Here is a 57,671-nt window from a genome sequence, read left to right as displayed (position 1 = left end):
ACATTGTAACGTGCGTGCAAGCGGTTATAAACACGTCTTCTTCTGGCACATTCTCTAATCCCCATGCGCGCACTTTGCAACGAGATCTAAGCACGCGAGACGTTCCTTCAAGGAGACGCTCAGTTGCCTTTGGATTTTGCGCGTTGATTTCTGCCGTATTTGGCGTCCGCGCGCCAGTTGGGTAGTAATAAGTAGGATCAACTAACTTGTGTGCTCGCGCTAAGCGTTCTACTTGCTCATCACTGAGCGGCTTAACTGCGCTTCTAGGCGAAGGTTTTCCTTTAGATACCATACGTCTATTGTGCCGCAAACTATAAACCGCAATTTTACGAAACAACTGATCGCAGTTTCGGCACAATCCTCGCCAACAACCCATGTTTAGGCGAGCACACCCACGCTAGAACAAACATAAAAGTCGCAACCAAAACGATTGTGCCGCCAGTAGCAGTGTCTAAACTCCAAGACAAGTACATTCCAAGAATCGAAGAAGCGCACCCAATAGCAGGCGCCAAAATCATCATTTTCCCAAGTCTGTCGGTAAGCAATCGCGCAGTCGCCGCAGGAGTAATCAAAAGCGCTAAGACAAGCACGTTTCCGATTATTTGCACAGATACTACTACAGCAATCGCAACTAAAACGTATAGCATTCCATCCAACCATGCTACTGGCAAACCCATTGCGCGGCTTGTTTCTCGATCCATTGAAACGCATACTAGCTCTTTGTGGAACATCATTAGAAGCGTTACGATTATTAGCCCTGTTATTGCTACTACAGCAATGTCGGAGTCTGGTATTCCTGTAATGGAGCCAAATAGGAACGATTCCAAGGATCCTGCATAGCCCGAAGCCTTTGAGATTACTACGATTCCCAGCGCAAATGCAGACACAAAAAATACGCCGATAAACGAGTCTTCGCGAAGTCTACGATTTTGGCTAAAGATTGATACGATTAGCGCGGTTGCAACTCCTGCGAGCGCGCCGCCAAACAGCAAGTTTCCTTGCAACACAAATGCGATTGCGAGTCCTGGAAAAACGGAGTGCGCTACTGCGTCTCCAATAAACGCCATTCCGCGTAGCACTACGTAGCATCCTACAACTCCGCATATTACGCTAGAAAGGCACGCTACTATAAGCGCTTTGAGTAAGAACCAAAGGTCTGGGTTTGTAAGGTCTTGTATAAAGTCGATTGGAGATAGCATTATTTTTCTACCACACTTTCATGCGCCATAAAGCGCTCTACAGCTTTGATTAGTGGATTTTGCGCATCCACATGGAATGTTTGCACCCATTGATTTGCGTTTAACGATTCTGGAGCGCCGTCGCCCACTATGCTTCCGTCGAAAAGCATGATTCTAGAACACGAGTTTATAGATCCGATTATGTCGTGCGAGCTCATCAAAATAGCTTCTCCCGACTTTGCTAAATCCAAAAAAAGACTCGTGAGCAGCTCTTGAGTAGGCATGTCTAAGCCTGTAAATGGCTCATCTAAAAGAAGCAAACGCGGCTGCCCTGCAAGAGCGCGCGCAACGAGTACGCGCTGCCTTTGCCCGCCCGAAAGCTCGCCGATTGTGCGATCCCTAAAATCCGCCATTCCTGTGCGCTCAAGAGAAGCTAGCGCTATCTCGTAGTCCTCTTTTTTTGCGCGACGAACGTAGCCAATGTGACGAATGCGGCCCATCATTACCACGTCTAGTACAGAAAGTGGGAAATCCCACGCAATATCGTGGCGTTGTGGCACGTATCCAACGTTGTTTACTCGCGAATTAATCAAAGATTCACCGCTTTTATTAGCGTGCACTTCGAGTTTTCCAGTATGCGGTATTAGCCCCATAATCGCGCGGAAAAGCGTTGTTTTTCCAGCTCCATTTGCACCAAGAAGTCCCACAAATTCGCCGCTTTTAATCGTAAACGAAACGTCTTTTACAATCGTGCGACTGCCGTAACTTACGATTAAGTTTTGCGCGCTTATAACAGTATTTTCGTCCATATTCGCGTCCATATTTCCCTTATTAATCTTCATAAATTCAACTTCAATCTCACTTCAAGCACTTTGCTAAAGAATCCGCGTTCGCTCGCATCATATCCGCGTAAGTTCGCACTTTAGAATCGAAAGCATCTCCATAAATCGGGCAAACTTTTACGTGCGCTTGCGCCGCAAGCTCTTTAAGCACAGACGAACGCGATATTAAATTTGGCTCCAAAAACACAGCTGGAATCTCTAAATCGCGCAAAATCTGCTGCAATCTACGCCTATCTTGCACGCTCGGCTCGCTCGAAGGATTAATCGTTACAAATCCTGCAATATTCACGCCGTAAGTTTTACCTAAGTACGCAAAAGCGTCGTGCGTTGTAACTAAATTGCGCTTCTCTTTTGGTATTGACGCCACTTTTTTGCGCATATACGCATCTACGTCTAACAACTTGTTAATGTATCGATCCGCATTTTCGCGATATTTACGAGCATTTTTAGGGTCCACTTCGCAAAGGCGATCTGCGATTGTGCGCACGTATGCTATGCCATTTTTTACGGATTGCCACAAATGCGGGTCAATATCTCCGTGAACGTGCTTTCCTAAAACTGCTTGCGGCAGCTGATAAATCTTCTGCCTTGCAGCTCCCAAAAACCTGTATCCTTGTTCGGCTGGTATCTCTTTTAGCGCGTTAGTTGGCACTTCTACAACAACATCGCGCGGCGCATAATACACACGTTTTGGCGCAGCGGAGCGTTTTTCTTGCAAAGTATCTACGCGGTACACAAATCCACGTTTTGCTAAGTCGTAAGCTAAATCTGCATGACCTTTGTTCAGCACTACGCTAGCTCCACGCTTTTTGGCTATTTTTTGCGCATTTATGCCTACAGCAAATCGCATTTTAGCGTTTCCAAGGCTAGAAACTACCTCGTTTTGCGCGTTTAGCATGTCGGCGTGCAAGTCAAGCGTGTATTCGCCTGGCTTGCTAAACGCCCAGCTTAAATGCGTGTGCGCGTCTGCTGGCAAGTCTACGTGGTCTTCTGCGCTTATGCCGTTTGCGCTGTTAAAGTATGTTTCTACGCTTCCAAAAGTGCCAGTCAAGTATGCAAATAGCGCGCCTGGTCCGCTTACTTTCGTTGCCGTTAAGCGTATTCTGTCGGAGCGCTTCATGTTGTATGCGTTCGGCTTTATTACAGTTGCGCGACCTTCTTTTGTTGCAGTTGAAGGCGCATTTGATTGCAAAGATTGACCTGACTTTTCTAGTTGGCTGGCTTGTTTTGAATTTGTTTTTGTTTTATTGAGATTGTTTAGAGAAGCTAACTCACCAGCCGCCGCCGAAGGCGATTCTTCCGCACGCTTTTGCGGATTTGCATTTGCACTGCCTTGCACGCTATGCGCTTCCTCGCTCGGTTGCGCAGCCATGCGTTCTGTAGCAAGACCTAGCCAAATCGTGTCTAAAGACACGTCTTCTACCATCGGAATAATATCTGCAGCGTGCTTAACACTTTCTTCCGCAAGTTGCACATTTGGCACACCTTTTCGCAAATTAGCGTCCAAAGCTGTAATTACGCCGTGCTCCTCAAGCATCATGTAGTTACTAAAAGCAACATCCGCGTACACAACGTCTCTAATTGAGCGCAAACGCGGCTCGTACGAATGCGGATCCGCGTTGTCTGGCACAATCGCACTCACATTTGCTGCGTCTCCTGCAACATTCGCAACCATATCTCGCAAAACGCCCGTTGTTGTTACAACGTTAATGCGACCATTACGATGTCCTGCACGATTCCCATTAGCACTACCACAAGAAGAAAGCGGCAAAATAAGCGCGACGACTGCAATTGCACTAATCGAAGAAAACAAAGTTTGCTTTACTTTTCTGGGCTTATGAATCACCCTTACACACTCCTACTACTAATAGCGCAACAACCAATTGAAGTTAATAAGCCCGCGCTTGTAGAGGAACCAAATTCCGGCACCAAAAACGCCAAGCACAGCAATAATTCCGCCAATAATAAGCGAATAGGCAAGTGAAGGATTCCGATTGAATAATCCTTTTACACCCTTTGCTTCAGATTTCACAATATCGTCATTATCATTCAATTTTTGTCGGTACAAACTTTTAGCAAGCCTCTTGTTACTAATTTTTGAAACAAGACCTTTATGCTTTTTAGCTTTTCTTGGCAATTGTTTTCCAGAACGTGAATTGTTTGACCCAAACCCACGACCTCCAACAAAAGAATTTCCGCCACCAACGGCACCGATTCCACCACTGCCATTATTACCGCCAGAACGAGGCAAACTAGTAGGTTTTACTGGATTATGAGGTGCAGAAGGACCAACTTTTTTGCCTTGTGTATCCTCTTTTTCATTGCTTCCGCCGCCGTCAGCATACCCCATTGGCGTTTCTTGTGGATCAACACCAACAGCAACATGAATATTGCGAGTTACTGTAGAATTTCCGTCAGAAGCTTGGAATTGCAATGTGTAATATCCCGGTTTGTCGAAATCCCAATTCGCATGAGCATGCGTATTTGCAGGTATAGTATAATCTGTTGCTCCTTGAGTGGAGAAAATCTCTTGATCTCCACCGCCCAAGCCGCCAAACATCCAAACACGTACGTTTCCAGGACCTTCAACTCCTGTTAAGCTCAATTGAGTTGGCTTATGCGGATTCATAGACTGATTATTCCAGCCCATCCATGGCACACCATCAATTTGTGTTTGCGGTATACGATACACGCCGTTAGTTTTACCAGCATCACCAACTGCGAATACAACTGTGTCTGGGTCTCTAAAGACGTGGCTTCCTGTCACATCTTCTTGCACAGCCATATCGACTTTATTTGAATCGCCAGTATATACAGCAATATCAACGTGACCGTGGTCTATAACAAGCTTGTCACCCTTGATGTCTTTGAACTTTAGCGCAGCAGATTGCTGACTTTGAGAATCTTGCTTTCCGCTTTTCGCGTTATGTTCCCCATTAATAAGACCACCGTTATTATTTCCAGCAAGTCCTTTATTACTTCCAAGAAGTCCTTGTTGTTGCATTTTTGCTCCAGGCCATGGAGTCACATACACAGTGTTGTTATTACCGTTAATGAAGAAAGATCCGTTACTTTGTTGCACATTAATGCTGTGATCCTCACTTTGAGAATCGTCATTATCATCTGAATCTTCTTCGTCATCTTCACCATCTTCATCACCATCAAAAGATGCGCCATCATAATCAGCAAAATCCCCAACTGTTACATCATGATTAGTGACGTGGAATGTATAGATTTGCTCAGAACTTTGCTCCTCGTCACCAACGGTAGTAGTAGCCTTCATTTTTAACTTGTACACACCAGGACGGTTAAAAGACCAATACATGTGCAAATGCTTGCCACCAGTCTCAGTGACGTCAACATCTTTCGGCCAGTTTTCAGCAGAGCCGAGCATTTTCTCATAATCGTCACCGCTGCGAGTGTACATAAAAACTTCGCCATTGTGAGGTGCTTCGATACCAGTTAATGACAGTTTGACCGTTGGATTAACTGAAGTAGAACCAGCTCCCTTATATAACGGTCTAGTGTCTAAACCAGGCCATAATGCACCAGTATTTCCAGCTCCAGATTGATCAAAGAACCAGACTACACCTTCGCGAGTTGTTGCGTAGATTTCTTTTATTATCGGATCGTTCTCATCTTTGGAAAACTGCATGATATTTTTAGAGCCGACTTCAAAAATAAGTCGATTCGTATCGTAACGAGTGCCATTATGATCTTCACTTTCAAACGCATCTCCCAAGGTTCCTAATACCATGCGCCTGCTTGTAGTATCAAAGAAAGTTGCAAAAACGTCAGCATGCCCTTTATACGCATGGCACATTGCAACTTTACTATCAGCCGCAGGTTGTGAAGCAGTTTTATCTAAGCGAGCAGTTGCACACGCTTTAAAATTGGCTTGCTTTATTGCGTCAAAATCTTTAGAAGATTTCTTTCCGCTTACAACAGTTGCGTCACTGCCATTGTCAGCAAAAGCCGTGGGAGTTCCCATCATCATGCCACACAAGCACACGCCCACCAATAAAGCGCGAGATAATTTCTTTATACTATTACGAACCATTTTCGTCACACCATTATTTCCACTGAGTACCATCAGATTGCATATTGTCTGATTGAGAATATTGAGAATTATTAATTGGTGACATTACTGTCGTTTCTTGATCACGCACTAGATTTGACAAGGTATTGTCACCATTTGCATTATTCACAGAATTTGCATTATTTGCATACTGTTGATTAGCTTGTGCAGAAACTTGCTTAGCAAGCGCAAGATTTCGTGCTTTCTTGCTTTTAACTACAGCTATTAGTACAAAAATCACAATAATTACGGCAATAATAGCCACGAAAATACCTACGATTTGAAGAACTAAAGCTGTATCGTCACTTTTTTCAGATACTTTGTGAGAATGCTTATGCTTGTTGTTAAGGAGTTCGTGATGATGATTAGCTTCATCTTTTTCGGATTCATCGTTATCTTCTTCATCTTGACCCTCTTCGTCGCCCTCGTTGCCACTTGCTCCAGCAGCACTCGCACCTAAAGCAGCATTAGGATCGGTATTATCTCCAACCGCAAAATTAAGAACACGCGTATCGCTTACTGCGCGTCCATTTTTAAGCTTTCCTGAAAAAGTAAGCTTCACATGATAAATTCCAGGCTTAGAAAACACCCAATTCACGTGAGTATGAGCGTTGGCTTCAATCCAGCTGTTTTGCGGATATCCTTTAGTACTATCCCAAAGTTGCTGTGGATTGTTGTTGCCATTTTCTAAGTAAACATGCAGTTTACCCGGGCCGCTTACTCCTTCAAGAGAAAGGTTTGCACCGCGATCGAGCTCGTTAAGCACGCCACCTTCCTGCGTATTCCAACCAAGCCACGGCACATCAGGATTTTGAGTTTGTGGAATTACGTAAAGCTTGGTTCCAGGCTTTTCGCCAATAAAACTGTAGGCAGCATCATCAGGCATAGGAATTATTGAATTGCCACCTAATTTAAATACCACATTTTCTGGGTCTCGCCACACTGGTTCGTCACCAGTATCATCACGAATCTTCAATTTCCATTTGCCGTCGATTAGCGTTGGTCCAAAATCAGCATGACCTGCTTGAATCATAACTGGCTGATTGCCTTCATTAGCATAAGCAGTTTCCTGCATTGGATTTGGTGCACATAAAGATGCAACCAAAGTTACTAAAGAAAATATGAGCGCAAGCAACGCAGTAGAATATACATGCTTTCGTTTTACTTGCAATGTTTCATTTTGTTTGTAATTCATTATTTAAACTTTCTAGTAATAATACGAATACCATTTACAACAATTTCAATCTAGGACGTACCAATGCGCCGCATGCACCAGTTATTGTGCATAAGCCGACGCTCGCACCTGAAGCTGCAACCGCAATCCACTTAATCGAAGAACTATCACCTTTTATATCATCTGAATCATCTTCATACGTTTCATCAGATTCTTCGTTGTATTGCCTTGCACCTTGCAAAGCATGACGTTCATTACTCTTAACAAAATCAGAGTTATTGACAGAACTATTTTTGGACTTATTGCCAGAATTATTATCTGTTCTTACGAAATTACGAATAGTCTGTCCACTTTTCTTAGAGCTCTTGTTCTTAGTATGAGTTCCGTCAGAAGTTCGTCGCGATGAATTATGTAACGATGTTCCGCTTGAATTTTCTGTTCTTGTAAAAGAACTAGAACCAGAACTAGCACCACTTTGCGTATTATTTTTAGGATTATTCTTACGATTATTGCGGTTAGTCTTATTGCGATTATTCTTATTGCGATTATTCTTTGCGCGCTTTAATTTTTTGCCAGATTTCTTAAAGAAATTAGATTCGAATTGGAATCCACCGTTAGAGCTAGATCCGAATAGTCCAGAATTTGCAGCACCACCGAATACGCCTTTCAAAAAGTTCTTTCCACCAGCGAAATGCTTAGTCTTATTTTTGCGCTTATTATGACGATTATTATGTCGCTTCTCATGTCGCTTTTTCCCATGAGGATTCTCATCATCCTCAGAATCAGAACCACTTTGATCATCATCGCCATCATGGTTATGAGAGTGAGGAACACCTTTCATCTCAATAACATAATCGCAAAACTCATCAAACATTTTATTACGATAAAGCTCACCGTTCTTTAAAACTAAGGAAGGACGAATCGTTGCACCTTGCATTGACGCATCAAGTTTTAGCTCCAACTTGCTGTTCACGGCACCCGGAATGCGCTTAAATTCGCTTTCTCCTTCCTTTTTCATCAACCAAACATAATCTTTAACAATGGAAGTTACTGGACTTGTCGGATCGTCAATTGGCGCACCGGTAACACCGTCGGTTGCAACATGAGGGTTAAGCAATACTGTTTTCGCGTGTAAAGTATCCCCTGGTTTGAAACGCTTATAAGGAGCAATTGCTTTTACTACAGGATGTCCGTCAGCACCGTGATCTTCAACGGCGATGGTTGCAGACGCAGTATCTTTGCCAACTTGCGTTTCACCTTCAGTTGCGTGAGCATACACTTTCATCTTGTTCATTGCAGGCTCAGCTGGAAGCTGCAATCTCTCAGCAAAAAGAGTGGTTCCATACGCGTCAGGACCTTCGTCAGCACGCACATATCTCCACTCAATACGAGCGCCCTTTGGTTTGTTAACTACTTTTAAGTCTAAACCACCATAACCTTCGTATGAATGATAATGCGGATGAGGTCCGGAATCACGAATATTGCCGATGCGCATATCGCCGCCATCGTCTTTATCCGTGTCTTTATGATCTTTGGAAGCTTCGTGCGCTTCTTCATCATCGTCAGGATTAATAAAATCACCGCGACGGTGCAAATCAAGCGTTTCCGTAATGCCAGAAACAGGTACTTCGCCTGAATATGTATCTTCTACTTCAAAAGTGTATTCTGCAGGTTCGGTTGTAATCTGCTTCTTAGTGTTCTTATTTGTAATAGTTGCTGCTACTTTTAGTTTGTAAACGCCAGGCTGCGTAAATCCCCAGTTTGCATGCACGTGGCCAGCAGTATGTTGGTGAATTACGCCAGGTAGCATAAATCGACTGCCATCAGTATCAGGTTCGTCGTCTAAATCATTCTCTTCAAATGATAATTTCTTCGAATTTTTTCCAATGCCATCGGTAGTCCAAAGCAGAATGCGCCCGTTCATTGGTCCAGTAACTTGCTGAATTGCAATATCTGCTGTTGCATCATCTGCGTGAGATGCGCCAACTAAAGATGCAGCATAACCTGTGTCCCAACCTGGGAAGAGGGGGTTTCCTTTTTGATTTCCGGAACTATCGAGATAGTAGTATTCAGTAGCGAGAGCAGGAAGTTGCGATTTTGTAGTATACGTGCTTTTGGCTACGCGCAAAGTAGTGTTTTCAGGCTTTAAGAAAGTAGCAGCGTCTTTTTCGACGGCCATAATGAATTTACCATTGTATTGAATTGGGTAAAACACGTCTGTATGACCGTGACTTAGCACTTCCTTTTTTGTAGGATCGTATTTTTCAGCAGGATTACCATTTTCTAATGCAACTGCCGGTAAAGCAGCGCTGAACCCCGATACCAGCACCGCAAACGCAAGCACCGCAACGCCGCACATCGCAAACGCGCGTTTTACCATATTCTTAATGACCTGAGTCATAATTACTATTTCGCTCTCTACACTTCATCTTCTATATTTCGCAATGTGTACTCTTCTTTTACACATAACTACTCGAAGACATCTTTACAACGTCTATCAATAATAATAATGATTCTCATTAATAGTCAAGTCGACACTCCGATTAAACAAAAACGCTGGCAGCTCAAAGCAACCAGCGTCGATTATTTAATAATTGATTATTTAATAATTATTTATATTTTTAGCTAAAGATCTTAGCCTTCTACAATATCTGCATTAAGACAAGTCTTAAAGTGGCGCAAAGCCCACTCGTGACCTTGAGGATCAAAGCTTGCGACTGCATCTTTGTGAACCACAATCTTGAATCCAAGATTATACGCATCGACAGCCGTGTGAAGCACGCAAATATCTGTGCAAACGCCTACCAAATTCAGCTCCTCAATATGACGTTCGCGAAGTTTAATCAGCAAATCCGTGCCATTAAACGACGAGTAGCGAGTTTTATGAATGTAATAAACGTTGCTTTTATCTTTATTCGCCTCATAAAAATCACCAAGAGTGCCATAGAGCTCCTGACCGTGTGTTCCAGCAATATTGTGAGGTGGGAAAAGCTTAGTTTCAGGATGATACGGATCGTTTAGATGATGCGTGTCGATTGCAAAAACAACGAATTCTCCAGCATCGAGAAATTCTTGCGATATCTCGATAATGCGCTTCTCGAGCTTTTGTGCAGGCTCTCCTACTGTAAGCGAGCCATCACTTGCAACGAAATCATTAGTGTAATCAATGTTAATAAGAGCCTTTTTCATACATACTTCCGTTTAATCAGTTTAATTGTGTTAAAGCTACACTTACACACTACTCTTTACGCTAACAAGATTCTTTACACTAACATGTTTTGGTACAATCGCACTACAAGAATATGAACGTGTTCGACGATAACCTAAACTTAAATAATAAAAAAGCGGGGAACAATCAAGTTCCCCGCTTATCAAAGAATAATGCGGCAGCGTGCTAGTCTCCCACACCCTATCGAGTGCAGTACCCTCACCGTGTCAGGCCTTAGCTTCCGGGTTCGGAATGGGACCGGGCGTCTCACCTGAGCCATGACCACCGCAAAACTAGATTATACACTCGCTTTAAACGAGCGGCAAATTGGCGGTTTGGGAACCGGACATGAACGCGAGCAACAGAAAAACAATCATCAAAATCAACAACTTAACCATAAAATGACCGTCTAACACTCCTCAAAGTTAAGAGAATTAAACGATAAGCAATACAAGTAGTATCACAATCGCCCATTAGTACTGGTCAGCTCCACCCCTTACAGGGCTTCCACATCCAGCCTATCAACCACGTGTTCTACATGGGGGCTCACACACAAAGTGCAAGGAATGCTAATCTTGGAGCAGGCTTCCCGCTTAGATGCTTTCAGCGGTTATCCCTTCCAAACGTAGCTAACCGGCAGCGCCACTGGCGTGACGACCGGCATACCAGAGGTTCGTCCACCCAGGTCCTCTCGTACTATGGGCAGGTCTCCTCAACATTCCAACGAGCGCAGAGGATAGAGACCAAACTGTCTCACGACGTTCTGAACCCAGCTCGCGTGCCGCTTTAATCGGCGAACAGCCGAACCCTTGGGACCTGCTCCAGCCCCAGGATGCGACGAGCCGACATCGAGGTGCCAAACCATCCCGTCGATATGGACTCTTGGGAATGATCAGCCTGTTATCCCCGGGGTACCTTTTATCCGTTGAGCGATGCCACGTCCGTACGCCGGCACCGGATCACTATCTCCGACTTTCGTCCCTGCTCGACCCGTCAGTCTCACAGTCAAGCCCGCTTGTGCGATTACACTCAACACCCGATTGCCAACCGGGCTGAGCGGACCATTGAGCGCCTCCGTTACTCTTTAGGAGGCAACCGCCCCAGTTAAACTACCCGCCAGGCACTGTCCCTAACACGGATAACGTGTCGAGGTTAGACGCCAGATATGGAAAGAGCGGTATTTCACTGATCGACTCCACGCAAGCTAGCGCCCACGCTTCACAGCCTCCCGCCTATGCTACACGATCCACACCTAACGACAATACCAAGGTATAGTAAAGGTCCCGGGGTCTTTTCGTCCTTCTGCGCTTAACGAGCATCTTTACTCGTACTGCAATTTCGCCGGGCTCCTGGCCGAGACAGTGGGGAAGTCGTTACGCCATTCGTGCAGGTCGGAACTTACCCGACAAGGAATTTCGCTACCTTAGGATGGTTATAGTTACCACCGCCGTTTACCGGGGCTTAAATTCACCGCTTCACCGAAGCTAACGGATCCTCTTAACCTTCCGGCACCGGGCAGGCGTCAGAGCGTATACAGCGGCTTACGCCTTCGCACGCTCCTGTGTTTTTGGTAAACAGTCGCTACCCCCTAGCTTGTGCCACCCCCAACAGCTCAACAATGTGAAACCATATCACCATCAGGGGTCTCCCTTATGCCGAAGGCACGGGAGTAATTTGCCGAGTTCCTTGGCCAGGATTCGCCCGATCGCTTTGGTATACTCTACCAGACCACCAGTGTCGGTTTAGGGTACGAGCGGAATCACACCTCACGTTGAAGCTTTTCTCGGCAAGCAGGATCACCGGAATCAGCCTTACAGCCTACCCATCACGCCTCAGCTTAACATCCCCCGGATTTACCTAGAGGACAGCCCACACGCTTAGCCACGGAAAACCACCTCCGCAGCCGGCTACCTACCCGCGTCACTCCCACGCTAACCTACTACCGATACGCTCCCAACACTAAACCAGAAGAAAACCCCGAAAGATAATCAACCAGAATAACGAAGGTTAGTACTCTCAGATTCAGTTCGAACGGTGTAACACCGGTACGGGAATATCAACCCGTTCATCCATTCGACTACGCCTGTCGGCCTCGCCTTAGGACTCGACTCACCCGGGGACGACGAACGTGGCCCCGGAACCCTTAGTCATTCAGCGGACAGGATTCACACCTGTCTCTCGCTACTCATGTCTGCATTCTCACTCCCGTATAGTCCACGACAAGTTCACACTGCCGCTTCACCCCATACAGGACGCTCTCCTACCCCACATGAACTAAATCATGCAGTCGCGTCTTCGGTGGCGTGCTTAAGCCCCGCTACATTGTCGGCGCGGAACCACTAGACCAGTGAGCTGTTACGCACTCTTTCAAGGATGGCTGCTTCTGAGCCAACCTCCTGGCTGTCTATGCGACTCCACATCCTTTCCCACTTAGCACGCGCTTCGGGACCTTAGACGACGATCAGGGCTGTTTCCCTTTTGACGACGGAGCTTATCCCCCGCCGACTCACTGCCATGATAAACCTAACAGGTATTCGGAGTTTGGCTGCTATTAGTACCCGGTATGGGCCCGCAAGCATCCAGTAGCTCTACCCCCTGCAAGCAATAACATGACGCTGCACCTAAATGCATTTCGGAGAGAACCAGCTATCACGGAATTTGATTGGCCTTTCACCCCTAACCCCAAGTCATCCCCCCAGTTTTCAACCTAGGTGGGTTCGGTCCTCCACACGGTCTTACCCGCGCTTCAACCTGCTCAGGGCTAGATCATCCCGCTTCGGGTCCAGGACATGCGACTAAAACGCCTTTTAAAACTCGCTTTCGCTACGGCTCCCCCACCCGGGTTAGCCTCGCCACATACCACTGACTCGCAGACTCATTTTTCGATAGGCACGCCGTCACCCCACAAAGAAGGCTCCGACGGATTGTAAGCGCACGGTTTCAGGAACTATTTCACTCCCCTCCCGGGGTGCTTTTCACCTTTCCCTCACGGTACTAGTACACTATCGGTCAGACAGGAATACTTAGGCTTACCCAACGGTCTGGGCAGATTCACGCGGGATTCCACGAGGCCCGCGCTACTTGGGAATAAACATAAAAAGACATCGCGCAACCTGCTACGGGGCCATCACCCTCTACGGCTGGGAATTCAATCCCATTCACATAACACGACATTTTATCACTCTTCTCAACCCCGTCAGAGGCTGAACAGTCAATCCCACGACCCCGAATACGCAACACCTGACGGTTATCACACGTACTCGGTTTAGCCTGATCCGCTTTCGCTCGCCACTACTCACGGAGTATCCTTTCCTGCAGGTACTGAGATGTTTCACTTCCCTGCGTACCCCCCACAAAAACTGTGGTGACCACCCATAACAGTGGCCGGGTCTCCCCATTCGGAAATCCTCGGATCAAAGCCCACTCGGCAGCTCCCCGAGGCATATCGCAGCCCGTCACGTCCTTCATCGGTCCTGTCTACCAAGGCATCCACCATACGCCCTTACCAGTGATACACCAGTAAAAAGCCTATCGCTTAACTCTCTAGACAATAAATCATCACACTAAACGATCACAAAACGATCAAGCGACTCCACCAAAATGGAGCCGGTTGAAATTGATAAAAGTAAAAACAAGCAAAACCAAAAATAGTCTCACTATTCTTACTCGCGTCCACTATCCAGTTCTCAAACCACCAAACACCAAGAACACAAGCCAAAAACCAAAAAGCCTCAACCTGTAATCCAAGGGTCAGGACCGCAACCCCAAAACAAGGGGGGTGGCAATCCGGGAACCCAAAAGCATGCCCAACATACTCACAAAACATTAACTATTGTTTTCCACACCAGTAACCACACTCAACCGAGCGTGCACAAAAACTCCGTAGAAAGGAGGTGATCCAGCCGCACCTTCCGGTACGGCTACCTTGTTACGACTTAGTCCCAATCACGAGCCTCACCTTAGACGGCTCCATCCCAAAAGGGTTAGGCCACCGGCTTCGGGTGCTGCCCACTTTCATGACTTGACGGGCGGTGTGTACAAGGCCCGGGAACGCATTCACCGCGACGTTGCTGATTCGCGATTACTAGCGACTCCGCCTTCACGTAGTCGAGTTGCAGACTACGATCCGAACTGAGACCAGTTTTAAGGGATTAGCACCATGTCACCATGAAGCAACCCGTTGTACTGGCCATTGTAGCATGCGTGAAGCCCTGGACGTAAGGGGCATGATGATCTGACGTCATCCCCACCTTCCTCCGAGTTAACCCCGGCGGTCCCCCGTGAGTTCCCGGCATAACCCGCTGGCAACACAGGGCGAGGGTTGCGCTCGTTGCGGGACTTAACCCAACATCTCACGACACGAGCTGACGACGACCATGCACCACCTGTGAACCTGCCCCGAAAGGAAACCACATCTCTGCAGTCGTCAGGCACATGTCAAGCCCAGGTAAGGTTCTTCGCGTTGCATCGAATTAATCCGCATGCTCCGCCGCTTGTGCGGGCCCCCGTCAATTTCTTTGAGTTTTAGCCTTGCGGCCGTACTCCCCAGGCGGGACGCTTAACGCGTTAGCTCCGACACAGAACCCGTGGAATGGGCCCCACATCCAGCGTCCACCGTTTACGGCGTGGACTACCAGGGTATCTAATCCTGTTCGCTCCCCACGCTTTCGCTTCTCAGCGTCAGTAACAGCCCAGAGACCTGCCTTCGCCATTGGTGTTCTTCCCGATATCTACACATTCCACCGTTACACCGAGAATTCCAGTCTCCCCTACTGCACTCTAGCCCGCCCGTACCCGGCGCAAACCCACCGTTAAGCGATGGGCTTTCACACCAGACGCGACGAACCGCCTACAAGCTCTTTACGCCCAATAATTCCGGATAACGCTTGCGCCCTACGTATTACCGCGGCTGCTGGCACGTAGTTAGCCGGCGCTTATTCGAAAGGTACACTCACCCAAAAGGCTTGCTCCCAATCAAAAGCGGTTTACAACCCGAAGGCCTTCATCCCGCACGCGGCGTCGCTGCGTCAGGGTTTCCCCCATTGCGCAATATTCCCCACTGCTGCCTCCCGTAGGAGTCTGGGCCGTATCTCAGTCCCAATGTGGCCGTCCGCCCTCTCAGGCCGGCTACCCGTCGAAGCCTAGGTGGGCCATTACCCCGCCTACAAGCTGATAGGACGCGACCCCATCCCATGCCACTAAACACTTTCCCAACAAGACATGCGTCAAGTTGGAGCATCCAGCATTACCACCCGTTTCCAAGAGCTATTCTGGAGCATGGGGCAGGTTGGTCACGCATTACTCACCCGTTCGCCACTCTCACCAACCAGCAAGCTGGTCAGATCCCGTTCGACTTGCATGTGTTAAGCACGCCGCCAGCGTTCATCCTGAGCCAGAATCGAACCCTCCACGAAAAACTTCAATGAAGAGCCAACAAAAGGCTCCAATATAAAAGAAAAAGACGAGACATTCTTTAAGGAAAGAACATCCCAACAAAAAACCTCACCATCATTTAACCATCTCTCAGGCACCCCACAATCCGTGAGGCTGACAATGAACTGGCAATAATTAACTAATAAGTAGTACAGACACGCTCTTGAGTTCTCAAACCACCACCACACCAGCCGGCCCATCAACCTCAACCGAGGAGAACCAGCCGCGCTGAGCAGCAAGAGATAAACTTACACCAAACCCCACTAAAACGCAAACCAACACCAAACAAACACCACAAAACCATTGAAAACAAGCCAAAACATCGGCGTGTCGAAAACACGCAAAAAACCACAACAAACCACCACAACCACCAACACAAAACCAAAAACAACCCAAAAAACAAACAAAAAACCATAAAAAACACAAAACCCGGGAGTGTCGAAAATAAAATAGATGGGCAATTAACGCATAACTGCCCATCTATACAATCTTTATCTATTCTTTATCTATTTTTTACCTATTTTTACCTTAGATATTTTCTAGTTATTTTGACTATTTTTTAGTGACATGGCCACCAAACTGCGCGCGCAACGATGAAACTACTCGCAAAGTGTCATCTCCACCTCCGCGAGATACTTGACGAGCCCACAATGAGCATGCGGTAACTGGGGTTGGAACACCAAGTTCAAGTGCAGCTTCAACCATCCACTTTGCTTCACCAGATTCATTAGCAACAGGAGGCATAGATTCTAATGTTGGATCGTCTTTTGCAGCGCGCGCGAATAAGTCAAGCAACCAAGATTGAACAACAGAACCTTGGCGCCATGAAGACATAACCTTAGCTGGATCATCTATTAATTCTGAACGCATCATTGTTGCAAAGCCTTCACCAAAAGCCTGCATCATGCCATATTCAATTCCATTGTGAACCATCTTGGCAAAATGACCACCGCCAACAGCACCAGCATGAACGAGTCCATCAGGGCCTTCAGGCTTCAAAGTCTCGAAAATTGGTAGCATTCTCTGATAATCTTCATCGGAGCCGCCAGCCATCAATGCGTAACCACGAGTCGAGCCCCAAACTCCTCCTGAAACTCCAACATCCATAAAATGGATTCCCTTTGCTTTTAATTCAACAGAATGACGTTGATCATCAATATACCTAGTATTACCTCCATCAATTACTAGATCATTATCTTCAAGAAGATTGCTTAATTTTTCGATAGTTGTGTCTGTAGGAAAACCAGCTGGAACCATAACCCATACAATACGCGGACTAGAAAGTCTTTGTACCAATTTTTCTAAAGAATCAACATCTCGATTTGATTCGGCACTAACGTCGTATCCAACAACTTCATGACCTCCTTCGCGCAAGCGCTTAACCATGTTTCCACCCATGCGCCCTAAACCGATAACACCTAATTGCATAATAAATTCCTTCCTTCAAATTTTTTGATAACTTTTAATAACTTTTAATAACTTTTGCAAAACTGTCACAAAACTTATTCAGATAATCTTTTTAATTTCACATAAAAACAGGAACAACAGCAGAAACTAGCATAATAATTGCAAGTCCAACAACAGACAATACTGTTTCCATTAATGACCATGTTTTAAATGTTTGTCCTACGCTCATACCGAAATATTCTTTAACCAACCAGAATCCAGCATCATTTACATGAGATAAGAAGATTGATCCAGCACCAATAGCTAGTACGAGTAACGCTAATTGTACTTGATTTAGATTTGCAGCCAAAGGTGCAACAATACCAGATGCCGTTACGGTTGCAACGGTTGCAGATCCAGTCGCCAGCCTAATTAGTACAGCAACAATCCATCCAGCAAGAAGAGGATTAAGATTTGCCTGAACAATGCCCGTAGCAATAACTTTACCAATTCCAGAATCTACAAGAGTTTGCTTGAATCCACCTCCAGCAGCAACGATCAACAAGATACTTGCAATTGAGGAGAACGAAAGGCCTACCAGAGAATTTAATGTATCCCTACTCCACTTTGCGCGAATAGCAAATAATATCATCGCAAAAATAGTAGTGATTGTAAGAGCTTCAAGTGGTGTTCCAATCCATGCGATTACACTACCAAATGTAGATTTTGATTGCCCCGTAATATCAACAACACTGGCTGCAAGCATAAGAATTACTGGAAGTAAAATTACGCTAGATGCTTCCGCGAATGTAGGACGATTTTGTGGCTTATCTTCCTTCTTATTGTCTTCTTCTTGCTTAGCTTGAATAGGAACCATTTTTACCATCCAATGAACCATTAGAGGTCCTGCGATTGCTACAGTTGGTATGGCGATAATCAAACCAAAAGCCAAAGTCAATCCAAGGTTTGCGTGCAAAGCATCAATAGCAACAAGTGGTCCAGGATGTGGCGGTACAAAAGCATGCAAAGCCGATAAGCCTGCGAGCGCCGGTATTCCTAAAGCAATTACTGGCATTTTTGTACGACGAGCAACAAGAAGAATAATTGGTATAAGTATCACTACACCAACTTCAAAGAACAGTGGAATTCCAACAATAAATGCGCTCAGCGCCATAGCCCATGGAAGCTTATGTTCTGGAGCTTTCTTAAGTATGGTGTCACAAATCACGTCTGCTCCACCAGAACGCGTAAGAAGAATTCCAATAATTCCGCCTAAAGCAATGAGTAATCCAACTCCTGATGCTGTGGAACCAACTCCATTAGTAAAGCTTGTAAGACTTTTATCATATGGAACTCCTGCAATGATTGCAGTTGCAATCGAACCAATCATTAACGATAGGAAGGGATGTACTTTTACCACTGCAATAAGTACGACAATAAGCGCTATACCTAATATTGCCGCAAGAATTAACCCACTCATAAATCCTCCATGATTTTGTGAATTGTTTTAATTATTGTGATGCTTTATTTATAATTCCTTGTGATCTTTTGTTTACGATCAATGCGCTAACAACTTTGTTATTTGCGTTAGTAATTTTTGAATGTATATTTTTGTGCTGCTTTACAATTGCGCCACTTTACAATTGCTATTGTTTTGCATTTATGATTGTTTTTGCAGCTGCGATTGTTCATATGTTTTTACTGCTTTGATAGCTCTATGAACCATATCTTCAACAGAACCTTCAATCGATATAACGGTTCCGTTTTCTTCTTTACCTAGAGGCTCCAAAATTGCAAACTGACTTGGCAATAAAGATGGTGGCATAAAGTGTCCTTTACGATCTTTTAGCCTCTGCGCTATTAACTCATGGCTTCCGTTTAAATGCAAGAAGTACACGTTTAGATTTTTAGAAAGAACTTCGCGATATGACCGTTTTAATGCAGAGCTTGAAACAACTGTGTTTTCTCCAAGACTTTCACGCGCAACCATCCATTTGTTAATAAGATCCAACCAAGGCCAACGATCTTCATCTGTTAACGCAATTCCTGCGGACATTTTATCTATATTAGCTTTTGGATGAAAATCATCGCCTTCTGCCAAAGTGTAACCAAGTTGATCGCGAATTGCCTCAGAAACAGTAGACTTGCCGCAACCAGCAACGCCCATCACTACAATGTGAATCGCCATAATAGCTCCTTTGTTATTGACAACACTATAAGAATACCACACAAAGACTCTTTGTCAAAGAATTAAGAGTCTTTGTGTGGTATTTTTTGAGCATAACTATATTTTCATTTTCTATTTGCTAGGATGAAACCATAAGTATACATAAAACTGCGAGGCAAATATGGTGTCTAATACCACACAAAGTCAAATTTCCAGTGACTTAGTGACCGAAAACGCTCCTTTACATCTATCTATAGCGGATGCTCTCGCAGACGAAATAGTAAATAACAAATGGGAACCAAAAACTAATCGAAAACTAGAAGATATTCAAAAACAATATGGAATATCTAGAACAGTAGCTCGAGAAGCAACAAGACTATTAGCATCTTTGGGGTGTGTACAATTTCAACGCGGAACAGGCGTAATAGCTTGCAGCCCAGAAAATTGGGACGATTTAAATACACGCGTAATCACATGGAAATTACATTCACCATACAGAGAAAACGAACTACGAGCATTAACAGAACTTCGTCTTGTTGTAGAACCCGCTGCAGCAGCTGGATGCGCATTACGCGGAAATGTAGAAATGCGCTATAAAGTGGGCGTAATTGGTCACGATATGGTAAAAGCGGTAGAAGAAGATAGACTGGCAGATTTTCATGAATTAGATATCCAGTTCCATACTCTTTTGCTTGCAAATAGCGGTAACCCGATTTTTGCAAAACTTAGTTCAATAGTCGAAAGCGTATTACGCGGCAGAGTTGAGCTAAATCTTTATCCGCAAAAACCAAATAAAGAAGCGATATTAAACCATAAAAAGGTAACGCAGGCAATTATGGAAGGTGACGCAGCTGCAGCAAGCGCTGCTATGCACGATATTGTAGCCGAAGTAAACACTGCACTTGGATTAGCGGCTTTATAGCCATAAAAGCAAAGCTTAATCAACTTTGCCTAATCAACCTTAAGCCCAAAGAAATCTGCAAGCTTGCAAACACTCACTCTGCCATACTTATTAACCAAGAACATCCATCGCTTTGCATTTTCTTCGCCAAATCGTTCAGCTTTACATCTATATGTATCAACTGTTAAAAATCGCGGCGGAATCGACTTACTGTTGTATTTATCTGCGACCATCACAATTTCTTGTTCAATAGTTTGCGGAATATAGTCGCCAGCTGGAAGCGGTAAATTCTGAGAAACAACTTGCTCGCGAGTCAGCCCTACACCAGTATGATTACGCGCAAATTGCGCAGTATCTTCGCTAAAACCGTTATCAATCAAATAGTTGTAGCCGCGCAAGCCGTGCAAAATATAATGAGGACCGTCAAACTCCAACTTACTGTTCTCTTCGCGCGAACCGTCTTTATCTAAAACAAAATAAGTTCCGATATCGTGCAACAATCCTCCAGCAAATGCAGCATATTCGTCTACATAATCACTTGGAGCCGCACCTCCATCGATTTGAGGAAGAGATAACGGATCTAAATTTATTAATTTTTCAAGACACGACTTTGCTAAATCACATCTACTTTTTAAGTCTTTATTGATTTTAGATATTTGACAAAGCATAATCCGTTCGACGGATGCTGGCGACTTATCCGCAAAATCCTCAATACTACCAAGCTGCTTAAAAGCCAACAACTGATTTTGGCGTCTTGCGATCATCCAAGAAATCGTAGCAATAACAACACAATGGCAGTGAATCAAATTGTACGCAGCTTCACTTGGCGCAGTAGCGCGATGCAACTTTTCGATCCTATTAAAATCAGGCAAATCTGCAAGCATAATTACACCGCGCTCCTTAAAACAAAGCAACACAAACAAAGCACTTGTTGCTTAGTTGCTTAAATCACTTCACTTTTTAACTGCTTTAATCTGACCAGTATCTATTCTAGCGATTTTGCCAGTGTTAGATATTTTAGATTCCTTAGTCTCCTTATTTGCAGACTTTTCAGACTTCTCAGACTTGCCATCGCTAGAAACATTTGCATTAACAATATCTCTAGCGTTCATAATAGTTGTTTGTTCAGCATCCGACGCAACATCAGACACAATTCCTGAACCTTGCAAAGACTGAACTGCTCTAGAAGAAGCAACTTCTTCTCTCTTTAAACGAGGAGGTCTACGAGTGGAAACAAACAACGGCTGAACTTCTACAACAGGATTATACGGAGCTAATCCAAACCACTTAACAGGCGTACCAGCAATATGACGAATCGCATACTTCATTTTTAACGATAACGCACCACGCAAAGAAATATTCGACTCAGGCATCAAAGCCTTATGTAAAAGCACGTAACGAATTGGACCAATATCTGGATCCGCATCAACCTTAGGGTACACAGATTGCTGTTGCGGAAGCTCGCCAGTATGCGACAAATCGTGCATAATCTGATGCAAATACGCAGGAATCGAAGGAGAAACCTTAAACCCAAGTTTGATCTTAACGCGGAACAAATAGTCCGTACCAAAATTCTCCACGCAATATTCGCGAGTAAACGGAGCATCATCCGTTTCCACTGACACAGCCCACCACGCGCGCGCACGCTTAGGATGATCCGCAAAAATAGAGAAGAAGATTCCAGTATCCAAACGCTTCATTTCCTTATCGGAAGTCAAATAAACAATGTTATCCGCAAAATAAGGAATACGGAAATCACGATGAAGCTTATCTAGCACAGGCAGAAAATCCTTAGGCTTCATGTGCAAGCGTTGAGAACGCTCAATCTTAGTGCCATCCTTCCAAGTGAGCATAACGATAAGAATCGTAGCCCCAAGAATCATGGTAAACCAACCACCATGCATGAATTTTGCCATAGATGCTATAAAGAACAAAATCTCGATAATCAAGAACACAGTGGCAAAAATTAAAGCAGCAATCTTCTTCTTTTGATACCACATGTGAACAGTAAGAAGTGTTGTTGTAGCAATCATGGTAAGCGTAAGTGCAAGACCATATGCTCCCGAAATATGCTCTGAATCTTTAAACACAGCTAAAACCGTAAGAGTTGCAAGACAAAGCACAAAATTAACAACTGGAATATAAAGCTGACCACGAGTACGCGCAGGGTAACGCACCTGGAGATGAGGCATCCAATTAAGGCTTGTAGCTTCTGAAACCATAGTGAATGCACCAGTAATCAAAGCCTGTGATGCAATAATGCCTGCTGTTACAGAAAGCACAACTGCTACATAACGTAAATTCGGGCTGAGCATCTGGAAGAAAGGATTTAAGCCTTCTATAGACCATAATGCTTTATTGTTTTGATGTTGTAGCATCCAGCTGCCTTGACCAAAGTAGTTTAGAACAAGAGCAACTTTAATAAATGGCCACGTAACGTAAACGTTTCCACGCCCAACATGACCCATATCAGAATACAAGGCTTCCGCACCTGTTGTGGAAAGGAATATGATGCCCATTAACGCCATTCCTTGCACATTGTGCGAACTAAACAAAAACTTCAAGCCGTAAATTGGGTTCAAAGCTTCAAAAATTGCCCAATCTTCTCCAATATTCATGATTCCAACAAGCGCTAGGAATCCGAACCATATCATAACTACTATGCCGAAAACTTTGCCTATTCTTTCAGTTCCTCGCTGTTGAACCGAAAACAGAATCACAATAATAACCACGGTGATCATTAAAGATAGATTGTCGTTTTCTAAGAAAATAGGCCTAAACGCAGATATAGTTCGCAGACCTTCAACTGCAGAAGATATTGAAACTGCTGGAGTTAGAACAGAATCAGCAAGGAACGCAGCACCGCCAATCATTGCTGGAATCGCAAGCCACGCGCCTTTTCGTCTAATAAGCGAGTAGAGTGCGAATATTCCGCCTTCGCCTTTGTTGTCTGTTCGCATTGCTACAAACACGTATTTTACGGTTGTGATCAGCGTGATTGACCAAAACACTAGGGATAACATTCCGTAAACGGCTTCGCGACTAATGTTTTGCAATCCGCCTTGACCAGCTAAGAATGTTTGAGCAGTGTACAAAGGAGAAGTTCCAATATCTCCATAAACAACGCCCAATGCCACTATCGACATACCTAAAGTAAATTTATCTGAGCTGGTTTGTATCTTTGCCCACCATCTGCCAAGTGGACCTCTAACCGCACTATCCGCAAGCTTTTCAGCCTCTTTAACTTCTTTAGCCTGCTGATACGCCAACGCCTCTCGTTCTTCGCGAGTGGTGGTTTTCTGAGAAACTTTTGGCGCTTTTGTAAAAGAAGCGGCTTTTAGAATCGCCTCTTTAGGGTTCGTTACTCCCTTAGCAGCCTTCTCAGACTCCTTCGCCCCGTTGCGAAGATCCTTAGCGTCATCGTTAGATAGCGCTGAAACGCGTGACTTAGTCATGCTTGATTTTTCCTCCAAAAAGTAAGACCTCTTCTTTGCAATAATCTGCCATAATAAGAAGTCGCATATGGTCTTACTGCTTACAGTTTTATTTATTTGTACCTAAATATTGTATACAATAACAGATATATAAAGCAAAGTCAGCATAGAATCCTTGAAAAATAAGGCTTAATCAAAGCAAGAATATAAGACTAGATCATCTAAAAACCGTAGATTTCTTTCGTTGTTTTTAAAGTTGACTTTGCTACTTCTAGCAAAGAACAGTCAAGCGCGGTTGCTAACGATTCAAGTGTATAAGGAACCATATAAGGCGCGTTCGGACGACCCCTATACGGCATTGGTGTAAGGTACGGCGCATCTGTTTCAACAGTTATGTGATCTTTGCCAATGATTCGCGCAGATTCTTGTAAATCTTCGTTACCTTTATAGCTAATCGTTCCAGAAAAACTTGCGTACCATCCGTTTTCTTTTAGCACTTGAGCTAAGTCTTTCCCGCCAGAATAGCTGTGAAACACTGTGCGCTCTGGCGCTCCGTCTTTTAGCAAAATTTCTACAACATCACTATGAGCATCTCTATCGTGAATTTGAAGCGGCAAATTAAGCTCTTTTGCAAGTGCTATATGCGCGCGGAATGATTCGCGTTGGTAAATCCTTGCAGACTCGCCTGTGCGAAAATAGTCTAATCCCGTTTCACCTATTGCCACTACTTCTTCTGCGTTATCTACGACTAGCGAGCGCAAGTGTTGCATTGCTTCGTCAAATGAAATATCATGATACGGCTTATAAACCACCGGTAAGCCGTCTGGCCCTTCTGCTCCCCTATGACCGTGTAGAGGCGCTTCGTTGGGGTGAATCGCTATTGCAGCACGCACGCAATCCGCGTGAGCTGCCGCAAAATCTATTGTTGGCTGCCAATTTGGATATTCGCATCCAACCTCAATCATTTTAGAAACGCCTGATGCTTTTGCACTATTTACTAAGTCATCTGCACTTGGTTCCGCAATTGGTTCTCGCCCTTTTTGCGATAATTCTTGATTAAGATTTTTTGCAAAATCCACTACGCTTAACATGTGCGTGTGGTCGTCTGCGATTGTTATGCCTTCTTTAATTAGATTCTGCCATATTTCAGACTGCTCTGTTAAAGAAGGCGCCCAATTATGTTCGCGATGATGCTTACTCATGATTTACAAGTGTAGTCGCATATTTAACGTGGCTTGAAACGTGACTTAAAACGCAACTTTTGCGCTTACTGGATCGCAGCACTAATCGCAGCGTATTGCGATTCCACAAGCCTGTAATACGCACCTTTCTGCGCCATAAGTTGCTCATGGCTTCCGCGCTCCACGATTTGCCCATGGTCAATCACGCAAATCAAATCCGCATTCTCTATTGTAGAAAGCCTGTGTGCAATTACAAAAGAAGTGCGATTTTTAAGCAATTGAGCTAATCCTGCTTGCAACGCCTCTTCTGTACGCGTATCTATATTGCTTGTTGCTTCGTCTAAAATTAGAATTCGCGGATTCGCAAGTAATACTCTGGCAAACGATATAAGCTGCCTTTGTCCTGCAGAAAGAGTGGCTCCTCGCTCCTCAATTTCCGTATCGTAGCCATTAGGCAATTCTTCAATAAACTCGTGCGCGTGAACTACGCGAGCCGCCGACTCAATCTCCTCGTCTGTTGCGTCAAGCTTGCCGTAGCGAATGTTTTCTTTAACAGTTCCGCTAAATATAAAGCTGTCTTGAAGCATAACGCCCATTTGTTTGCGCAAAGATGCTAACGTTATTGAGCGCACATCGTAGCCGTCAATTGTGATTGAGCCTTCGGAAACGTCGTAGAATCTAGAAAGCAGGCTTACAAGCGTTGTTTTACCCGCTCCAGTAGGACCTACAAGTGCAACCGTTGTTCCAGGCTCAATGTGCAAGTCAACTAAATTCAAAATCGGCTTTCCGTTCTCTTCGTAGCGGAACACAACGTCGTTTACGTCAACCCTGCCTTTAATTTGCGGCAATTCTTTTGCATCTGGCTTATCTACAATATTTGGCTTAATGCTTAGAGTCTCAAAAATACGCTCCAAATACACTGAGCATGTTATAAGTTGCGTGTAGAAGTTACCAATGTTTACAACTGGCTCCCAGAAAGTGCTCGAATACCACACAAATGCTATAAGAGTACCCGTGCTTATGTTCATACTGCTCGCGTTTGTTATGCCAACATAGTAGAGCAGCGAAATTGCTGCGCTTTCAATAATCGAAGCTCCAGGCCAAAGAAGCATTTGCACTCTAACGTTTCGCATCCACGCTTTTCTAACTCCCGACTGCTGATCTTGGAATGTAGCGTATTGTTCTGATTCGCGCGCAAAAGTTTGAGTGGTTTTTACGCCTGCGATTGATTCGTGCAAATATGCGTTAAGATTGCTTTGTTTATTCGACAATTTTTTAGACGCTTTTCGTTGCAAAATTTGCAAAGTGCGAGTCCAGATTATAAAAACTGGGAATAATACAAGACTCCACAATGCCATTCGCCAATCCATAGCAAACATTGCGATTAGTGTAATGATTAGCACAAAAACATCGGAAAACACGTTGATTAAACCAGAAGAAAGCGTGTCGGAAAGCGTGTTTATGTAGTTTACTATGCGAATCAAAATCTTGCCGTGTGGGCGCGAATCGAAGTAATCAAACGATAACGATTGCACGTGCGTAAAAATATCTCGTCGCATATCTTTAATTATCATTTGGCCGAGTCGCGTAATTGCAAGCGTTCTGTAGGCTAACCCAAGCTCATACAGCACAATAAGCACGCCAAACAATGCAATAAGCGCGTACAAATAAGAAACGTTTTTATTAGGCAAAACTACGTCTATAAGTGTTTTTGTAATCATTGGAGTTACTGTCATAATGCAACTTCCGCTAATAACAACTAAAACTATTTTGACTAGCTGCCATACGTACGGCTTTATATATTTGCGAACGCGCATCAACTCGTGCAAATTTACGTGCTCTTCTTGGCCTTCGTCTTCTCTATAAGTGTTGCGTTGCGCCATTCTACTCACCTTTAGCCTTGTCTAAATCTTCAAATCCCAAAGCTTTGCCCATTTGCATACCAAGCTGCTTTTTGTAGATTTCCCAATATCTTCCATGCGACGCAACAAGCTGCTCATGCGTTCCGCGCTCTACGATTTTGCCGTGATCTAGCACAACAATCATGTCTGCGTCTTTAACAGATGAGATTCTGTGCGCAATTGTGATTACTGTTCGCAAGCCGTCTAACTTTTTTAGCTCTTTTTGAATATGCTCCTCAGTTTCCATGTCTACTGCAGAAGTTGTATCGTCCATAATCAAGATTGCAGGATTATTAGCTAGCGCGCGAGCAAGACTTAAGCGCTGCTTTTGACCGCCCGAAAGGCCAACTCCTCGTTCTCCTACAACGGTTTCGTAGCCTTCTGGCATGCTCATAATAAAATCGTCTGCATCTGCGATTCTTGCCATACGCCTAATCGTGTTATCTAATTCTTTGCAATTTTCCTCGTTTTGAGGCAATCCAAAGCTAATATTTCCTGCAATCGTATCGGAGAACAGGAATGTTTCTTGCGCGACTATGCTAACTTGATTTCTAACAGTTTCTAGAGGCCATTCGCGAACGTCTTTTCCATCAATCAAAACGCGACCACGAGTAGGATCATAAAAACGCGCTATAAGACTTACAAGAGTTGATTTTCCAGATCCCGTTTCGCCTAAGATTCCAAGCTTTGTGCCTGCTGGAACATCTAAATCAATATCGCTTAAAATTGGCGAATCAAGATCGTCTGGGAATGCAAAATCAACGTGTTCAAAAGTTACACGACCCTTAACTTTAAGATTTTCCGCAGATGTAGATGGCAAATCAATATGCGATTCTTGCGTAAGAAGCTTACGAATATTCACGCATCCTGCGTTGAATCGCTGCCAATCGTTAATAAGCCACCCAACCATTCTTACTGGCATGTGGAGCATCCAAAGAAAACTGTTAAACGTTACAAACGCGCCCAAAGTCATGCTTCCATTAAGCACAAGCCATCCGCCAAATCCTACTGTTACAAGCTCCAACGCAAAGCCCATACCGTCAAGCCATGGCATGTATTTTTGCGTGTTTTTTGCAAGCGTAATATTGCGATTAAAGTAATCTTCATTGCATTTATCGAATTTCTGAGTTTCAAAAGGCTCGCGAACAAAAGCTTTTACAACGCGATTGCCTTCAATGTTTTCTTCTACCATTGAATTCATGCGTGCAAACGATTCGCGAATCGCAAGGAACTTTGGCCTAGCATTCTTGCCCATAAGCTTTGCAAGCCAGAACAAAAATGGTGTAATTGCCATAAGCGCTAGAGCTAGCTGCCATTGGATTGAAAACATTATAACTAGCGCAAACACAAACATTACTAAGCAATCCAGCGCCATATAAGACACCCAGCTTAAAATGTGGCGAATCGCGTCCGTATCCGAAGTCATGCGGCTCATAATGTCGCCTGTGCGCGTGTGATTAAAGTATGTAAAATCAAGCGAATGCAGCTTCTCGTACTCGTCGCTTACAAGGCGATACACGGCGTTTTGGCCAAATCTTTCCATTTGAAGCTGGTAGATATATCTTGAGCCTACGCGAATAATCATCATTGCAACCATTAGCACGCATACAAAAGCAAGCAAATCATGCTGTTTTCCAATAATGACTTTGTCTACAATAAAGCCCGAAAGCAGCGGCATTGTCATTGCCATTGTGTCGTTTATAGTAAAAAGAACTAGCGATACGCCTACTCTCCACATATCTGGCTTACAATATTGCAAAACCCAGCGCACATTACTCGCGTCTTTGCGTTTACTTGGATTTACATACATGCGCTAGATTCTCCCTTATTTTTGACTTCGCGATTTATTTTTTATTAAGTTTTATTAAGTTTATACTATTTTTCTGAGTTTATTTTTGCGCGACTATTTTTTACGCGATTATTTTCTGCGTAACTACGCACGCGATTACAGCAAAAGCATGTGGCGTGCAGCCAAAGACCACACGCCACATGCTATAAGTTAAGCAATCAGCTTAGTAAACTTGCGCGAGTTATCGCTACAAATTTACTCACTTCTGCCAACCAATGTTTTCAACAAAAACGTTAGCATATCCAGCAGGACCGCCGTTAGCGAAGCCCTTCTTGTATGCCTGATAGGTTGGAGGAGCAGAAACTGGAAGCGTACCATACTCGGCGAAAGCCATGGACTCAGCCTTGTTGGCCAATGCAGTCTGTTCCTTGTAATCGTAAGTCTTACCAACCTTGGCGAGCAGGGCATCAATCTTCTTGTTGCCAGTGCCAGTAAAGTTGGAATCGCTCTTAGAACCGTAGACCTGGGAAGCGGATGCCAAGAAGCTCAATGGAGATTGGGAAACCCAAGCCATTGGAAGCACCTGGAAGTCGAAGGAAGCAACAGTCTTAGAGAACTTAGATGCAGGCTTGTTTACAGTCTTGCACTTCATTCCAGCCTTCTTCATCATGGCCTGGAATGCGTTAGCAAGAGCTGCCTGAGTGGAGTCATCGCCGAAGAAGGTGAATGTGAACTGAACGGTCTTGCCATTCTTAGCGTAGTAACCGTCTTTGCCCATCTTGTAGCCAGCGGCCTCAAGAGTCTTCTTAGCGTTTTCTACGTTGAACTTACCATCAGCTGGAAGGTTGTTCTTGTAGCCAGCCTGGAACATGGAGAGAAGCTCCGAACCTGGCTGCTCGCTCTTCCAGCTCATACCCTGGAACTGAATCTTGTTGTATGTAGCAACGTCGAATGCCTGAACAACAGCCTTACGCACGGCCTTATCCTTGAATGCGCCAGCCTTTGCGTTTAAGTTAATAACACGAATCTTGGTGCTGTAGCCGTAACGGAGCTGAGCGCCCTTAACGCTACGAGCAGCCTTAATCTTATCCTTGGTGGAGATGGAATCCACGGAATCGATTTCGCCGTTCTGGAAGGCGTTCATTGCAGCGGTATCTTCCATACGCTTTACAACAACCTTGTCAAGCTTTGCCTTCTTGCCCCACCACTTTGGATTGCGCACGAAAACAACCTGATCTTCGGTTGCGGACTGAATCTCGAATGGACCTGCACCCCACTCGTTGTGAGGATTATTTACCCAACCCTGGTTGAATACCGCTGGATCGGTTGCCTTTGGATGAACCAATGGAGCGAAAAGCAATTCCCAAGTTGCGCATGGCTTATTGTACTTAACGATTACTTGCTTAGGATTTGCACCCTGCTCAACGGACTCAATGCAGTCATAGCCCTCGTGAGATGGTACAGAGTAGGCTTCGTTCTTGCCATTCATAACTTCCCAAGTAGCCTTGAAAGCAGTGTAATCGATGTCTGTACCATCGTTCCACTTAGCCTTTGGGTTCAAATCGTACTGAACTACGAGTGGCTTGTCGCTAACCTTCTTAACAGAAGTAATGTAATCAGGGTTGTACTTAACCTTCTCGCCCTTAACGGTATCGTAATAAGGAAGCGATGGCTGGTAGAAGCCCCACAAAGTGCTCATATACGCGGTGTTACCGTCGTTAGAAGCGTAGTTCCAGTTTGGACCCATGTCAGAAAGCGAGAACGTGTAAGTACCGCCATCCTTAACATTGTCACGAGGCTGTGGATTGTCATAACGCTTGTCAACCTTAGGCATTGGAAGAGCGCCAGCGTAGGAAGTATCCACACCTGCGGCTGGCTCTTCGGTCATACCGCCCTTGGCCTTATCTGCTGTAGTAGCAGTTGTGCCACCGCAAGCGCCGAGCAGCATTGCAACAGAAAGTGCAGCTGCGGCGAATACAGTTAATTTGCCTGCATTAGTTTTTTTCATGATTCCTCTCATTCCCCAGAAATGATGTCCGCTTTCTGGTATGTGTGTAGAGTATATCTAATCTTTTGACATTTTGTGTTACGACTTTTTTAACAAATACTGAATTTAAGCTTTTGTTACTTAAGATTTAATCCATAAAAAAGAAAATTAAATACATAAAACAGTCAAACAGAAAATTTTTTAGTTTATTTTAATTAAAAAACAAAATATATTACTTTTTTTAGAATTTATATGCCTGTAACAAAAAATCGCGTGTGTCTTGCATAACACACGCGATCAAAATTGCCCTAAACAAAAGTCTAGGCGTATTCACAAAAGATTAGAATCAGACGCTTGCAACGTCATCAAACGAATCTTCTTCGTTGAGAATAATACGCTTGCGATTCTTCTCAATAACAGGATCTGGAATTGGCACAGCGCTAATCAAAGCCTTAGTGTACGGGTGCTTAGGATTATCGAATACCTCATCCGTTTCGCCAGATTCAACAATGCGTCCGTGGTACATAACAGCAATTCGGCTAGAAATATGACGAACAACCGCCATGTTGTGAGCCACAAACAAGTAAGCAACACCCAACTTGTCTTGCAAATCTTCAAGCAAGTTAATAATTCCAGCCTGAATAGAAACATCCAAAGCCGAAACAGGCTCATCAAGAAGAAGCAGCTTAGGGTTTACAGCCAAAGCGCGAGCAATAGCAATACGCTGACGCTGACCACCAGAGAACTGCGTTGGGAAGCGATCAACCTGATCTGGATTCAGCTCAACAAGCTGCATAAGCTCCGCAATACGCTGACGAATCTCTTCCTTAGACTTCTTTTGAACATGAAGAGGCTCTGCCAAAATATCGTAAACAAGCATACGAGGATCAAGAGAGCTCATAGGATCCTGGAACACGTATTGGATCTTAGAACGAAGCTCGCGACGCTGCTCTTTAGTCAACTTATCGTTAAGATCGGTGCCAAAAACTGTAATAGAGCCAGCTTCTGGCTTCTTTAAACTCATGATTTCCATCAAAGTAGTTGACTTACCAGAACCAGATTCGCCAACAAGGGCCACAGTTTCGCCTTCGCGAATCTCAAGGTCAATGCCATCAACAGCGCGAACTTCGCCAACCTTGCGTCGCAAGAAACCGCCACCAGTAATTGGGAACGTTTTAACCAATCCCTTAACATCCAAAACAACCTTGCGATCCTCGCGAGGAATGCCCTCAAACATTGGCTTAATAGTTTTTTCGGTTTCCGCATGAAGCAGCGCACGAACGGTTTCGCTTTCTGCTTCCAGACCCATCATATCGCTAGTATCTCCACTCTTTTCTTCTGCCATCAACATATCCATTGTTGGCTTAGAGATTGGAGTTAAGCGGCGAGTACGCTTTTGGTCAACGCGCGGAACAGCGCCAAGCAAGCCGATTGTGTATGGCTGAGTTGGGTGAGTAAAAATCTCTTCAACGCTATTATGCTCAACCAAATGGCCCGCGTACATAACAATAACTTCGTCTGCAACGCCAGCAATAACACCCAAATCGTGAGTAATGAAGATCATTGCGGCGCCAGTTTCTTTCTGCGCTTTCTTCAAAACATCCAAAACCTGAGCCTGAATCGTAACATCCAAAGCGGTAGTAGGCTCATCAGCAATAATAATATCTGGGTTGTTAGCAATTGCCATAGCAATCATAACGCGCTGACGCATGCCGCCAGAAAACTCGTGAGGGAAAGCCTTTAAGCGCTCAGCTGGCTTAGTAATACCAACCAAGTTAAGCAATTCAATAGAGCGCTCACGAATCTGATCTTCGGTCATATTTGGATTATGAATAACCAAAGCTTCCTTAAGCTGATCTCCAATAGAAAACACTGGAGTTAAAGCAGAAAGAGGATCCTGGAACACCATAGCAATATTCTTGCCACGAATCTTACTCATCTCTGCATCAGACTTCGTTAACAGCTCTTCGCCCTTATAAACAACAGAACCCTTAACAGACGCGTTCTTATCCAGCAAACCCATAACAGCAAGAGAAGTAACCGACTTACCAGATCCAGATTCACCTACAATACCAATGGTTTTTCCGCGGTACAAATCAAAATTCATATTGCGTACTGCATGAACCGTACCAGCTTCCGAAGCAAAGCTAATTTGCAAGTTGCGTACAGAAAGAAGTGGTTCGTTGTTCTGATTTTCCATCACAGAATCTTCCTTAATTGCGTCATTCACCATATCAGTCATGTTTAAACCTCCAACGAGCCTTACTCGGCCTTACCAACAGACCTAGAATATGGATCAATCGCATCGCGAAGACCATCGCCAATAAGCTGAACAGAGAAAGTCAAAATAACCAAAACCGCAGAAGGAACCAAAAGAACCCAAGGAGAGGTCATAACGCTACTTTGACCAACATTAAGAAGAGTACCCAAAGAAGTATCTGGAGCCTTAATACCAAGACCCAAGAAGCTCAATGCGGTTTCGCCGTTGATTGCGCCAATAACACCGAGAACTGTATTAATAATCAATACAGAACCAAGATTTGGAACAAGGTGGCGAACAATAATGCGGAATGAAGAAACACCTTCAAACTTGGCTGCGCGCACATATTCACGCTCACGCAAACTCAAAGTCAAAGTGCGAAGCGTACGAGCATAACCAATCCAACCAAAGGAAGTCATACCAAACGCAAGCCAAAGCCAATCATTGCCACCAGTCGCGGAGCTAACAATCAAAGCAATAAGCAAGAAGGATGGAACAATCAAAAGCATGTCCAAAACCCACATGCCAACTTGCTCAAACCAACCCTCAAAGTAAGAAATAGCAGTACCAACCAAAGCAGCAATAATTGTAATAGAAATGGAGCTTACAATACCAATAGAAAGCGAGCGACCAAGTCCGCGAACAACCATTGCATACATGTCAGAACCGCCAGGCGTTGTGCCAAGCCAATGCTCTGCGCTAGGAGGAGTTGCAAGAGCAGTAAAATCAGGCTCATCGTAACCCCACTTACTAATCTTAGATCCAAACAACGCAAGAAGAATCAAGAACACAAGCAAAACCAAGCCAACGACGGCAGATGGTCGCCTAAAGAAACGACGCGTATAAAGCGTAATCTTGCCAGTGCGCTTAAAATTACCCCAAGAATTAGCAGTCGCCTTCTTGTCTGCAGCAGACTCTTGAAGGTTTGAAGATACATCTTTTTTACTCATATCAATAACACCTACACTGTTCTGCAATTAGTTCAAGCGAATACGTGGATCAAGCCAAGCAGAGAAGATATCTGCCAGCAAAGCTCCAGCCAAAGTACACACAGCTCCGAATGCAGCAATAGCAACAGAACCATTAATGTCATTATTAGAAATTGTTTGCACAAAATAGCTACCCAAACCGTTAATTGCGAACACGGTCTCAGTAATCACAGCACCCGTGAACACACCTGCAATAGAGAAGGCGACGTCCACAGCTGTAGGAATCAAAGAAGTACGCAAAGCATGGCGACGAATAGCAATGTTCAAAGGCAATCCCTTAGCACGAGCAGTGCGAACATAATCAGCATTCATAGTGTCAAGCAAATAAGTGCGCTGCGTAAGATGGTATCCAACCATGCCAGGAACAGTCATAACAATTGTCGGCAAAATCAAATGCTGTAAGAAGTCAAGAACAAAAGCAATAGGGTTAGAACCTTGATAAGAATGCAATCCCGTAACAAAGAATAAACGAGAGCCAGCAGCATTGTTAACGCTAATTGCAGCTAACACAATAAGCAATCCAAACACAGCAGCTGGAACAACAAGCAAGAACGTAGCAATAGAGTTAAGAACCCTGTCTTGCCACTTATATTGACGAATAGCAGTATAAACGCCAACACTAACACCGAAAACAATACCAAGAACAGTTGCGCAAGTAACTAATTGGACAGACGCACCAATACGAGCCGCAATCGCAGGACCAACAGGAGCCTGCTCTGGGCTTAATCCCCAATCCCAACGAGTAAGAACGCCGGTAATCCAACGCAAATATCTCGTAATAACTGGAGTTTGGTCGTTAATGTTCGCCAAATCCAAAGAACGGTTAATCGAAGGAATTGGTGGATGCGGATGCCTAGACATATAATTCGATCGCGGATCCATAAAAGCACTTGCCAAGAAATACGTCATGGATACGGAGACAAACAGCATCACAACATAATTCAGGCATCGTTTAACGATGTATCGTATCATTGTGACTCTTTTCTACGTCTAACCATTGTTACCTCCATCTGGTAACTGCAAGCCTAAAGCTTGCACACTGCCATCGTTTGCTATACCCAGTTGCAAAAGCAAATCAAAAGCATACTCAAGGCACACTTAAGTAAGCCCTCATAAATGGGACATGTAATTAGTATATTTTTAGCTGACCTATGTACATTGCTTAAAATAAACATGCAATCATACGAAATAAATATCAATTATCACAAAAATTAATACACAAAATCAACAAAACATCAGAATATTTAACGGAATTATTTAAATTTTACGAAAATTAGTTTCGTAAATAGTAATAAAAGTGTAAATACAATAACATTTCGTACTAACAAAACACATTGCAATTAGTTTTACTAGTATCCTATTAAAAAAGCACAAATCACGCAAAACGCTACTCGTGCATTGAACACGCTACAATAACGCTTATTCGCTTATTTTCAACCTAACAACAAAAGGAGATATATGTCTGAAAACGTAAAAGCCGTTACCATAGACAACGTGCGCGAATATTCCAAGCATTTTAACGAACAGCGAGCAAATCGAGTAGCCGCAAACGCTTCCGTAGCAAGCGGCGTTCTTAAAGCTGCAACAAGCTATCAAGGACAACGCGCTTTACCACGCAACTTCTCCATAGAATTAAAACAAGGATCAATAACAAACCAACAGCACTCTGGACGTTGCTGGATGTTCGCTTCCCTTAACACTTTGCGTTACGAATTAATGCACAAGTGGAATTTAGACGACTTCGAGTTTTCCGAAAGCTACCTGTTCTTCTGGGACAAGATTGAAAAGGCAAATGCGTACTTGGAAAACGTGTTGGCAACATTAGACGAAACCCTAGATAGTCGAGTCTTTGAAAACATTAACTACGGTCCGATCGACGACGGCGGATGGTGGCAAATGTTCGTTAACTTGGTAAACAAGTACGGACTCGTACCAAAAAGCGCATACCCAGATTCACAGAATGCTATTGACTCAGATGCATTCGTACAATACATAAATACCAAGTTGCGTGAATTCGCGGCTGAATTGCGCGAAGCACACAAGAACGGTACTTCCATAGAAGAGTTGCGCGAAATGAAAATCCGCGACCTTGAAACCGTATACCGTATGACAGCTATCGCACTTGGCGAGCCACCAGAGCGTTTCGACTTTATTGCACGTACTAAAGATGACGACGATAAGAAAGACGAAAAGGACGACAAAAAGAACGAAGCCAAAGAAGACGATAAGAAGGACGATAAGCCAAAGACTGGCAAAGACGATCGTCCAATGATTCGCGAATATGGAATAACACCACTAGAATTCGCAAAGAAATACGTTCCAATTGACGTAAACGACTTTGTGAGCTTGTGCAACTCCCCAATGGAACACACTCCGTTCAACAAGCTCTATCAGCTTAAATACACCACAAACGTTGCTGAGACGAAGGAAATGGAGTTTGCAAACGTTGCGCTAGAAGTATTCCGAAAAGCAGCTGTCGATCAGCTAAAAGACGGACATCCAATTTGGTTTGCTTGCGATTGCACGCAATTCTCGCTAAGGCAAGATGGGTTCTTTGACCCAGCAGTTGTGCGCGTAGACGAGCTATTCGATGTAGAGTTTACATTCGACAAAGCTAAAGGTTTGGAATATATGGATTGCCCAGGCAACCACGCAATGACCTTTACTGGCGTAAACCTTAACAAAGATGGTGAGCCAGACCGCTGGAAGATTGAAAACAGCTGGGGTAAAGATAACGGCGAAGACGGATACTACGTTGGATCCGCGCAGTGGTTTGACCGCTACGTTACAGAAATCATTATTAACAAGAAGTATCTTGATGAAGCAACGCGAGCAATATTGGATCAGGAGCCTGTAATGCTTGATCCGTGGATTCCACTTACAAAGCGCTGCCGCTAAACTTGATATAGAGTGTAACTGATTTATAAACGCAGATTGCAAACGCAAATTACAAATGCAATCTGCGTTTTTTATTTTATTGCGCTTTCCTATTTGGGGTTGCGCGCTCCTTACTTGGTATTGCGCGAGGTTTGAGTATTTCTCTCCTCGCAAGTCCCGTCGCTACGCTCCTCTTTTATTGCTCGTATAGAAATACATCAAACCTTCTGAATATCTGGAACTTTTACGTGGTTTTCATCGCTGAGATTCTCGATTTTTCTTGCTCTCTCGGCGAGTCACCACCTTCGGCGCTGAGGCTCGCCTCTTTCGCTGCGAAAAATCTCGAATCTCTACCACATTTGGCGTAATCATGTAGTGCGTTTGTACCTAGTTTACGGCGTGTCGTGATACAAACGCACTACACAAGCCATAAATTTCCGCTTTTTGTAGCCCTACACGCCGTAAATCAGCTACAAAATCGGGGTAAGCGGCGAACAGTTAAAAAAGATAAAAAGAAGCCCGGTGGGAAAGAGAAGACCCACCGGGGCAGAGAGAAAGAGAGAAGAAGGTTTCAGTTATGGGGTTCGCGAACGAACCTCACTGATGGATAACCATCAGCAATACTCATTATAACCACACTTTTCTCGCAAAACACGCATATAACCTAAAAATTTCCTTAAAAAATTTTTTAAATCCTGATAGTCAACCTATTTTTTGTTACATGCATCACTATAACTTAAAATTTTTCATTTAATCACTTAGATTCTAGTGATTTTTTAGCTGCAGCCAATCTTTCTTCGTCAGCTTTACGACGAGCGGCAAGCGCAGATTCAAAACGCTCAAGCTCCTCATCAATAGCCTCTTTAGGAATTTTGGCAAAAATCGGAGTTGGCTTAGCGACAGGCGTACCAGTCACTAATTCCTCACTCTCCCACGGGTGAACAGTTTCTCCAAGACGATAGTCGCCAGTAATAATCGGATACTTAAAATCTGGATTATCTAAGTCAGTCACCTCTTCAATTCTTGGCAGAGGAGAGAACACACCCGTACCACCAAGAGCTTCCCACACTTTTTGTGCAGAATGTGGCAAGAATGGAGCAAGTAAATGATTAGCATCAGAGACAGCTTGAGCTGCAACGTGCAAAACAGTACCAAGACGTGCTTCATCATCTTTAATCTTCCAAGGCTCAGTTGCAGAAATGTACTTGTTGATATCCGACACAACACGCATTGCCTCGTTAAGCGCATTCTTCTGATGATGACGTTCAATCAAACCACCAACAATCTCAAAAGCATTAGAGGTTTGATCAAGCAAAGCGCGATCCATATCTGTCATTGAATTTTCGTCTAGAGCAGGAATCTCTCCGAAATTCTTATGAATCAAATTAGCGACACGATTTACCAAATTACCCCAGCTGGCAGCAAGCTCTTCGTTATTATGACGAACGAATTCTGCCCAAGTAAAGTCGGCATCAGAATTTTCAGGACCAGCAATAGAAATGTAGTAACGCACAGCATCCACAGGATAACGCGCCAAAATATCCTTCACGTAAATCACAATTCCACGCGAAGAACTGAACTTCTTGCCTTCCATAGTCATAAACTCAGAAGCAACAACTTGCTCAGGCATATTCAACGGGCCATAAACTCCAGCCTCGCCACCCTTAGAGCCAGCGCCATTATATGCAAGCATTTCTGAAGGCCAAATCTGAGAATGGAAGGTGATGTTATCTTTGCCCATAAAGTAATAGCCAGGAGACTTAGGGTCACACCACCAATCGCGCCAAGCATCCGGCTTACCTTGACGACGTGCCCATTCAATAGATGCAGACAAGTAGCCAATAACAGCGTCAAACCACACGTACAAGCGCTTATTTGGGTTATCAACCCATCCTTCTACAGGAACAGGAATACCCCAGTCAATATCACGCGTAATAGCTCGAGGCTTAACTTCCTTAAATAATCCAATCGAGAAGTTGATAACATTTGTACGCCAACCATCTCGAGAATTTAACCAATTCAAATTAGCATCAGCTAAAGCAGGCAGATCAAGGAAGTAATGCTCTGTTTCTTCAAATCGCGGAGTCTCACCGTTAATCTTAGATACAGGGTTAATAAGCTCATCTGGATCAAGCTCATTACCGCAAGCATCGCACTGGTCGCCTCGAGCACCATCTGCTCCGCAAAGTGGGCATGTGCCCTCAATGTAGCGATCTGGAAGAGTACGACCTGTAGAAGGCGAAATCGCAACCTTTTGAGTACCCTTATAAATGTAGCCGTTCTTCAAGCACTGACGGAACATCTCTTGAACAACGTGCTCGTGATTTGCTGTAGTCGTGCGCGTAAACAAATCGTAGCTTAAACCCAAATCGCACAAATCTTTAGTAATCACGCGATTATAGCGGTTAGCAAGCTCCTGAGCACTAACGCCTTCTTTATCTGCCTCAACTAAAATCGGCGTGCCATGTTCGTCTGTACCAGAAACCATAAGCACGTCATTGCCCTTCATACGCTCATAACGCGCATACACGTCTGAAGGAACACCAAATCCTGCAACGTGACCAATATGACGAGGGCCATTTGCGTAAGGCCATGCAACATTCACCAAAATATGACTCATAGCCAAATATTATCTTGTTCAGCGAGGACACCTTAATAAAAAACATATACACATATGCACATTTTTTAATGTAAAAATGCTTAAAAATCCACTTTTACACATTTCGCAAAAATCTTATGGACAACATGAACAAACGTATCTATTCTGTCTAAAACCATATGTCTAAAACCATATGTCTAAAAAATTATTCCCAATCATTATGTCTAACAAGAAAGGAGGGATTATGAATAACGAAGCAGAAATTATTGCAAACAAAACTATTAACAATTCGACTAATACTACAAGTAAATACACATGCAAAACAACCGATAAGCAAACAAATAAAAGAACAGATAAATCCACAATCAAGCCAATCGCTAAAAATTTAAAAAAGACTTCAAGACACAATTCAAAAAAGACTTCAAAAAGCAGAAACTATGATGCGAATAAATACAGTACGACTAAAGATATAGCTCAAGAAACAAAAATAATTCTTGAAAATTACGACAATAAAAATCAACACATTGACATTAGTAAAAATCTTCCAACCTTACTAGACACAACGCATCTGCCAGGACCATTGTGCATGAAGAAATTATCTAAATTCGGAGCTTTTGAACGATTGTCAATAAGAAGCGGATTTGCACATTCCACTGCAAAGTCCATTGAGGGGCGGTGCAAAATACTCAAAAAGCTAATACCACGAGACTCTGCAGCATGCATGTTTACAGCATCATGGATTTGGCTTGGAGGAACAATTCCAAACATATTAGACGTTATCTCTGGCAGCCATTATCGCGTAGTACCACATGACCATCCATTACGAGTATTCAGACGAAAATTGTTGAAGAGAGAACAAAAGGTGATTAAAGATTTGCGCATAACATCTCCTGCTCGAACAATCTGCGACATAGCATTAACACCGTCTAAAAATATTTACGACGAGATACGCAAAAAAGACACAATTTTCAATCTGATTCAAGAATATGGCACAAGCTTTAAAGAATGCGAAAAAATCATAAATAGCAACCCACATTTTCCAGGAGCGCAAAAAGCAAAAGATTGGCTAAAAAACGTTATAGAACAGGAAGATATTTTTTATGAATATTAATATTGAACATTTAAATCAAGTACAAAAAAATAAAGAAGATTTCCATAAAACACAAACAAAAGATCTACCACCAAAACCGCCAATTATTCTCACAGAGCAAGTAGCATGCTGTGAAAATACAGACAAAGAAATACTTTGGCACATAGCGAGAAACATTCCGCACTTACGAAAATGGGTTATAGCAAACCCAGCCGCTGACGCAAAAATACTGGAGTATATTTCACAGAAAGGAGGTCCAGATGTTAAGCATAGCTTAGACGTACTTTTAGAAAGCTATGATTACGCGAAACAGATTTCATGACTTGATGTTTAAACAAGCAGCATAAACTTCTTTACGATTCGCAAAAGAACCGTCTGAAAGAGGATTTTGTGAAACAATACGCGTTATAGCATCTTTAATACGCAAACCCTCATTTTGCGAAAGATCGTAAGACATTTGCGCAAGCTGTTCAACGCTCAAATCAATGTTTCGCTGCTTGATTTCTTCATCGCTAGCTCCCGCAATCACAAGAACAATTTCTCCGCGCGGAGGGTCGTTTTCTACGCTTTTGCATATTTGAGAGATTGTTCCTCGCCTTATTTCCTCAAAATCCTTTGTAAGCTCGCGACATAACGCCATTTTGCGATCTGCGCCAAAAACTGCAAGAAGATCTTCCATTGACTCCGCAATTCTGTGCGGCGCCTCATAAAAAACGATTGTTCGCCGCTCTGAAAGAAGCGAGCGCAAATGCTGCTGTCTGTCTCCAGATTTACGCGGCAAAAAACCTTCGTAGCAAAAACGGTCTGTTGGCAAGCCAGAAAGCGCTAGAGCATCTAGTACGGCACTCGGCCCAGGAGCGCAAGTAACAGGCAAATCGCGCTCTATTGCACGGCGAACGATCGCAAGCCCTGGGTCGTTAATCGTAGGCATACCAGCGTCGGAAACAACAAGAACGGTATTGCCTTGCTCAACCTTGTCCAGCAAGCCATCTGCCTTATTGTGCTCATTGTGATCGTGATATGCAATAACTTGCCCAGAAACATGCACGCCAAGGCGATTTGCAAGATCGTAAAGCCTGCGCGTGTCTTCCGCTGCAACAATATCCGCGGTTTCTAGAAGATTAATCAAGCGCGATGAAGCATCTCCCATATTGCCAATAGGAGTGGCTGCAAGAACAACTTTACCCAAATTATCTTCTTCATTACGCATCTTAAATCTCCTTATGAAACTTCTTAAGACTCTACACGAATTTATAAAATAACGCACTTAAAAAATAAGATATTTGATTAGAATTATGCTTAGTAATTGCGCTTAGTAATTATGCTTAACATGAATTGCAAATAAGCAAAACGAAAAGAGATACCATGAAGATTATAGAACGCCAAATTAAAGGCATTGACGGTAGCAACGCGCTTCTTACTGGATATGTTTTAGATGACAACTTAGATAGCGAAGGGGATCAAACACGCCCAGCAGTGCTGATTTTGCCAGGCGGCGGATTCTTGCGCGTTTCTAATCGCGAAGCAGAACCTGTTGCTATGAAGTTTGCTGCTGCTGGATTCCACGCATTTGTTCTGCGCTATTCTCTTGTGCCTAGTGCACACCCGACTCAGCTTTTGGAAGCAGCACAAGCTATGCAATTGATTCGCGATAATGCAAAAGAATGGCATGTAGATGCGCAAAAAGTGGCGATTATTGGATTCTCTGCAGGAGGCCATGTTGCAGCAAATCTTGCGACTAGCGTTAGCGACGATGTTGAAGAAACAAATGGATACAACGCAAATGATGTTCGTCCAAACGCTCTTATGCTTGCTTACCCAGTGATTTCCGCTGGCGAATACGCACATAAGCCAACTTTCGACCGTCTTTTTGGAAGCGTAGATTCTAACACTCGCGCGCAACTCGTTGAACAGCTTTCGCTTGAAAACCACGTTGATTCTAAGACTCCACCTGTGTTCGTTTGGCAAACGATTACAGACCAAACGGTTCCAGTTCAAAACTCAATTATGTTTATTAATGCTTGTGTTAAAGCTGGCGTAAGCGTGGAAGCACATTTGTTCCCTAAGGGTCCGCACGGCTTGGCTTTGGCTGTTAAAGAAACTGCTAAGCGCGATGAAAATGGCGCAGTGATTCCTGAGTTTGTACAGCCAGAAGTTCAGCAGTGGATTGATCTTGCTTGCGATTGGCTTCGTCGCACATTTGCGTGCTAATCGACCTGTCTTCGAGCTTAGAGCGTAGCGCGGTTCCATTGCTTGGTATTGCGCGAGGTTTGATGTATTTCTCTCCTCGCAAGTCCCGTCGCTGCGCTCCTCTTTTATTGCTCGTATAGAAATACATCAAACCTTCTGAATATCTAACACTTTTGCGTATCTTTTATCACCGAGATTCTTGATTTTTCTTGCTGCTTCAGCGAATCACCATTTCATGCTGCGAATCGATCTGCATGAGCGCTTAAAGCGTAGCGCGCGAATGCACTTCGATTCGCTGAGCTTGCTCAAAGTTGAAAGCACAGTGTGCTTTCAACGCAAGCGAAGACGTGAGCGCGCTGTAACGCGCGAGCGATACACCTCTTTCGCTGCGAAAAATCTCGAATCTCTACCTGGTTTGGCGTAATCATGTAGTGCGCTCAGGCAGGTCGTCGCGCAAACGCACTACACAAAATTGCAAGTCGACGTTTTATATTATTCACCTGAATTTTCTACGATTATTGCCTGTGCTTGCCCTTGCAGAAATAACTCTTTATTTTATTTGTAGCACCCAGAGCGAGCATAGCAACGGACGCAACAGCTGTGAAAACTGTGCTTACGCCAGTGTTTACAAGCTTATCCCTCACATGCTCTTGCTTAAAATCAGCATTATTATTGTCAAACGAACTTTCATTCGACTGACTATTATTGCTATCTAAATCATTATTAATGTTTGGTATCGGATTATCTAATTCACGAATCTCAGATTGATTAGGTTCTGAAGAATCCTCCTTAGGCTGGGGATCCTCATACTGAGGGGGATCATTAGACTCTGTGTAATCAGTATCAGGACCATCAGGAGTATCAGACTTAGGATCATCAGGTTCAGACTCAGGCTCCTTAGGGTTCTCATTGTCCTTCGGAGTATCAGACTTAGGATTAGTATCCTTTGGATCAGGATCTTCAGGATCATCCTTCTTAGGATCAGGATCTTGCTTAGGATCCTTCGACTCAGGTTCCTTAGGATTATCAGGCTTATCATCCTTAGGTTTCTTAGGATTATCAGGCTTCTTAGGATCATCAGGTTTAGGATCATGTACATCTCTATCCTGATAATTTGGATTATTAGGCTTATCCTTAGGATTTGGCTCATCCTTCTTAGGATCAGGAGACTTAGGCTCAGGATTTGGCTTAGGGTCCTTAGGCTCATCCTTCTTAAAAGCTCCAGCATCAATATGCTTTTTATCTTCGCCAGCAGAAAGACTTATATTGCCAACATATGAGTTTTTTGAAGTTGAATTATCAGTTTCTGAAGATACGTTTTCTATAACAGACCTATCCGTTACAGGCTCTCCAGGAATCGCGTCAGAATCTACAGAGGAATCTGACCCTTTATGCGTATATGTAAAACCAAAATATTCACTACCTTCTGGAAGTGTGAATTTAACAACATAGCTTCCTGGCAGCAAATTAGTAAATTCGTAGTATCCATCAGGCGAAGTAGTGGTAATAGGCTTAACTTCATTGCCATTTATGTCGATTACTGTACTATCTCCATACTGTTTAACAAGCTGTACTTTTGCACCAATTATGCTCGACTCCCCCTTATCTTGAATACCATTATGGTTAGCATCAAACCACACGCGTCCACTCAAAGATGCAGGAATAACGATTTCAATAGGAACTGTGCTAACTTTGCTGCGATTGCTGCGCGCATACGTTGCAACAGTCTCCTGAATCTTGTTAATAATTGGCGGATATTTCAAAGTACTATCTGGATAATTATCATTACAATCTAACGCACGATAATACGATTTTATAGATGCGCTTGCTTTTCCACTCATCCAAATACCGTTGCTAATATTATCAGGACCAAACACAGTTGAATCTGGGTTAAATTCTCCAGATATTAGCAATTCAGAAGGTCTGCTTTGTTCTGGAACAGTTCCCCAACCATCGAAATATTTAGAATCCAAAATATCGCCGAAAACTTCAGTATTCTCATAAGCAACTTTTTCTATTCCGATATTGCCCATAATTTTACGAGCTTCAGCATTGTTGTTAGGCGAACGGAAAACTGTTAAATGATGATTTTTAAGAGCTTGCTTAGTTCCATTTAAAGTATAGTCCTTAGAACCAAATGGAATTTTAAATCTCAACTTAATCGGATTATTGTCGTTCCCATTGCGATAAATAGTTACGAATTGGTTATGCTCAATATTTGCAGGTATTAATTGTGGTAACCAAACACCATTCTGCGACTCAACCATAGTGCTTCTACTGTCATAATCGACGCCGCTCGTTTCCATAGATAGCCCAGTGAACCAGAATCCATAATCATCTCTGCCGTCCCATCCAGTTACCAGATCCGAACGCACTAAGCATGGATTATCTTGAAGTATCTTATCGTTTGGAAAATCTTTTAATCCGCCGATTGTCGAAGTATATTCTATAGGCGTTGGGAAAGGCATATAAGACACTCTGCCTTGGATTAATGGTTTCACACCTTTTTTGTAATTTTGCAAATCAACTAGATCAGAAGTATTTGCATTACTGTCGACTACTGTGGGGATTTCAATGGAAACTGTTTGATTATTTTTTACTACATCACCATTGGATAATACATTGCCAGAGTGGTTCACGCCTTTTATGGCAGCAAGGTATGGCATTTCGTTTGCAAAATCAGAGGACCACTCGTTGTAATTAAAGTAGACGTCAAAAAGATTATAGTTACCGAGATTGTGGTTATCAAACGACTTAGAATCTGAAATCTGTACTACTTTATTTGCAACACTGCCAGCATCAACAACAAAATCATTTGCGTTTACTGTAAGAATTTTCGGAATGGCTAGTCGAAGATATGGTCTAAAAACATCGCCAGCTTCAGGAACAATAAATTTGGCTGTAGCCCGGAGCGTAAGCTTGCTACCTGGACGCAGAATTTTATTAGTTTTATTCGTATCCGCATGATTGTCAGTAGAATCTCCATCAACATAGCTGATTGAAGTTCTTACTTCTGGAAGTTTCCCATCTGGCTTGCCGAAATGCTGGGTAGGAGCAGGAATTAAATCAATGTTGTTAATACTGGATTTATTCGTTGGAATGTTCTCACGATTAGTGAAAGCATTATCATTGCTCGACTGAGCTAACGCCGAAGAAGATAAACTTGCTGTTAATAACGTGGCCGTTAATAAGCTAGCTGTCACTATTTTCATTTTCATTAAGTATTTTCTCCCTTCGCTCATGAAAATAGTTATGAGACAAGCCACGAGTAAAACACTAAAAAATTTATTTTTCAAACTGAAAATTGTCGTAAATTTTCCGACAACTAAAACCCTTTTTATATTTATGGAATCGCCGAATAAAAAAAAAACACCTTCGGCGAGTCTGAAGAAAAATTTAAATTAATTAAGATAAAATACGAAAAATATACATGTTAACTCTCTTATAATAAAGCTAAATCGTAATATTTTCTGTTGTTATAACAATATGATGATTAAATGATATATGTGAGGTTTTTCACATTTCACAATATTCTACAAGTTCAATACACAAATATCTTTACGACAAATACAACATGGATCCTATGTAAAAGATTAAAAGACGTTTATAAACAACGTTTATAAAACAGAAACGTCGTCCTCACACCGTGATTGATGTGTTGACGACGTTTTGTTATTTGTTATTTGTTATTAATAAGTAATATTTAAAAGCAATCACACGATTTTTGGCATTGGCGTTGTTAGTGAAGATGTAAGGTTGACTTGAACAACCCCAGCTCCAGCGTGAACTTCTACTTTCTTTAAAGTTACAGTGCGAGAATCTTCAGGCGCGTGATCGTCATCAGTCATGGTTGCTGGCGACTTTACAGCAACAAGAGCCAAGCTATCAAAATCAACACCAGCCTTATTGCACAAATCCTGCGCTTCCTTCAACGAATCAGCAAAACCTGCTTTGTCGATTACGCGCTCAGCAGGCACACCATACGCCTCGGAGCAAAGCAGATTAATGCGCTCGCGAAGCGACTTTCCTCGCCTACTTTCTGGAACTTTCGTTTCAGCATCAGCGGTAATCACAGACACAAAATCGTCTAGCTGATCCGCCAAGCCATCTCCGCCATCTCGGAAAAGATTACCAACAATCGGCTTACGGAATCCCAAAGTCTTAGCTTGCTCAAGCAAATCTGGAACTTGTCCATCTTCCCCTTCCCACAAATTAATCAGAGGGAAAGTAGGAATATCAAGCGACTCAAGGCGCGAAACGTGGAACGGGTAACGCCACGCAAGCGTTTCGTCATCTCGCCAAGTAGTTGCACGAGTAACAACAACCGCAGCAGCAGGCCACTTTGCGCCAAATTCGCGAGCAGCAATATCTAGCCACTTTTGCGCACCAGCATCCGTGCCATAGCCTGCTTCCACAACAACAACATCGTGCAACGCACAAGCCATTTCAACGCTTACAAGGCTTGGAATACCAAGAGATACGTTGGCAAATGGCCCGCAATGAACATAAATCGGAGAACCATTAATCGTCTCAGTTTTTGCAGGCTTTACAGCATCGGCAAGAATATTTGTGATTCGCCACAAGTCAACAAAATCGCCAAATTTAACAGGATTCCCGTCTTTTGTGCCAGCAATCATGGCAGCAACGCGATTTGCGATTTCTTCCATGCTTCTCGAAAGCACTACAATTTGCATAAGCTCACAAGTTGGCGTTAACACAACGCGCTCCGCAACCGTGCTCTTGCCAAAGTCAACAGCAATACTACGCAAAGATCTTGAAGGTACTTCACTTACGCGCGGCACTAAAATCGTGTCTAAAATACCCTCGTCAATCGCTTTTTCTGCAAAAGAAACAAGCAAATTCTGCGCACATTCAATGGCAGCCATTTCTCCGCACAATCCCCAATCGATTAGCTCAGGGTGCGAAAGTGAGGACTTTCCGCCGCCGCTAGCGCCGCCTTTTGAACCCGCTGCAGTAATGCCCATGCTTGGCTGGCGCAAAACAGCCGCCGCATCTACCCCGCGTTCGCGCAACGCGTCTACCAGCGCAATAGTGGTAGTTGTTTTGCCTTCTCCTCTAGAAGCCTTAAGAGGAGTATCAGCTGTAACGAGTAGCACTTTACCGTGCTTTTTTTGCTCACTTGGATTCTTCTTTAAATAATCCATAAATCCGAAGGCGTCTATTTTTTTAACTAATCCAAATTGCGTAGTAAACGAATCAAGAATGCTCATATTCCCCACTTTCATAAGCAAAAAGCCTAGTAGATGCCCAATAGTGTTCAATAACAAACGTTCAATAACAGATGCCCAATAAACGCTCAATAGTAAACGCGCATAGCTAATGTAAATGAACAATTTTTATACTATACGATTGCATGGGCGTGGTATAGCAATATTACATTAAAACTATGCGCGTTATCACTAATGTCTATAACAGCTTGCGATCAGTGATCAGAACGATTAAAACCATTCTTCATACGCATGCTAGTTATGTACAGCACTGTGTCAAGCAAAGAATCTGTTTCTTTCTTCAACTTTGCTGCCATATCGTCGTTCGCTTCAGCCAAAGCTTCACGCACTTTGTCGTTACGAAGCTCTGCAATAATAGCTTCAGGATCGCGAACTAAATCATCGTAATCTTCGCCTTCATTACCTTCACGTTCTGGTTCGTAATCCTTCAAAGAAACGCCAAGAATGTCTGCCACGGCAGCATCCGTAGACTTAACCATTGCGTGACCAAGAGAACCAACAACTTCTTGGTAACGCTCAATCGCATTTGCAGTGTCGTTAAATGCAGCATCCGCAAGAGCTGCAATAATGCGATTTTCCCAATAGAAGTTTTCGCTTGTTACGCGAGTAGTCGTATCTTCCAAATACTTTGGAGTTTCGTTTACATTTGGATAGAACGGCACAAGCGCATTAAATGGGTTAGAGCCGTACGCCATCCACTGAATTGTGCGGAACGCTTCTGGCACGTAAGGACGAATTTGCATTACAGCAAGCTCGCTTTGACGATTGATGCCGATTGGACGGAAAAGATGACGAGTATGCTCATCGCCAAGCTTGCCGTAAGGATCGTACTCAGTGCCCTGATAGTGAGAGCTTAAAACGTACTTAATATCCTCAATCGTCACTTTGCGCTCAGGCTGGCGCGCCCACGGAATATCGTTGCTATCTGGCTTGTGATCAGCGTCTTTACCATCCCACACTTCGTCATAAGGATTCAAGAAACGCTCCATAAACCATGCGCGAGGAGTGTTGTACACATGGTCTGCATCTGAATGAGAGCCAAAAGCATCACGAGGATTAAATGGCGAAGCGTTTTCAACCGACAAATCTAAGTGGTTTTCTTCAATAAACTCAAGCAAATCAGCCGAGCACATATGCTCTTCTTGGTCTCCCAAAGCGTCTTCCAAATCGAACTCGTCGATTCCAAGCTGGTTTGGCATAACAACATACGCCTCGTCTGGCACGCGCTTAGCAATCCAGTGGTGTCCGCCAACAGTTTCCATCCACCAAATCTCGTTTACATCCGAGAATGCAACGCCGTTCATCTCGTACGTGCCGTACTTTTCTAGCAGAGCACCCAAACGCTCAACGCCTTCGCGAGCGCTACGAATATAAGGCAAAACAAGCGTTAAGAAGTCTTCTTCGCCAATTCCTCCTGGCACTTCTGGCTTATAATCAGCGTCGCCTTCCTTACCTTGCGCTTTTTGAAGCTCCACCATTGGGTCGGCGCCCAGCACGCGCTCGTTGGATGTAAGCGTTTCGGTTGCGCTCATTGCCACGTTTGCTTCGTTAACGCCAGCTTCTCCCCAAATTCCTTCGCGCAAGTCTGCGTTTGGAACGCTTGTGTATTGCATTGGATTATCTGGAAGCTCTACTATTACGTGGCTAAGCACAGACTTATAAACGCGAGGCTGGTCTTGCGGCTTTACTACCACTAAACGCTTTGGATTAAACTCGCCATTTGCTGAGTCTTCGTTACGCGCAATAAGCGTGGATCCGTCGTAGCTCGCTTTGCGTCCTACTAAAATTGTTGTGCATGCCATATTTGCATCCTCATTTTTCTAATTTTTGATTATTTTGGTTATTTGATTATTTTTGATTATTTTGTTTGTTTAGATTAGTTTGTTTGTTTAGATTAGTTTGATTGGTTTTGCTTATTTTTGACTATTTTACGCACACATATATAGTCGTAAGCTGCTTGCGACTAATCCGCACGAAGTCATATAAAGCCTAAATTCTAAATTCTAAAGCCTAAATTCTAAGCTTTTCCTCGCAAATATAATCCGTTAACGTCTACATACGAATCGTAATGCCTGATTTCATTCATCATTTCGTTAAGATAGAAGCCTTCTTTAAGATTTGGAAGAGGTTTTTGCGTGCCGAACACTTCTAGCATGTAGTCGTGATCCTTGTCTGGCGGCTGCGGGCCGTTGTATCGCATTGTAATCGCAGGGTCCGTGCAACCCACAAATCGGCTAGCTTGCGAGTTTCGCCCTTGTACAACTTCTGGAATCATAGTTGGCATTGTGCGCGAAAAGTCTTGCGGAATTTGCAAAGCGCGCGAGTCATTAAAGTCAAACATAAGCGCTTCCACTGGAACATTTGCCACAACCCAATGAATCCACTGGAATCCGCACACTGGTATAGCGTCATCGTCTACAAATCGCCAATGCAAGTAGTGCACAAAATCCGGCAACTTGTCTACATAAAATGGAAAAGACACGACTGGAACGCCGTTAATCTTGTTTTCTTCCGGCGCAGCTTTTGCAAAGTTGTCTGGAATAGTGGTGAAATCTGTAGAAATATTCATAATTTAAGTATCTACTACCGCTGTGACTATAAAAATAAGACTATAAAAATGTGACTATGCGTTAAGAAAGCGCACATAAAAGTGCTTCAAAAACAAGCGTTGCGTTTCCATTGCCAGCAAGACGCTTTTTTGCCACAGCAAGCGCGTCCAGGCATTTAAGCGCGCGCTCTGCTGTATTTTTTTTAGAAAGCTGCATAATTTCTGCTTTAAATTCTTGATTCACAAGTGGTGTTTGTAATTGAGCATTGTTTAGCACAACAAGCACATCTCTGTAAACGCTGCAAATCGCATCTATTGCGCGGTTTAAAACGTCTCTGCTTACGCGAGTGACTTTGCGCTTAACATCGTCTTTTTTGCCAATCGCATTGTATGCGCTACGAATTTTAGGTGGGATTTTATCTGTTGGCTTAATGCCATTTATGCGCAAAAACTCGCTTTGCTCAGCTTCAACAGACTTTTGCACTTCGTCTTCTGCTTGGCTTTTAGCATCTTCGATTAGCGTTTGCGCAAGCATAATCGCATCTATTGCGCTGCTAAGACGCAAAACGCCTGCAACAAGCTCTTCTCTTCTGCTTCTAGCGCTCTCGCTTGTAGCGTAGAGCATTGCTAAATCAACGTTTCCTTGAGCTATGCGAGCCACGTTTGCCGCCGTTTTTGCATCAATGTGTGCGCTTTGTTGCACGTATTCTTGCACATCTTGGTCGCTTGGTTGAGCCAAATTCACTATTTGAGACCTAGAACGAATTGTTGGCAAAACATCTGCCGCGCTTGCCGCGCAAAGAATCCATATTGTGCGAGGTGCTGGCTCTTCGATTTCTTTTAGCAAAACGTTTGTTGTGCGCTCAAGCATGCGCCCAACGTCTTCGATTATTATGATTCGCCACGGTGCAACACTTGGCATTTGCTCGGATATTGATACGAGTTCGCGCACTTCGTCAATGCTTACTGTAACTTTGTCCGTGCTTAAAATGTTTACGTCTGGGCTTGTTCCAGCTAATACTTCACTTGCGATTTTATCTGTGTTTATTTGAGTGTTTATTTGAGTGGCGGAGTTTTCGGCGGCGCGGTTGCTTGCGACTTTTGCGCTCGATTGCAATGCCGCTGCAAACGCTCTTGCCACTTTTGCACACCCGAATCCAGCAGATCCGCAGATAAGCCATGATTGCGCGATTTTGCTTGAATCGCCTTGCGCTACTTTTTTAAGGCGTTCAACAACTTGCGCTTGACCAACTACCGATTCCCAAACGTCCATTGCTAAAATCCTATAGTCCTAAAATCCTAAAATCCTTGATTTTCTGGGGCTTCTGGCGATTTTTTGTCACCTATTCCAGCATTATCCATCAACTCGCACATGTCTTTAGCAATCAACTTAGATAAGTCGCAAGCTGGCAAAGTGGCGTCTAAAACGCAAAATCTTTGCGCATTTTGTTTAGCAAGATCTAAGAACGATTCACGCGTGCGGCGCGCAAAATCAAGCCCCGCACTTTCCATGCGATCCGCCTGCCCATGCAATCGCACAGCAGCATCTTCTGCGCTCATATCTAGCAAATACGTACGATTTGGCCAAAGGCAATTAGATGCCCACTCGCTTAAATCGCGCACGTCTTGCATAGTGAGCTCACGCCCCCCAGACTGATACGCTAGCGATGAGTCAATGTAACGGTCCGTTATAACCACCGCACCGCGCCGCAAGGCTGGGATGATGATTTGCGCAGCATGTTGAGCGCGATCCGCAGCAAACAGAAGCGCCTCGGTGCGCGCAGAAATCGCTCCGCCGTGTAGAAGAATGTTGCGCAACTGTTCGCCCAACGGTGTTCCGCCAGGCTCTCTCGTTACAACGACCTCAAGTCCGCGTGCTTGCAAAAAATCACGCAAAGCCTCAACTTGCGTGGTTTTCCCAACGCCGTCTATACCTTCAAAAGATATAAAAAGACCTTTGTTTAAACCGCTAAGCCCGCTGTTTTTAAGACCTATAGCCATTTTTGCATACCTCTACCAGGTTTACTCGCCTTTAGATGTGGACTTTTTTGCTGTGCTCTTTTTTGCAGCAGGCTTTTTAGCGGCCGTTTTCTTAGCAGCCGTTTTCTTTGCAGCAGTTCTCTTGCGCTTTACAGGCCCTGCCGCACGCTTTTGCGCCAAAAGCTCAAACGCAACCTGTGGCTCAATCGACTCAGGCGTGTACTGCTTTGGAAGCGTGCGATTCGTAACGCCGTCTGTAATATAAGCTCCATAGAAGCCGTCTTTAATCACCACTGGCTTGCCGCTTTCTGAATCTTCTCCAAGCTCCCTAAGCGGCGGTTTTGCGGCTCCACGAGTGCGCTTTGCATACTTCGGTTGAGCAAAAAGCTCCTTGGCTTCGTCTAAAGTCACACTAAAAATCGCGTCTTCGCTTGCAAGCGAACGATTGTCTGGCTTGGCATCCGCAGACGCTGCCGAATCGCCAGCATCCGCGCGCTCGTAAGTCTTAGTCAAATAAGGTCCGTATCGACCATTATTCGCCTCAATCTTCGCGCGCTTCACTTCGCCTTGCTCATCAACTTCTTCCACAACGCCAACCAATCGAGGCAAATTCAAAAGTCGCAAAGCATCTTGCAAAGTTATTGTTGCAGGGTCCATTGTTTTAAACAAAGACGCCATTTTTGGCTTAGCTTTAGCAGACTTTTTAGATTTTGCAGAAGACTTTGCGCCAGTTTTAGCAGAATCGTCGGATGCTTGCGACTCATCCTCATCCGAGGCTTCAACAAGAGCAACGTACGCTCCAAAACGCCCGTTCCTAACTTCTACGCTGCCGCCAGTTTGCGGATCCGTACCCAAAACGCGCGGACCGTCGGAGTTGTTCTCAATCAAATCTCGCGCAACTTGCTCAGTCAACTCGTCTGGAGCCAAAGTACTTGGAATCGAAGCTCTGCGCGCATTGCCCTCTTCGTCTAGATTCTTCGTATCTTCCAAATACGGGCCGTATCTGCCTACGCGCACGTGCAATCCGCCGCCAATATCAATCGTGTTGATTTCTCGAGCGTCAATCTCGCCAAGCTGATCAACTTGTTTTTGCAAACCTTCATGCATTGCAAAGTCGCCAGCAACCGCCCCGTTATCTCCAAAGTAAAACTTGTAAAGCCAATCTTTACCAGCTTCCTCGCCATGTGCTATGCGGTCCAAACCATTTTCCATGTCCGCCGTAAACGCATAGTCAACGTAAGTTGGGAAATTAGATTCCAAAAGCTTAATAACAGCAAAAGCAAGCCAGCTTGGAATCAACGCGCGCCCACGCTCATACACGTATCCGCGGTCAATAATCGTGGAAATAATGCTAGCGTAAGTAGACGGCCTACCAATCTCCTTAGCTTCAAGCGTTTTAACTAAAGACGCTTCCGTGTAGCGAGCTGGCGGCTGAGTTTCATGACCATCCGCGCTAACTCGCAAAGCTTTAAGAACATCGCCATTAGCCATAGGAGGCAAAGCCTTAGACTGCTCGTCTTCGCTAAATCCGCCAAACACCTTCATAAATCCAGCAAACTCAATCACGGTTCCAGAAGCTTGGAAATTAGCCGTTCCAAAGCTGCCAGCCGAAGCATCTAGCTTAACTGTAGCTGTAAAACCAGTAGCATCCGCCATTTGAGAAGCAAGAGTGCGCTGCCAAATAAGCGTATAAAGTTTAAGCTGATCGGCAGGGAGAACGCCAGCCAAATCCGCAGGATTTCTAAACGTAGATCCAGCAGGACGAATACACTCGTGCGCTTCCTGAGCGCCTGCAGAAGTCGTAGCATACTGTTTTGGAGAATCCGCTAAATACTCGTCTCCAAAACTAGACTTAACGCAATCTCGCGCCGCAAAAATCGCCTCTTTAGAAAGCGTTACAGAATCCGTACGCATGTAGGTTATGTAACCGTTTTCGTACAAAGATTGAGCCGCGCGCATAGTTTGGCGAGAGCTCATAGACAAGCGGTTTCCAGCAGTCTGTTGAAGAGTAGAAGTTGTAAACGGAGGCAATGGGCGGCGGCGATACGGCTTAGTGTCCATTGAGCTCACAACAAAATCAGCCGCGCCAAGACTCTGTGCAATCGCACAAGCATCTGCCTCATTCAAATAGTGCGCTAAAGCAGATTCGCCCTTAGTTTTTTGAAGCTCGCCAAGCGAATTAAAATCTTTAGAGGCAGCCAAACGCTCTCCATTTAGAGCCGTCATTCTCGCTTGGAAATCAACGCCATTTGCGCTCAAATCCGCACAAACATCCCAATAGCTCGCCTTTTTAAACGCCATTCGCTCGCGCTCGCGCTCAACAATCAAACGCGTTGCAACAGATTGCACTCGCCCAGCAGAAAGACCCGGTCCCACTTTACGCCACAAAACTGGCGAAAGCTCGTAGCCGTACAATCTATCCAACACGCGGCGTGTTTCTTGCGCATCAACCATATGGTCGTCAACGTTTCGCGTGTTAGCAAGCGAAGCTTGAATCGCATCTTTTGTAATCTCGTGAAACACCATGCGCTTTACTGGCACTTTTGGCTTAAGTGCTTGCACAAGATGCCACGCAATCGCTTCTCCTTCGCGGTCCTCATCAGTTGCGAGGAACAATTCGCCCGACTTTGCGAGCGCAGCCTTTAAATCCGAAACTGTTTTCTTTTTATCTGCGCCAACAACATAGTATGGCTCAAAACCATTGTTTACATCTACGCCAAACTTGCCAAATTCTGCCTTTTTAGCAGCTGGCACCTGACTTGGCTGTGCTAAATCACGAATATGACCCACGGATGCCATAACAGTGTATCCGTTTCCAAGATATCCGCCTATTTTACGCGCTTTAGTGGGAGACTCCACAATGACAAGCTTGTTCTGCTCTGTCATACGCTCTCCTTTCGTACAGATGCATTTTGTATGCATATTCCGCGCTTTTACTACTCAATCCACGCAAACTCTAACGCAATACGCGTTTCATATTCAACAAAATCAACAAAATCAAACTTTGCGAAATATCAGCATATACTCCTATATATACCACTTTACTTATTTTTTATTCAATTAGACGATAATCTTAACAATAAATCGTCCTCATCTTGACGTTTTGGAACTTCGCTTTTTGAAGGAGGAGTAGGCGGAGCACCAACTAATCCTAGCCTACTTAAAGGAGCTGCACTGGATTGTCTAAGAACCATCAAAACGCCGAAAGTCAAGCTACACACTCCTGCTACAGCCCAATATGCACAAGAGTGCGATACCCCTATAGCCCATTTTGCACCTAAATCTATTCCTGGCATAATCTGGTAAATCATGTACGAACAGTAAGTTAGGCAGATTATTCCCATTGTGATCATTGCGCTTCCAACGATTTGCACGCTTATAGATGATCTTCTTGAACCTGGCACGTCCATTCCAGATGATCTTGTAAAAATCAACACTGTTGATGTTACAGCACCAACTATGAGTACGGATATCATAACGTCTGCCGGTCTGTGCCATCTGCCTCCCAAAAGAGCTATGGCAAGCAGAAATGTGATTATTGCTGAACCAAGTGCAACCCATGCTCTAAAAGCGCGACTTACAGCGCAAACAAGCAGCGCGCACGCAGCCGCCATTAGTAGCATGTGACCAGACGGAGCGGAATTTTTTGCAAGCGTTGCTACATTTACTAGGATCGGACGAGGAAGCACACGTTTTAGAGGCTCTGCAGCTAGAGATAAAACTAGTATTACAGCGCATTGCGCAATCAGCCACCAGCGTTTTCTTATGATTGATATTATTGCTGCCGCAGCGCAAATCAAGGCAGATAAGACTATAACGAGTATGGAACTTCTAAGCGGAGTTAGTACAACAGACAGCCACGACGGAATGGCACTATATCCAAAAGTACTAATCACCATTTCTTCATACGACTGACCTATTGCGGTTCTAACGGCTAGAATCCACATGATTGATGCAAAAGATGCAAAAAGAACAGCACACAGCGCACACAAAGCTATTGTTGATATTCTAGGACGATTCATCAGCGGATCGAGCTTAGAAATATCTTGATTAGCCTCGCTGCTTTGAGAATTTTGACTATTTTTGATATTTTCACCAATGCCGCTAATTTGGCTATTATCACTGTCGTCGCTGCCATCGCTAATCTTGCTGCCTTCAAATAGACTCATACCAAGCATTTTATCAAACAACACTCCATGCGCGACGTGGTTGTGTAGATTACGCCAAATGTGGTAGAGATTCGAGATTTTTCGCAGCGAAAGAGATGTATCGCTCGCGCGTTACAGCGCGCTCACGTCTTCGCTTGCGTTGAAAGCACACTGTGCTTTCAACTTTGAGCAAGCTCAGCGAATCGAAGTGCATTCGCGCGCTACGCTTCAAGCGCTCATGCAAGTCGATCCGCAGTCCTCCGATGGTGACTCGCCGAGAGAGCAAGAAAAATCGAGAATCTCAGCGATTAAGCAATACGCAATTGTTCAAGCATGTAAGAGGGCTGGGTGATTCTTGGTCGAACAATATAAGAGCGGCAGCCGATACCAAATAGTCCAATGATCAACCACTACAAAACAAACTTCAACCAAAAAACAAAATCAAAGACAAAACGGAACAACCGCAACAACAAGAAACACACAAGAGGCGGAGCGTTGTGAGACAAGAAACACCCAGCCCTCGCGCAACAACAAATGGGTAATATCGCTTGCGTTATATTTGCATCACGAGCGAGACAAATCTAACAAACTTTATATAAGAAAACCCCCGCGCACCCACCAGAGGCCACTTACCCTTGCTGCATTCCTGCCCTGGGGGGATTGGGTGACGTAGTGCCACGCGGAGGCTCTACCTATATTACACGATTTTGGCTACAAGTCGAGCGCAAGTCGCAAGCTTCCGCACCATTAGGCGCATTGCTAGGCGCGCCACACGCTTTTACCATGTTCTTTTGCAGCCTCAACATCTGCATTAAGCTGCGACTCATCTGCCTCAACATCTCCAGCAATATAGCGCTCAACGAGTTCGCGCGCCTCGCTATCTTCATGCTGAACAGCTGGCGACTTCATAAAGTAGGAGCTAGGAGCCAAAATCGGACCCGAAAGCTTGCGATCCAACGCAATCTTCGCCGCACGCACAGCGTCTATAACAATGCCTGCAGAATTAGGCGAATCCCACACTTCGAGCTTGTACTCTAAGCTAAGCGGAACATCGCCAAAAGTGGTGCCCTCTAAGCGCACAA

Annotated in this window: 37 protein-coding genes, 3 rRNA genes and 1 other RNA gene (2 of these 41 running past the window's edge); 5 read left to right on the top strand and 36 right to left on the bottom strand. The window is 44.1% G+C overall.

Features of this window, described 5'->3' with window-relative positions; genetic code table 11:
• The 15 genes from HXT60_RS00620 to HXT60_RS00550 all read right to left on the bottom strand — a co-directional run.
• Positions 1–292, bottom strand: the start of a protein-coding gene (locus HXT60_RS00620; protein WP_004113711.1) for a lysophospholipid acyltransferase family protein. 590 nt of this gene lie to the left of the window's left edge; 292 of the gene's 882 nt are visible here — the first part of the coding sequence; it begins with the start codon at positions 290–292; its stop codon lies beyond the left edge, outside the window.
• Between the two features lie 34 nt (positions 293–326).
• Positions 327–1,199 (bottom strand): anchored repeat-type ABC transporter permease subunit, encoded by an 873-nt coding sequence (locus HXT60_RS00615; protein WP_075038813.1) that lies wholly within the window; start codon positions 1,197–1,199, stop codon positions 327–329.
• On the bottom strand, positions 1,199–2,020 hold the full coding sequence (locus HXT60_RS00610) for an anchored repeat-type ABC transporter ATP-binding subunit (RefSeq protein ID WP_421791149.1): 822 nt from the start codon (positions 2,018–2,020) through the stop codon (positions 1,199–1,201). Before HXT60_RS00610 ends, HXT60_RS00615 begins: the two co-directional genes overlap by 1 nt.
• 16 nt (positions 2,021–2,036) lie before the next feature.
• Positions 2,037–3,833, bottom strand: coding sequence for an anchored repeat ABC transporter, substrate-binding protein (locus tag HXT60_RS00605; protein ID WP_217431485.1), 1,797 nt, complete (start codon positions 3,831–3,833; stop codon positions 2,037–2,039).
• A 51-nt stretch (positions 3,834–3,884) separates the two neighbouring features.
• Positions 3,885–6,080, bottom strand: coding sequence for a choice-of-anchor M domain-containing protein (locus HXT60_RS00600; RefSeq protein WP_004115984.1), 2,196 nt, complete (start codon positions 6,078–6,080; stop codon positions 3,885–3,887).
• A 13-nt stretch (positions 6,081–6,093) separates the two neighbouring features.
• Positions 6,094–7,293 (bottom strand): TIGR03773 family transporter-associated surface protein, encoded by a 1,200-nt coding sequence (locus HXT60_RS00595; RefSeq protein ID WP_004115987.1) that lies wholly within the window; start codon positions 7,291–7,293, stop codon positions 6,094–6,096.
• Positions 7,294–7,327: 34 nt separating this feature from the next.
• Positions 7,328–9,673 carry a choice-of-anchor M domain-containing protein gene (locus tag HXT60_RS00590; RefSeq protein ID WP_421791147.1) on the bottom strand — a complete coding sequence of 782 codons (2,346 nt, stop codon included), beginning with the start codon at positions 9,671–9,673 and terminating at the stop codon, positions 7,328–7,330.
• 233 nt (positions 9,674–9,906) lie between these two features.
• The gene (locus HXT60_RS00585) at positions 9,907–10,461 is read right to left on the bottom strand and encodes a cysteine hydrolase family protein (RefSeq protein ID WP_410310847.1); all 555 of its coding nucleotides are present in this window, start codon (positions 10,459–10,461) and stop codon (positions 9,907–9,909) included.
• Between the two features lie 192 nt (positions 10,462–10,653).
• Positions 10,654–10,770: ribosomal RNA gene (gene rrf, locus HXT60_RS00580) — 5S ribosomal RNA — on the bottom strand.
• 164 nt (positions 10,771–10,934) lie between these two features.
• Positions 10,935–13,996 (bottom strand): 23S ribosomal RNA (locus HXT60_RS00575).
• A 370-nt stretch (positions 13,997–14,366) separates the two neighbouring features.
• Positions 14,367–15,894: ribosomal RNA gene (locus tag HXT60_RS00570) — 16S ribosomal RNA — on the bottom strand.
• The 16S, 23S and 5S rRNA genes sit together here, the layout of an rRNA operon.
• Positions 15,895–16,084: 190 nt before the next feature.
• Positions 16,085–16,393 carry a hypothetical protein gene (locus HXT60_RS00565; RefSeq protein ID WP_421791145.1) on the bottom strand — a complete coding sequence of 103 codons (309 nt, stop codon included), beginning with the start codon at positions 16,391–16,393 and terminating at the stop codon, positions 16,085–16,087.
• A 72-nt stretch (positions 16,394–16,465) separates the two neighbouring features.
• Entirely contained in the window at positions 16,466–17,341 is an 876-nt protein-coding gene (gene gnd / locus HXT60_RS00560; protein ID WP_065189378.1) for a phosphogluconate dehydrogenase (NAD(+)-dependent, decarboxylating), read from the bottom strand.
• Between the two features lie 97 nt (positions 17,342–17,438).
• On the bottom strand, positions 17,439–18,779 hold the full coding sequence (locus HXT60_RS00555; RefSeq protein ID WP_116439773.1) for a GntP family permease: 1,341 nt from the start codon (positions 18,777–18,779) through the stop codon (positions 17,439–17,441).
• 180 nt (positions 18,780–18,959) lie between these two features.
• Positions 18,960–19,487, bottom strand: a complete 528-nt coding sequence (locus tag HXT60_RS00550) for a gluconokinase (protein ID WP_004112729.1) — start codon at positions 19,485–19,487, stop codon at positions 18,960–18,962.
• A 160-nt stretch (positions 19,488–19,647) separates the two neighbouring features.
• Between HXT60_RS00550 and HXT60_RS00545 the strand changes: the two genes are divergently transcribed.
• Positions 19,648–20,388, top strand: coding sequence for a FadR/GntR family transcriptional regulator (locus tag HXT60_RS00545; RefSeq protein ID WP_048731036.1), 741 nt, complete (start codon positions 19,648–19,650; stop codon positions 20,386–20,388).
• A gap of 29 nt (positions 20,389–20,417) precedes the next feature.
• On the opposite strand, the gene HXT60_RS00540 is transcribed toward HXT60_RS00545, so the two are convergent.
• The 9 genes from HXT60_RS00540 to HXT60_RS00500 all read right to left on the bottom strand — a co-directional run bounded on the left by HXT60_RS00540 (position 20,418) and on the right by HXT60_RS00500 (position 34,880).
• Complete coding sequence (locus HXT60_RS00540) at positions 20,418–21,251, bottom strand: HD domain-containing protein (protein ID WP_048731035.1); 834 nt, start codon at positions 21,249–21,251, stop codon at positions 20,418–20,420.
• Positions 21,252–21,320: 69 nt separating this feature from the next.
• Entirely contained in the window at positions 21,321–23,822 is a 2,502-nt protein-coding gene (locus HXT60_RS00535) for a KUP/HAK/KT family potassium transporter (protein ID WP_013399429.1), read from the bottom strand.
• 200 nt (positions 23,823–24,022) lie between these two features.
• The gene (locus tag HXT60_RS00530; RefSeq protein WP_004118191.1) at positions 24,023–25,003 is read right to left on the bottom strand and encodes a TatD family hydrolase; all 981 of its coding nucleotides are present in this window, start codon (positions 25,001–25,003) and stop codon (positions 24,023–24,025) included.
• 65 nt (positions 25,004–25,068) lie between these two features.
• The gene (locus HXT60_RS00525) at positions 25,069–26,865 is read right to left on the bottom strand and encodes an ABC transporter ATP-binding protein (protein WP_421791141.1); all 1,797 of its coding nucleotides are present in this window, start codon (positions 26,863–26,865) and stop codon (positions 25,069–25,071) included.
• A gap of 1 nt (position 26,866) precedes the next feature.
• On the bottom strand, positions 26,867–28,693 hold the full coding sequence (locus HXT60_RS00520; protein ID WP_421791139.1) for an ABC transporter ATP-binding protein: 1,827 nt from the start codon (positions 28,691–28,693) through the stop codon (positions 26,867–26,869).
• 238 nt (positions 28,694–28,931) lie between these two features.
• Positions 28,932–30,680 carry an ABC transporter family substrate-binding protein gene (locus tag HXT60_RS00515; RefSeq protein ID WP_421791137.1) on the bottom strand — a complete coding sequence of 583 codons (1,749 nt, stop codon included), beginning with the start codon at positions 30,678–30,680 and terminating at the stop codon, positions 28,932–28,934.
• A gap of 325 nt (positions 30,681–31,005) precedes the next feature.
• A complete protein-coding gene (locus HXT60_RS00510; protein WP_004113856.1) occupies positions 31,006–32,901 on the bottom strand; it encodes an ABC transporter ATP-binding protein in 1,896 nt (631 codons plus the stop codon).
• A 20-nt stretch (positions 32,902–32,921) separates the two neighbouring features.
• The gene (locus HXT60_RS00505; protein WP_004113854.1) at positions 32,922–33,869 is read right to left on the bottom strand and encodes an ABC transporter permease; all 948 of its coding nucleotides are present in this window, start codon (positions 33,867–33,869) and stop codon (positions 32,922–32,924) included.
• A 27-nt stretch (positions 33,870–33,896) separates the two neighbouring features.
• Entirely contained in the window at positions 33,897–34,880 is a 984-nt protein-coding gene (locus HXT60_RS00500; RefSeq protein ID WP_004138444.1) for an ABC transporter permease, read from the bottom strand.
• 486 nt (positions 34,881–35,366) lie between these two features.
• Here HXT60_RS00500 and HXT60_RS00495 point away from each other — a divergent pair, with 486 nt between their 5' ends.
• Positions 35,367–36,806 carry an aminopeptidase C gene (locus tag HXT60_RS00495; RefSeq protein WP_004112753.1) on the top strand — a complete coding sequence of 480 codons (1,440 nt, stop codon included), beginning with the start codon at positions 35,367–35,369 and terminating at the stop codon, positions 36,804–36,806.
• A 733-nt stretch (positions 36,807–37,539) separates the two neighbouring features.
• Here the strand turns inward: HXT60_RS00495 and metG are convergent.
• Positions 37,540–39,405 carry a methionine--tRNA ligase gene (gene metG / locus HXT60_RS00490; RefSeq protein ID WP_065189483.1) on the bottom strand — a complete coding sequence of 622 codons (1,866 nt, stop codon included), beginning with the start codon at positions 39,403–39,405 and terminating at the stop codon, positions 37,540–37,542.
• Positions 39,406–39,628: 223 nt separating this feature from the next.
• On the opposite strand from metG, the gene HXT60_RS00485 reads away from it, so the two are divergent.
• Both HXT60_RS00485 and HXT60_RS00480 read left to right on the top strand, forming a co-directional pair.
• Positions 39,629–40,495, top strand: a complete 867-nt coding sequence (locus HXT60_RS00485) for a hypothetical protein (RefSeq protein ID WP_421791134.1) — start codon at positions 39,629–39,631, stop codon at positions 40,493–40,495.
• Positions 40,485–40,796, top strand: coding sequence for a hypothetical protein (locus HXT60_RS00480; protein ID WP_014554813.1), 312 nt, complete (start codon positions 40,485–40,487; stop codon positions 40,794–40,796). The genes HXT60_RS00485 and HXT60_RS00480 overlap by 11 nt, the downstream gene beginning before the upstream one ends.
• Here HXT60_RS00480 and rsmI read toward each other — a convergent pair.
• A complete protein-coding gene (gene rsmI / locus HXT60_RS00475; protein WP_009994267.1) occupies positions 40,791–41,684 on the bottom strand; it encodes a 16S rRNA (cytidine(1402)-2'-O)-methyltransferase in 894 nt (297 codons plus the stop codon). The two genes, HXT60_RS00480 and rsmI, sit on opposite strands and share 6 nt — an antisense overlap.
• A 155-nt stretch (positions 41,685–41,839) precedes the next feature.
• Between rsmI and HXT60_RS00470 the strand changes: the two genes are divergently transcribed.
• Positions 41,840–42,685: an alpha/beta hydrolase gene (locus tag HXT60_RS00470; RefSeq protein WP_065189575.1), complete on the top strand. Its 846-nt coding sequence runs from the start codon at positions 41,840–41,842 to the stop codon at positions 42,683–42,685.
• 494 nt (positions 42,686–43,179) lie between these two features.
• Here the strand turns inward: HXT60_RS00470 and HXT60_RS00465 are convergent, their stop codons facing one another.
• The 10 genes from HXT60_RS00465 to HXT60_RS00420 form a co-directional block, all read right to left on the bottom strand.
• Positions 43,180–45,882, bottom strand: a complete 2,703-nt coding sequence (locus HXT60_RS00465) for an SdrD B-like domain-containing protein (RefSeq protein ID WP_421791132.1) — start codon at positions 45,880–45,882, stop codon at positions 43,180–43,182.
• A 495-nt stretch (positions 45,883–46,377) separates the two neighbouring features.
• Positions 46,378–47,895 carry a formate--tetrahydrofolate ligase gene (locus HXT60_RS00460; protein WP_004112767.1) on the bottom strand — a complete coding sequence of 506 codons (1,518 nt, stop codon included), beginning with the start codon at positions 47,893–47,895 and terminating at the stop codon, positions 46,378–46,380.
• A gap of 212 nt (positions 47,896–48,107) precedes the next feature.
• Positions 48,108–49,715 carry a C69 family dipeptidase gene (locus tag HXT60_RS00455; RefSeq protein ID WP_421791130.1) on the bottom strand — a complete coding sequence of 536 codons (1,608 nt, stop codon included), beginning with the start codon at positions 49,713–49,715 and terminating at the stop codon, positions 48,108–48,110.
• Between the two features lie 215 nt (positions 49,716–49,930).
• Positions 49,931–50,482, bottom strand: a complete 552-nt coding sequence (locus tag HXT60_RS00450; protein WP_004113843.1) for a YbhB/YbcL family Raf kinase inhibitor-like protein — start codon at positions 50,480–50,482, stop codon at positions 49,931–49,933.
• Positions 50,483–50,543: 61 nt separating this feature from the next.
• Positions 50,544–51,734 carry a DNA polymerase III subunit delta' gene (locus HXT60_RS00445; protein ID WP_421791128.1) on the bottom strand — a complete coding sequence of 397 codons (1,191 nt, stop codon included), beginning with the start codon at positions 51,732–51,734 and terminating at the stop codon, positions 50,544–50,546.
• A gap of 26 nt (positions 51,735–51,760) precedes the next feature.
• On the bottom strand, positions 51,761–52,462 hold the full coding sequence (tmk, locus tag HXT60_RS00440) for a dTMP kinase (RefSeq protein ID WP_116692472.1): 702 nt from the start codon (positions 52,460–52,462) through the stop codon (positions 51,761–51,763).
• Positions 52,463–52,483: 21 nt separating this feature from the next.
• The gene (topA, locus tag HXT60_RS00435) at positions 52,484–55,327 is read right to left on the bottom strand and encodes a type I DNA topoisomerase (protein WP_421791127.1); all 2,844 of its coding nucleotides are present in this window, start codon (positions 55,325–55,327) and stop codon (positions 52,484–52,486) included.
• 170 nt (positions 55,328–55,497) lie between these two features.
• On the bottom strand, positions 55,498–56,619 hold the full coding sequence (locus HXT60_RS00430) for a PAP2 family phosphoesterase (protein ID WP_004113828.1): 1,122 nt from the start codon (positions 56,617–56,619) through the stop codon (positions 55,498–55,500).
• Positions 56,620–57,184: 565 nt separating this feature from the next.
• Positions 57,185–57,281: signal recognition particle sRNA small type (gene ffs / locus HXT60_RS00425), an RNA gene on the bottom strand.
• 67 nt (positions 57,282–57,348) lie between these two features.
• A protein-coding gene (locus tag HXT60_RS00420) for an inositol-3-phosphate synthase (RefSeq protein WP_014554822.1) crosses the window boundary here: on the bottom strand, positions 57,349–57,671 show its 3' portion. Its footprint extends 820 nt past the window's final position; 323 of the gene's 1,143 nt are visible here — the last part of the coding sequence; the start codon falls outside the window, past its right edge; its stop codon occupies positions 57,349–57,351.

The sequence above is a fragment of the Gardnerella sp. KA01002 genome (assembly GCF_049244015.1).
GTDB classification, from domain to species: domain Bacteria; phylum Actinomycetota; class Actinomycetes; order Actinomycetales; family Bifidobacteriaceae; genus Bifidobacterium; species Bifidobacterium vaginale.
This window is presented reverse-complemented; position numbering and strand designations above follow the sequence as displayed.

Excerpts from the sequence above, each read along its gene's own strand:
- HXT60_RS00615 (WP_075038813.1), bottom strand. The coding sequence starts at position 1,199 with ATGCTATCTCCAATCGACTTTATACAAGACCTTACAAACCCAGACCTT.
- HXT60_RS00610 (WP_421791149.1), bottom strand. The coding sequence starts at position 2,020 with ATGAAGATTAATAAGGGAAATATGGACGCGAATATGGACGAAAATACT.
- HXT60_RS00600 (WP_004115984.1), bottom strand. The coding sequence starts at position 6,080 with ATGGTTCGTAATAGTATAAAGAAATTATCTCGCGCTTTATTGGTGGGC.
- HXT60_RS00595 (WP_004115987.1), bottom strand. The coding sequence starts at position 7,293 with ATGAATTACAAACAAAATGAAACATTGCAAGTAAAACGAAAGCATGTA.
- HXT60_RS00590 (WP_421791147.1), bottom strand. The coding sequence starts at position 9,673 with ATGACTCAGGTCATTAAGAATATGGTAAAACGCGCGTTTGCGATGTGC.
- HXT60_RS00585 (WP_410310847.1), bottom strand. The coding sequence starts at position 10,461 with ATGAAAAAGGCTCTTATTAACATTGATTACACTAATGATTTCGTTGCA.
- HXT60_RS00565 (WP_421791145.1), bottom strand. The coding sequence starts at position 16,393 with ATGGGCAGTTATGCGTTAATTGCCCATCTATTTTATTTTCGACACTCC.
- gnd (WP_065189378.1), bottom strand. The coding sequence starts at position 17,341 with ATGCAATTAGGTGTTATCGGTTTAGGGCGCATGGGTGGAAACATGGTT.
- HXT60_RS00555 (WP_116439773.1), bottom strand. The coding sequence starts at position 18,779 with ATGAGTGGGTTAATTCTTGCGGCAATATTAGGTATAGCGCTTATTGTC.
- HXT60_RS00550 (WP_004112729.1), bottom strand. The coding sequence starts at position 19,487 with ATGGCGATTCACATTGTAGTGATGGGCGTTGCTGGTTGCGGCAAGTCT.
- HXT60_RS00545 (WP_048731036.1), top strand. The coding sequence starts at position 19,648 with ATGGTGTCTAATACCACACAAAGTCAAATTTCCAGTGACTTAGTGACC.
- HXT60_RS00540 (WP_048731035.1), bottom strand. The coding sequence starts at position 21,251 with ATGCTTGCAGATTTGCCTGATTTTAATAGGATCGAAAAGTTGCATCGC.
- HXT60_RS00535 (WP_013399429.1), bottom strand. The coding sequence starts at position 23,822 with ATGACTAAGTCACGCGTTTCAGCGCTATCTAACGATGACGCTAAGGAT.
- HXT60_RS00530 (WP_004118191.1), bottom strand. The coding sequence starts at position 25,003 with ATGAGTAAGCATCATCGCGAACATAATTGGGCGCCTTCTTTAACAGAG.
- HXT60_RS00525 (WP_421791141.1), bottom strand. The coding sequence starts at position 26,865 with ATGGCGCAACGCAACACTTATAGAGAAGACGAAGGCCAAGAAGAGCAC.
- HXT60_RS00520 (WP_421791139.1), bottom strand. The coding sequence starts at position 28,693 with ATGTATGTAAATCCAAGTAAACGCAAAGACGCGAGTAATGTGCGCTGG.
- HXT60_RS00515 (WP_421791137.1), bottom strand. The coding sequence starts at position 30,680 with ATGAAAAAAACTAATGCAGGCAAATTAACTGTATTCGCCGCAGCTGCA.
- HXT60_RS00510 (WP_004113856.1), bottom strand. The coding sequence starts at position 32,901 with ATGACTGATATGGTGAATGACGCAATTAAGGAAGATTCTGTGATGGAA.
- HXT60_RS00505 (WP_004113854.1), bottom strand. The coding sequence starts at position 33,869 with ATGAGTAAAAAAGATGTATCTTCAAACCTTCAAGAGTCTGCTGCAGAC.
- HXT60_RS00500 (WP_004138444.1), bottom strand. The coding sequence starts at position 34,880 with ATGATACGATACATCGTTAAACGATGCCTGAATTATGTTGTGATGCTG.
- HXT60_RS00495 (WP_004112753.1), top strand. The coding sequence starts at position 35,367 with ATGTCTGAAAACGTAAAAGCCGTTACCATAGACAACGTGCGCGAATAT.
- metG (WP_065189483.1), bottom strand. The coding sequence starts at position 39,405 with ATGAGTCATATTTTGGTGAATGTTGCATGGCCTTACGCAAATGGCCCT.
- HXT60_RS00485 (WP_421791134.1), top strand. The coding sequence starts at position 39,629 with ATGAATAACGAAGCAGAAATTATTGCAAACAAAACTATTAACAATTCG.
- HXT60_RS00480 (WP_014554813.1), top strand. The coding sequence starts at position 40,485 with ATGAATATTAATATTGAACATTTAAATCAAGTACAAAAAAATAAAGAA.
- rsmI (WP_009994267.1), bottom strand. The coding sequence starts at position 41,684 with ATGCGTAATGAAGAAGATAATTTGGGTAAAGTTGTTCTTGCAGCCACT.
- HXT60_RS00470 (WP_065189575.1), top strand. The coding sequence starts at position 41,840 with ATGAAGATTATAGAACGCCAAATTAAAGGCATTGACGGTAGCAACGCG.
- HXT60_RS00465 (WP_421791132.1), bottom strand. The coding sequence starts at position 45,882 with ATGAAAATGAAAATAGTGACAGCTAGCTTATTAACGGCCACGTTATTA.
- HXT60_RS00460 (WP_004112767.1), bottom strand. The coding sequence starts at position 47,895 with ATGAGCATTCTTGATTCGTTTACTACGCAATTTGGATTAGTTAAAAAA.
- HXT60_RS00455 (WP_421791130.1), bottom strand. The coding sequence starts at position 49,715 with ATGGCATGCACAACAATTTTAGTAGGACGCAAAGCGAGCTACGACGGA.
- HXT60_RS00450 (WP_004113843.1), bottom strand. The coding sequence starts at position 50,482 with ATGAATATTTCTACAGATTTCACCACTATTCCAGACAACTTTGCAAAA.
- HXT60_RS00445 (WP_421791128.1), bottom strand. The coding sequence starts at position 51,734 with ATGGACGTTTGGGAATCGGTAGTTGGTCAAGCGCAAGTTGTTGAACGC.
- tmk (WP_116692472.1), bottom strand. The coding sequence starts at position 52,462 with ATGGCTATAGGTCTTAAAAACAGCGGGCTTAGCGGTTTAAACAAAGGT.
- topA (WP_421791127.1), bottom strand. The coding sequence starts at position 55,327 with ATGACAGAGCAGAACAAGCTTGTCATTGTGGAGTCTCCCACTAAAGCG.
- HXT60_RS00430 (WP_004113828.1), bottom strand. The coding sequence starts at position 56,619 with ATGCTTGGTATGAGTCTATTTGAAGGCAGCAAGATTAGCGATGGCAGC.